Raw genomic sequence first — 51855 nt, 5'->3', positions numbered from 1 at the left:
GAAGTAAAATTTAGCCAGAACACTCCAACTAAATTTAAATTAAAATACTAAATTTCACTAGATTTTCTAAAGCTTCTCACTATAAAACCACACTTATTAAGCATTAAAAATCACCCATCAGATATCAAAAATTTTTAATATAAGCAATCTTTGCAGTTAGAGCTAAAATTTAGCCAAAACACTCCAGCTAAATTTGATATCAAATTTCTACTATAAAAGTCGCTGTTGTATTTAGTGTAAGTTGCAGTTAAAACGAAAATTTAGCCAGGTGTCTGGCTAAATTTAATCAAAATACTCTCTTTTCTAGTCCAAATTCTACGCCAGCTTTTGCTAGCTCAAATGTCGCATCTATAAATTTATACTCGCTGCTGATAAATGGTAAAAACATCGGTATCTCGGTGCAGCCTGCAATATAAACGTCAGCTTCAATGTTAGAAAGCACTTCATAAAACACTGGCACATACTCTTCTAGCTTGCCAGCTTTGACGCCTTTGTAGATGCACTCCATGATGACATCTTGCGTCTCTTTGCTAAAATCGACGCTCTTTAGCCCGCGCTCTTTTAAAATTTGATCATAAACGCCAGCTTTTTTTGTGCCACTTGTTGCGATGACAGCGATATTTTTAGCGTGTGGATATTTCTTTTGCAAGGCATCTACTGTAACTTTTGCAATGTGCAAAATTTTCACTCCAGCCTCTTTTTCGATGCTTGGGGCAAAGTAGTGAGCTGTGTTACAAGCCATTAGCATCGCCTCGCATCCTGCATTTTTTAAAAGTTTAGCACTTTGAATTAGCTTTGGAAGCGGACTTTCTCCCTCACCCATGATAAATTTTGTCCTATCTTCTATCTGAGCGTATGAGTCGATAACGATGTGTAGGTGCTCTTGATCGCAAGTTGCTGGGGTTATATCGATGATCTTCTTGTATAAATCAGCCGTGGCAAGTGGTCCCATGCCGCCTATGATGCCTAATGTCTTCATAACTCCTCCAAATTAAAATTTTCAATAATTATAATATTAGTTTCTATATTTAAAAATAAAATTTCTAAATTTTCATTGGGTATTGTAAAAATAGGGGATAAGCACTTTAAGTTTTGAAGTAAATTTTAAGATAAAAAGGGGCGATTTGCCCCTTAAAAAATTCTATTATGAGTGGAAGTGAAATTCGTCTGGATGATCTAGTGCGTATCTAAATTTCTCCATATCGACCTTTTTATCCCAGATAGATACGATCATGCAGCCAACGGCATTACCGCAAAGGTTACCAACAGCACGCATCTCTGACATAAATTTATCAACGCCAAGTAGCACAGCTACGGTGACGACTGGTATGCCAGTGCTTGGAAGTGCGCTTAGTGTGCCAGCAAGGACGACAAAGCCAGATCCTGTAACGCCAACAGCGCCTTTGCTTGTGATCATTAGCACGATTAGTATGCTTATTAGGTGCTCAAAACTTAGCGGGATATTAAATGCTTGCGCTAAGAAGATAACGCTTAAGCTTAGATAGATGTTGGTGCAGTCAAGGTTAAATGAGTAGCCAGTCGGGATGATAAGGCCAACTGCGCCTCTATTTATACCAGCTGCTTCTAGCTTTTGCATAAGTGGTGCAAGAGCTGTTTCGCTCGAGCTTGTCGCAAAAACGACCAAGACCTCTTTTGAGATAAAGCGCATAAATTTAAAGACATTAACTTTGGCAAAGTAGCAAATGACGCCAAGCACGACAAAGATGAAAAAGCAGCTTGCAAGCGCCATAACTACAAGAAGCTCCATCATACCAAGAAGCGTTCCGATGCCAAATTTACCGATCAAGTAAGCCATCGCTGAAAAGGCCGCCACTGGGCTAAATAACATAAGCCAAGTAAGAAGCTTTAAGACGTAGTGCTGGATAAATTCAAGCGGTTTTAGACAAGCTTGCTTTTTATCATGAGCAAGTAACGAAAGCACGATGGCAACGACAATCGCCATGAAAAGCACTTGAAGTGTGTTTGATTTTATAAATGGATCAAGTATATGCACGTAAGGGAAGATGTCATCTACTGGCACAGCACCTCTTAAAAGATGAAGTGTGTGTGCTAAAAAGCCGCTATTTGCGTCCATATTTCCAGCTTGAGATGTAAATTTAGCCACACTTGAGGCGTCAAGCTGAGTGTAGTCAAGGTTCATGCCATGTCCTGGACGAAGCGTCTCGCCAAAGATGATGCCAACAGCAAGAGCAAGCGTGCTAACTATCTCAAAGTAGATAAACGCCTTAAGTCCGATGGTGCCAAGATCTTTTAAGCTCTCAAGTCCGACGATGCCTGAGACGATCGTTAAAAAGATGATAGGGCCGATTAAAATTTTAAGGGCTTTTATAAAGTAATCAATACCTGGCTTGCTCGCTATGCCAAGCTCAGGTGCGACCATACCGACGATAACACCGCCAACTATACCTATCACAACCCAAATGGCGAGATTGGTAAATAGTCTCACAAAGAGACTTTTTTGCGTTTTTGCACTCTCCATAAATTCCCCTTTTATAGGCTCTCTTTGATCTCTGCTGAGAGGATCTTGTCGCCTTGTCTGATAGCATCAAGTACCTTTAGGCTCTCGTCATCAACGCACTTTCCAAAGACTGTATGCACGCCGTCAAGATGAGGTTGCTTGCTGTGGCAGATGAAAAACTGCGATCCGCCAGTGTCACGACCTGCGTGAGCCATGCTAAGGCTGCCACGCTCGTGTTTTACCTTTTGGTTGTCGCATTCGCATTTTATCCTCCAGCCAAGACCGCCTGTGCCTGTGCCATTTGGGCAGCCGCCTTGGATGACGAAATTTGGTATAACTCTGTGAAAATTTAGGCCATTATAAAAGCCTGTTTTTATCAAATGGACAAAATTTGCAACAGCTTGCGGTGCATCATCGGCAAAAAGCTCAAGTCTTATCTCGCCTTTTTCTGTCTTTAAAACTGCAAATTTATCTTTTTTTAGCTCGTCTAAATTTATATCATAAACTTTTAACTCATCAAAACGCATGTTGCTCCTTTTTACTCGATATTTGTATAAACTGCTTGGACGTCATCGTCGTCTTCTAGCTTGTCAAGAAGCCTCTCGACCTCAAGCATTTGCTCTTCATCTAGGCTCACGGTTTGATTTGGCAAGTACTGAAGCGAAGCTTTTTTAACTACTAAATTTAACTTCTCTATGCCTTCATGCAGTGTGCCAAAATTTGTGTAATCACCATAAACAAATAGTGCGTTTTCATCTTCTTCAATGTCACTTAGTCCATAATCAATCAGCTCAAGCTCGATCTCTTCTATATCTGCGCTTGGTTTTTCAAGCTCAAAAACGCTCTTTCTTGTAAACATAAAGCTAAGGCTGCCACTTGGCAAAATTTCTCCGCCATTTTTGCTAAATATCGCTTTTACATTTGCAACTGTTCTTGTTGGGTTGTCAGTAGCGCACTCGACGATGATTTGCACGCCGTGAGCTGCTTTGCCGTCATAAAAGATAGTCTTGATATCAGCGCTATCTTTGCCATTTGCTCTTTTTATAGCCGCATCGATGTTATCTTTAGGCATATTTTCAGCTTTTGCTGCTGCGATGGCTGCACGAAGTTTTGGGTTCATATCTGGATCACATCCGCCATCTTTTGCCGCTACTGTTATAGCCTTTGCAAGTTTTGGAAATACCTTGCTCATCTTATCCCATCTAGCTTCTTTTGCTGCTCTTCGGTACTCAAATGCTCGTCCCATAAATATCCTTAAATAAATTTTTTACGGATTATAACTAAAAAAATTTTATACTTTTTTAAAACATTTTTAGTTTGCCTGTTAAAGTGCATAATTTGCAAATTTGAAAATAATATTTGGTAAAAATTTAAGCTAAAGGCATATAATCATACCCATGATAAAAAATGCTCAAAAACAAGATGCAAAAATCTGCATAAAACTACTAAATTTAGCGATGGAGGATATCGCCTACAAGCTAAGTGGCTACGACGATCCTGCAAAAAGCGATGAAATTTTAGAGAAATTTTTTCAAAGCGAGACAAACAGACTTAGCTATAAAAATGTTTATGTCTATAAGCGTGATGAGCAGATAATCGCTGCTATGTGTGCTTATTTTGGTGGCGACGCGTGGCAGTTTGATAGAGAAATTTCTCAGCATCTAAAGGCGCTTGGCAAAGATGCCAAGGTAGAAAAAGAGTGCTTTGACGATGAGTTTTATATAGATAGCATCGCTGTGGATGAGAAATTTAGAGGCCAAGGGCTTGCAAAAGAGCTTATCTTGCACTCATTTGCCAAAGCAAAAGAGCTAGGACATAAAAAGGTCTCGCTGATAGTTGATGTAAATAAGCCAAAAGTTCGTAAATTTTACGAGAGCCTTGGCTTTAAATTTAACACCAAAAAGATCATAAATTTACACGAATACGACCACATGATAAAGGAGATAATATGAAAACATTTGAGGTAAATAATGTGCATTGCCAAAACTGCGCAAACACTATAAAAAACGCACTTGAAGATGACTTTGGCGAGATAAAAGTCGATCTTAGCAAAGAGCCAAGGCAAGTAAGCCTTGATATAAAAGATGGCGATGTAGAGAAATTTAAATCAGAAATGGCTGATCTGGGATTTGACGTTATAAAGGAGCTTTGATATGCCTTTAAAAGTCAAGCTAAATATAGCGGGAATGAGCTGTGTAAATTGCTCAAACGCTATCGAAAAGGTTTCTAAAAAGATAGATGGGGTGCTTGAAGCAAATGTAAATTTTGCAAACGCAAGCGGTGAGTTTGTCCTAAAAGACGCCAGCGTGCGTGAAGCTTTAGAGCAAAAGATAAAGAAGCTTGGCTACTTCGTGGCAGCCGACATCGATGAGTATGAGGCCAAAAGAGACGAGCACATAACTGCGATAAGAAATAAATTTATATTTGCATTTATCACAAGCATCGTGATAATGGCGCTTGAGATGTTCGCACCTCACAATATGCTAGTAAATTTACTGATGCTAGTTTTAGCGTTTTTGGTGCTAGCTTTTAGTGGCAAAGACTTCTTTGCTCACGCCATAGAGGCTGTTAAAAACAAAAACTACGATATGAACGTGCTAGTTGCGCTTGGAAGTGGCAGTGCGTTTTTATACTCGCTTTTTGTTGTGATCTTTTCAGATTTTATCCCAGATGATCTAAAAAACGTCTATATCTCGGGCGCAGCGATGATAATAGCCTTTGTTTTGCTTGGCAAGTATCTTGAAGAGCGCTCAAAGGCAAAGGCAGGCGACTACCTAAAGACCCTACTTAAAATTTCACCAAAGACCGCCTTTTTGGTCATGCCAGATGGACAGAGCAAAGAGGTAAATGTAAATGAGCTAAAAGTAGGCGACATCGTCATCGTAAAAAATGGCTACAACATCCCAAGTGATGGCGTGATAGTTCAAGGTGGCGCCGAAATCGATGCTTCTATGCTTACAGGAGAGAGCTTGCCAGTTTATAAAGAGGTAGGAGATAGCGTATTTGCCGGCACTCTAAACACAAATGGCTACATAAGCGTCAAGGTAACAAAGAGTTCTTTTGAAAGCTTGCTATCTCAAATTTTAAGCTTGTTAAGCGACGCTAGCTCCAAAAAGATGCCTATCGGACGGCTGGCTGACAAGATAGCAAATATCTTTGTGCCAAGCGTCGTGGCGATCTCAGTTCTTACATTTTTAATATGGATAATTTTTAGTGGAAATTTCGCCTATGCGATCTCTAGCGCGATCTGCGTGCTTATCATCTCATGCCCATGCGCACTAGGACTTGCCACGCCAATAGCAATCGTAAGCTCCCTTGCTCGCGGCGCAAAAGCTGGGATTTTGGTGAAAAATCCAGAGGTTTTGGAGCTTATAAAAGATGCTAAATTTGTAGCATTTGACAAAACTGGCACGCTAAGTAAAGGGCTAATTAGCGTCAAAAGTTCAAATTTGAGCGAAAAAGAGCTAGAGCTAGTGGCATCTGCTGAAAATTTAAGCGAGCATCCGATCTCAAAAGCGATCGTAAGATACGCAAAACAAAATTACATAAATTTACAAAAGCTAAATGGCAAATTTCAAAACGTAGTTGGTCAAGGCATCGTCTATGAAGACGAGAGTAACAAGATAATAATAGGCAACGAAAAGCTGCTCGCAGCAAACGATATCTTGCTAAATGAAGCAGATAGTGAAGCGATAAAAGAGGCTGCAAATGATGGAAGCGGCGTCATACTTTGTGCGCTAAATCAAAAATTTAGCGGCTTTTTAACGTTAAGTGATGAGCTAAAAAATGAAGCAAATGACGTTATAAAAGAGCTTTCAAGGCTAAATTTACAAAGCGTGATCCTCTCAGGTGATGATAAAAAAGTAGTGGCAAATATCGCTAGCAAGCTAAATGTGAGCGAGTATTATGCAAATATGCTGCCTGAGGATAAATTTAACAAAGTAAAAGAGCTCATGAGCCGAGGTGGCGTGATCTTTGTAGGGGACGGCATAAACGACTCGCCATCACTTAAAGAAGCAAGTGTTGGCATCGCTATGAACTCAGGCTCAGACATCGCTAAAGGCGCTGGCGATATCGTGCTTGTAAAAAATGACTTGCGTGGCGTGAGCGGGCTTGTAAAGCTTGCAAATGCGACTATTGCTAACATAAAAGAGAATTTGTTTTGGGCATTTATGTATAACGCCATTTGCATACCAGTGGCTGCTGGCGTGCTATATCCGGTATTTGGGCTACTTCTAAGTCCAGTTTATGGCTCGATGGCGATGTGCTTAAGTTCGGTTACTGTCGTGCTAAATGCGCTTAGACTTAGATATTTGCAACTTAAGGATTAAATTTGAGACTTGGAGAGCTTTATAGCGTTGTAGCGGCTGCACTTGCTACGAATTTTAATGGTATCTTGGGTGTCTCATCTTTTATGCGTATCAAAAAGACAAATGCGTGGATAACACAGACAAAGAGCGATGCGAACATAAAAGGAAATGAGCTTTACGCTAAATTTATCAAAGATGAGAGTAGTGCGGCCTTGTGTGATGATTTTGTCATTTTGAAGGCAAAATTTGAAGCAAGCTACTATTTCTCAAGCGCAAAAGATGATTTGGCACAATTTTACAAGGCTATAAATTTCGAGCCAAAAATGGGTGAGGTTGATAGCATCTCAAATCAGCTCATTTTGATAGCAAATATCTTAAAAAAAGAGGCGACAAAAGAGTCTATGCAACTTCTTGCTGCTTTTAGCTTCTCATTTTTCTTACCTTATGCCGAGCAACTTGCAAAAGAGCTTGAACAAAATGCTAGCAGTAACTTCTATAAATCAATGGGGTATTTTTTAGAGGATTTTTGTTTGGTTTTAAAAACTATTATCGGTAAGGCTTAGTCTTAAGCCTGTACCATTTCTGTCATCTGAGTTTTAATACTTAAAATGTTATTCTGAATGCTTGATTGTTCTAAATTTAGATGATGAAGCATCTGTATAGAATCACGATCTTTCAGGTGCTGGATGCTTGAAATTTGATCAGCTATATCGCTTCTTTGATCTTGTAATTTTTCTAAATTTTTTTGTAACTCTGTGACATCTTCTTTTCTAATAATTGTAGGTTTTTGTCTAACCTCTTCTCTTTGTTCGACATGCACATCATTGCTTCTAACGATATCTTTTGTACCATAGCCAGAAGATACTAATATGCTGGTTTTAGCGCTACTTGATGATATAGATGTGTAGCCATTATGATAGAAAACATTTGAGTTCATATTTGCATCTATTTGCATATCGTCCTTCCTTTTTAGTTTATTTCTTCATTTATAACTATATCGGCAATAAATCAAAAAACTTGAAATAGTTTTTAAAAAGTTGCTGGGCGAATTATATTTTAATAACCTTAAATGTAAATTATATATATAACTTTTTTACTACTCTAGCATAATTTTTATATTACATTTCCCTTTTTTGAGCAAAAAATTTATTTTTAAAATGCTCGTAAAAGCCTAGTTAAGCACCATTTTGTTAAAATCACGCAAAACTAATCAAAGGCAAAGCTATGAAAAAAGATGAAAACGCGCATAAAAAGATGTGGGAGGGCAGATTTAGCGAGGCTAGCTCGAAGTTGCTTGAGGAATTTAACGCTTCTATAAATTTTGATAAAAATCTTTTTGAAGAGGATATCGCTGGCAGTAAGGCGCACGCTAAAATGCTTGGAATTTGCGGAATTTTAAAAAAAGACGAGTCAGAGGTGATAATAAAGGGGCTTGATGAGGTTTTGGATGAGATAAGAGCTGGTAAATTTGCTTTTAAGATAGAGGATGAGGATATCCACATGGCGGTTGAAAAGCGCCTTAGCGAGATCATCGGAGCTGAGCTTGGAGGCAGACTACACACAGCTAGAAGCAGAAACGATCAGGTTGCGCTTGATTTTAAATTTTATGTTTTGAAGAAAAATTTAGAAATTTCATCTCTCATCAAAGAGCTCATCGCCACGCTTGCAAATTTAGCCAAAAACCACAAAGATACGCTAATGCCAGGCTACACGCACCTTCAGCACGCCCAGCCAGTAAGCCTTAGCTACCATTTACTAGCCTACGCGTTTATGTTTAAGAGGGATTTTGAGCGATTTGTCAGCTCGTATGAGCGAAACAACCTAAGCCCGCTTGGCTCAGCAGCCCTTGCAGGCACGCCGCACAAGATAGATAGAACTATCGTTGCAAGCGAGCTTGGCTTTGCAGGTTGCACGCAAAATGCGATGGATAGCGTGAGCGACCGCGACTTTGCGCTTGAAATTTTATTTAACATTAGCGTTTTTATGACGCACGCTTCTAGGCTTTGTGGGGAGCTTATACTTTGGAGCTCGCAGGAATTTGGCTTTGTAAGCATTAGTGATGCTTATAGCACGGGTAGCTCTATCATGCCTCAAAAGAAAAATCCAGACGTCGCTGAGCTTATACGTGGCAAAACTGGGCGTGTAAATGGAAATTTAGTAGCGCTGCTAACTACGATGAAGGGCTTGCCACTTGCTTACAATAAAGATATGCAAGAAGATAAAGAGGGCGTTTTTGATAGCGTTGCGACCATTTTAAGCTCGGCTACTATCCTAAATGAGATGATAAAAACGGCTAAATTTAATGAAAAAAATATGCTAAAAGCGACAAAAACTGGCCATCTAAGCGCCACTGATCTGGCGGACTATCTAGTGCGTGAGAAAAATATCCCATTTAGAACGGCGCACTTTATCACCGGAAAAGCTGTAGCAAAGGCTGAAAGCTTGGGACTTGACCTAAGTGAGCTAAACAAAGAGCAGCTAAAAAGTGTCGATGAAAATTTAGATGAAAATGCCATTAAATTTCTAGATCTGCACGCTTCAAAAGAGGCCCGCACTTCAAAAGGCGGCACGGCAAACAAAAGCGTTGAAGAGCAAATTAAAATTTTAGACGATTGGCTTAAGTAAAAAGAGTTATAATTACGCGTAATTTACAAATTTTAAAGGATGAAAAATGTTTTTTGACAGCAAAAATAAAGAGCTTGGTAGTAAAAATGAAGCTTTGGAAAGAGAAAATGAAGCTTTAAAGGCTGAAATTTTAGCACTTAAAAATGAGCTAAAAAATACCAAAACTTGCGAGCCAAAAGAGCAAGCTAAGGATAAGCAAGAGGCTGTAAATTTGCTGCTTACTAGCTATCAAGATGGTATGAACTTCTTGCAATCAACCATCGAAGAAAATCTAAAAATGCTTGAAAATATAAACCATTTAAATGAAAAAACCTTCAAAGAAACAGGTGAGCTTAAGTCTCAAACGGCTGAAATTTTAAGCTCGATCGAGCAAGTAAGCCAGATGAGCGGTGACCTCTCAAACGATGCCTCTTCGCTTGATGGAAGCGTAAATTCTATCGTTGAGATCATAAATCTCATAAAAGACATATCAGATCAGACAAATTTGCTAGCGCTAAATGCTGCTATCGAGGCGGCTCGTGCGGGTGAGCATGGACGAGGCTTTGCAGTTGTTGCAGATGAGGTTAGAAAGCTTGCAGAGCGCACGCAAAAGGCTACACTTGAGGTTGAAGTAAATATAAATGGCCTTAAGCAAAGTGCAAATACGATGATCGAAATGAGCGAGAGTTTCTCTAAAATTTCAGCAAATGCGATGCAAATTTTAGGCGGTTTTGAGGGCAACATCTCAAGCGTAAATGCCAACACGCAAAACATCCTAAATCAAGCCCTAAACGTAACAAACGAGGTCAATGTGAGTAACGGCAAGATAGATCACATCAACATGAAGCTAAATGGCTACCGAGGCGTCTTGCTTGGCGAGATAAATAAAATTCAAAGTGTGCATGAGTGTAGATTTGGCAAGTGGTATGAAAAGGATGTGAAAAATACCATCATCAAAGACCCAAGAACCCTCTCAAGCATAGCTGCACACCACGAAAATGTCCATCACGGACTAGATAAGGCTATGGCGATTTTTGCTGACAAATATAAGGGACATTTAGCAGGTGTCGAGATACTAAAAGACGTCGAGCACTCAAGTAAAGCAGGCTTTGAAGAGCTACTTGAAGCGGTAAAAGCTGCTAGAAAGTAAGCAAATATAAATGGCTGGATTTCTAGCCATTTAGACGCAACTATCTTATCTCATACCTTTTTGAAACTACGTGGTAGTAAAAGGCTCCAACGAAAAAGAGGCTTCCCATAAAGGCTGCGATCATCTCCACGCTTAGTCCAAGCTCGTATAAAAAGCCGATCGCAAATGAGATAAGTGCGCTAAATCCAAGAAAAACCATATCATTGTACGCGATCACTCTGCCGTAAAACTCTTTTTGACAGTTTTGCTGAAGTAGCGTGTAGGTGTAGCTCCAAAGGCTTGACGTGCAAAATCCAGCAAAGATGATGCCAATTAGCGAGAGATAAAAATTTTGCAAAGAGAGCGCCCAGATGATGATGCCAACTCCTTGACCGATGTAGATGTAGATGAGCGTTTTTTTATTCATAAATTTACTAAGCAAGGCTGGTGCAAACATTAGTGAGATCGACCTTGAGGCGTTTAGCAGGCCAATAACCAGCGAGGTTGAGAGTAAATTTGCGTATCTATAGTCAGCCAAAAGCGCGATCAATGCGTCATAAGCGGTGATGCCAACAAAGGCATGCAAAAATATAAGATGCACGATGAGCCTATTTTCTTTTAGATATTTAAGCCCTTTTTTTAGCATTTTCAGAGGTTTTTCTATAAATTCTGGCTTTAGCTCGTCTAGTTTTAAAAGATATAAAAAGCCAAAACTGCAAAGATAAAGAGCTCCGTCGAGCAAAAAGGCGCTTTTGATGCCAAAAAAGTGTATATAAACGCCAGCAAGCCCCATGCCAGCTGTGTATGAGACCGCCCAGATGATCGAGTGGATCTCGTTTGCAAGCTTTAGGCTCTCTTTGCTTAAAATTTTTGGTAGCACGCTCATCTCTACTTGAAAATACATCCCGCCAACGCCGTTTCTAATAAAAATGATAAGCAAAAGTAGCCATAAAAAATCAAGCGAATTTATAAAAAGCAGCATAAAAACGCTTATGGTCTCAACCGCCATCATGATAACAAGCATAGGTTTTGGGCTAAATTTATCAACTAAAATGCCACTAAACGGAGCGATGACAACGCCTGGGATAAACGCCATCGCCGCACTTAGTGTAAGCGCCCAAACAGGAGCATCAAGCGAGATAAGTAGCGTAAAGATGCCAGTGTGCGAGAACCATACACCAAAGTAGCACATGAGCTGGATGGTGCTTAAAAGGCGGAAATTTCTCTCGTCCTTTAAAAGCTTAAGATACTCTTTCAAGCTACTGGTTCCACATGAGAGTTATCTGCTCTATTTGCGCCTCGTCTGGGATCTGGCTTAAGCTTGTTATCTCTTTTGCGAGTGGATTTTTAAGCTTTATAAGCATGTCGTGGCTGTCTATTTTTAGATAGATATTGTTTGCGTCGCTTTGAAATTTAGAGATGACAAGGGCGTTTTTTATATCTTTGAAATTTGATTTTAGGCTGATATTTTCAGGAGTTTTAAACTCATTTGAGTAAATTTCAATGCTTGTAATGATGCCATTTAGCAAGGTGTATTCAAAAATTCTCTCGTTTTTATTTGTGACGATGTAGCTATTTTCTTTTTTTGTATTGTCTCTTTTTATGTTTTTTGCGCCATAAAATTTCATCACATCAGCGTTTGCTGACTCGTTTGTAAGTTTCGCAAAAAAGCCCTTGCCAAAGAGGCTAGACCTGCCCTTTTCTCTTTTGTAGTGTCCGCTTATGTGAGCATTTTTGCAAATTTTATCGTTTGCGATTATGAAGATATCGTTAGCGGTTTTATGCACGCTTAAAGCCACACCTTTTTCGTCTAAAAGGTAAAAAATGCCCTTGTCATAAAGCAACTCTGAGTTAAATTTACAAAGTGGCGAGCCATCTTTTAGCGATGAGTAAAAGCTTATCTTTGCGCCATTTTTGCTAGGCACAAGCACAAGCTCTAAAAAGCCATTTTTGTCTTTAAATTTAGAAAATCTAGCAAAAAAACTATCTTTATATGCCTTATTTACCGGCTCGTAATTATAAATTTGAGCCAGCACGCCAACTCGCTTATTTTTCTTATCATCAAGCTGAAGAAGTGAGTTTTTGTTTGGCACAAAGTAGCTAAGTGCGCCGCTTTCATCTTTTAGCACGATAGCGCTCTCATCGACATCAAATGTGCCGCCTTTTTCTACCAAAGTAGCAGCCTTATCCATCGTAAGCATAGTTTTTGTGTAGGTTTTGTCTTTATTTAGAGTTAGGATGGTCTTCACGCCCTCGCAGTTTGAGCATGGCAAGGTGGTATAGTAGCTCGTGTAGATAGAGTTTGAAAGTATTAGTTTTTCTGGTTTTTTGGGTTTTTCATCTCTAAGAAGAGGTTTTTCTTCTTTTGATTTTTGTGTTTGCTCTTGATTTTGTGGCTTTAAATTTTCATTTTTCGCGCAGCCGATGATAAAAAATGAGATAAGTATGGCAAAAAGATATTTCATTTGCAACTCCTTAAAAATTGCAAAATTATATCATTTTGCCTTTAAAATTTATTTTACGCGTTTGAAGATGTATTTGTCTTTTAGCTCGCCAGTGACCTCTTTTTGATCCATGTCAAGCATCTTTAGGCTCTCTCCCTCAATCTTATAAAAGCTCTTCTCTTTATACTCATCAACCGTTGTGATAACGCCGTTTTTGACTGAGTATTTGCCCTTGCTAACGGCTTTGTAGTTGTCTTTTGACTTGTAGTTCATCACACTTTCAAATGTGCCGTCTTTTTTAAGCGTAAGGGTTGAGTCTATGCCCATGCAGCTAGCGCAAGGTAAAAATGCCTTGTAAGTGCCCTCGATGTTGCTTACTGGAGCCATGCAGCTACCTTTTACTTCACATTTGCCTTGTGGGACGCTTGTGCTTTGGTTTGACGTAGCGCAACCTGCTAAAAGTAGAGCCGCACTTAGTGCAAAGATAAAATTTTTCATGCTGATCCTTTTTAAAAGATAAAATTTAAAAATGTATTATAATACTTAAGAAAATAACAAATTATAAATTAAAGGAGAGAAGATGCAAGTTGAGACATTTGGCGTTTTAGTCGTTGTTTTGGTTATTTTTGCATTTTTGTTTTTAAAAGCTGGCATTAAGATCGTTTCGCAAGCAGATAACCTGCTCATCGAGCGACTTGGTAAATTTCACAAGGTGCTTGACGGGGGATTTCATATCATCATCCCATTTGTCGATCAGATAAGAGCGATCATAACTATAAAAGAGCAACTTGTTGATATCACAAAACAGCAAGTCATCACAAAAGATAATGTTAATATAAGTGTCGATGGCATCGTCTTTTTAAAGGTATTTGACGCAAAAATGGCGGTTTATAACGTAGATAACTACAAGCGCGCCATTGCAAATTTAGCCATGACAACGCTTCGTGGCGAGATAGGTGCGATGAACCTTGATGATACGCTAAGCTCACGTGACCGACTAAATGCCGCACTTCAAGTAGCTCTTGGCGACGCAGCTGGCAACTGGGGTGTAAAGATCATGCGTGTGGAAATTTCTGAAATTTCTGTCCCACTTGGTATCGAAGAGGCGATGAATATGCAGATGAAAGCTGAGCGTGAAAAGCGCGCGATAGAGCTAAAAGCCTTGGCTGAAAAAGAGGCTTTAATACGCAATGCAGAGGCACTAAAACAAGAAAAAGTACTTCAAGCAGAGGCGATAGAGCGTATGGCTGATGCGAAAAAATACGAGCAAATCGCCATCGCAACGGCTCAAAAAGAGGCTATGGATATGATAAACGATAGCATGAGTAAAAACGCAAATGCGGCTGAATTTTTGCTTGCGCGCGACAGAGTCGGGGCGTTTAGCGAGCTAGCTAAAAATAGCTCAAAAGATAAAATTTTAGTCCCTTATGAGGCGGCTGAGCTAATTGGCTCACTTAGCGTTTTAAAAAATTTCTTAGCTAAGGATAAGGCGTGATAAGTCCTTTTATAATGATAGCCATAGGCGCGCTCTTGTGCGTGGCTGAGCTTATGCTATTTTCATTTTATCTGCTCTTTTTTGGCGTCGCTTTTATCATCGTTGGGGCGATAAATTTTGGCTTTGGTTTTGAGTGGAGCTTTCAAATTTTAGCTGTCCTAGTGCTTGCCTTTATCTTGCTTGCGCTCTTAAAAGCGCCGTTAAAGAGCAAATTTATGGCAAAAAAAGAGAGCTTTAATGAGGAATTTTTAGATGAGCCAGGCGTTGGTGAGATCAGAGAAAATATGGTCTATTTTAAAGGCACTCTTTGGAAGTATGACGGAGTGCTAAAAAACGGCGAGAAAGTGCAGGTTTTAGGCATTAAAGGCGACAAGGTTATATTAAAATAAAGTGCCATTTGGCACTTTATCTATTTTGCGTGGGCTGGGCAGCCTGCTGGCATTTGCTCATGCATCGCACCTTGCATGCCGTGATGTGGGCAGCTTGGCATATTTTCTTGCATCATTTTTTGATGATGAGCACATCCACAACTTGCACCTTGAGGCCCTGCTGGCTTTGGCTCATTTTTAGCACAACCAACTAAAAATAGCCCGCAGATAACGGCAAATATAACCTTTTTCATAACTCGCTCCTTTAAAGAATTTCTCACATTTTAGCCTTTAAAAATTAATTTTTTCATAACGCCTGATTTATCATATTTAAAAGCATTTTTGGCTAAACTCTCGCCCAAAAATAAGCAAAATAAAAGGTTAAATTTGAAAAGACTTAGTGTAAATGAAGCCATCGATCTTATAGAAAATGCACCGCTTTACGAGCTTGGCAAGATGGCGCTAGCTAGAAAAAAAGAGCTTCATCCAGAGGGCATTACGACCTTCATCGTAGATCGCAACATCAACTATACAAATGTCTGCTGGGTGGATTGTAAATTTTGCGCATTTTACCGCCACGCAAAAGAAGAGGACGCTTACGTGCTAAGTTTTGAGGAGATCGGCAAGAAGATCGAGGAGCTAATAGCCATTGGCGGCACGCAAATTTTATTTCAAGGTGGCGTTCATCCAAAGCTAAAGATCGAGTGGTACGAGGAGCTTGTCGCCTATATCAGCAAGCACTATCCAAGCATCACGATACATGGCTTTTCTGCCGTTGAGATCGACTACATCGCAAGAATTTCAAAAATTTCTACAAAAGAGGTCCTAAAACGCCTAAACGAAAAGGGCTTATACTCGATGCCGGGAGCTGGAGCGGAGATTTTAAGCGACAGGGTGCGTGACATCATCGCCCCTAAAAAGTGCGACACCGCAGACTGGCTTCGCATACACAAAGAGGCGCACGAGCTTGGCATGAAGACGACTGCTACGATGATGTTTGGCACGGTTGAGAGCACCCGCGAGATCGTGGAGCACTGGGAGCATATCAGAAATTTACAAGATGAAACGGCTGGATTTAGGGCATTTATACTTTGGAGCTTTCAAGGGCTAAATACAAAACTCATGCAAGAATTCCCAGAGATCGAAAAGCAAAGTTCAAACGTCTATCTAAGGCTTCTTGCGGTTTCAAGGCTCTTTTTGGATAACTTTAAAAATATCCAAAGCAGCTGGGTCACGCAGGGCAGCTATGTAGGCCAGCTAGCGCTTCTTTTTGGCGCAAACGACCTTGGTAGCACAATGATGGAGGAAAACGTCGTAAAGGCAGCAGGGGCAAGCTTTAGGATGAATCAAGACCAGATGATCGAGCTTATAAAAGATGTCGGCGAAATTCCAGCTAAGCGCAACACAAACTACGATATTTTGGAGAAATTTTAGATGAAAATTTTAGATATCAATGTAAAAAATGTAAAAATCCCAGTCGTTTTTGAAAGCTCAAAAGCGATGCCAGTAGTGAGCCTAAAGCTAGTTTTCAAAGCAGCTGGTAGCTCGCAAAATGGCAAGCTTGCAGGCCTTGCAAGGCTAAGTGCAAATTTGCTAAACGAGGGCGATATGAAGCTAGGCTCGGCTAAATTCGCTAAAGAGCTTGAAGTGCGGGCGATTAGCCTAAATGCAAGCTGCGGCTTTGAGACATTTTGCATCGATATAAACTGCTTAAAAGAGCACTTTGCCTTTGCGTGCGGCAAGCTAAAAGAGCTTATAAGCGCTCCAAATTTAACTGATGAAATTCTAAATAGGTGCAAAACCGTCACACTTGGCGAGATCGCAGCAAATGAAAACGACTTTGACTACGTGGCAAGACAGGGGCTTTTTGAGATTTTATACCCAAAAAGCGTGCTTTCAGAGCCTAGTATCGGTACTAAAAAGAGCATAAAAGCGATCACGCTTGAGGATGTAAGTAAATTTTTAAACGAGCATTTAGACCTTTCAAATTTGCTTTGCGTGCTTGGTGGCGACATCGACGAGAAGCAGACAAAAGAGCTTGCTAGCGTTTTAGAAATTCTAAAACCTGGCAAGGTGCGAAAACTAGAGCGCTTTAGCCCAAGCGAAAAGTGCGAAAGTAGCGAGATCATCAGGCAAAGCGAGCAGGCATATATCTACTTTGGCGCACCATTTAATGTAAAACCTGAAGAGAAATACAAGGTTGCAGTGGCGACATTTATTTTAGGTGAGGGTGGCTTTGGCTCGAGGCTAATGGAGGAAATCCGCGTGAAAAGAGGGCTTGCATACAGCGCCTACGCTAGAAATTTGCTAAATCTCTCTTACAGCCAGCTTTACGGCTACATGCAGACAAAAAATGAGAAAAAAGATGAAGCTATCGCCGTTATAAAAGAGGAAATTTTAAAATTTAGCAAAAAAGGCGTTAGCAAGGCCGAGCTTGAGCAGGCGAAGAAATTTTTACTTGGTTCGTTGCCACTTAGACTTGAGACGCTATTTAAGCGCCTTGACATCGCACAAGGCGAGTTTTACGAACATGGCGAGCTTGGGGTATTTTTAAAGGACCTTGATAAAATTTCAGCCCTTTCGCTAAGCGAGCTAAATAGCTTTATAAAAGCCCACGCAGAGATAAACGAGCTAAGTTTTTGCGTCTTAAAAAATGAAATTTGAAGCAAGTGACAGAGCAAAACTTCTAAAAATAGGCGTGCTTAGCCTGCTTGACCTTGCTCTTGTGCTGCCAAAGGGCTTTGAGGATACGACGATCGCTAAGAGCCCAAGAGAAGGGCAGGTCTGCATAAATGTAAAGATCACTTCGCTCGCTTCGCGCCCTGGCATGCTGACAGCACTTGCCTTTTGCGAGCTGTGGCAAAGTAGCGTAAAGATCGTCATTTTTAACGCAAAGTCTTGGCATTACGGCGCTTTTAAGGTCGGCAAAGAGATGGCTATATATGGGCTTTGCTCCTACGCCTTTGGCTCGTGGCAGATAGTAAATCCAAAAATCACCACAAAAATAGGCCAGATCGTGCCTAAATTTAAGACCGAGCTAAAAGATGAAGAGCTAAAAAAACTCATCTTAAAATATCTAAATTTACAAAATTTACTAGCCGAGGGCTTAAATGAAAAAGAAGCTAAATTTCTAGCTGATTTGCAGCGGCTAGATGAGCAAAGCGTGCAAATTTTATACCGCCTAAAAAATGATGGCGAGGGCATGGAAATCTTAAAATTTGTAGAAATTTTTAACTACATAAAAAAGCTAAGTGCCAAAAAAACCTACTTTAAAAGCCCAAAAATCAAGCTTTTTGACATAAGCTCTTGGCTTAAGAGCCTGCCATTTACGCCGACAAATGATCAGATAAACGCGATAAATGACATCAGAGACGACCTTAGTGCTGTGCAGGCAAAAAGGCGCGTCATAATGGGCGACGTGGGAAGCGGCAAGACGCTGGTGATCCTAGCAGCAGCTCTTAGCGTCTATCCGCAAAGTGCCATTTTGATGGCGCCAACAAGCATCTTAAGCGAGCAAATTTATAACGAAGCAAAGAGGCTGCTACCGCCTTTTATGAATGTGATGCTGGTGCGAAGCGGGGAGAAAAAGATAGACTTTAGCGGGGTAAATTTGATCGTTGGCACGCATGCGCTACTCTTTCACGAGCTGCCAAATTCGCCGCTTGTTATGGTCGATGAGCAGCACCGCTTTGGCTCAAACCAGCGTAAAAAGATAGAAGAGCTTGCCTCAAACGAGGACGAGCGAGCAAATTTCGTGCAGTTTTCAGCTACTCCGATACCTAGGACGCTAAGTTTAATCCAGTCTGAGATCGTAAAATTTAGCTTTTTAAAGCAGATGCCGTTTAAGAAAAATATAACGAGCCAAATTTTAGGCACTAGCGAGTTTGACTTTTTGCTAGCTCATATCAAAAAGCAGGTAGAAAATGGCTTTCAAGTAGCCATCATCTATCCGTTAGTCGAGAGCAGCGAAAAATCAAACTACCAAAGTCTAAGCGAGGCACAGGGCTTTTGGCTAAAGAATTTCAAAAATGTCTTTGTCACGCACGGCAAGGACAAAGAGAAAGAGGAAATTTTAAGGCGATTTAGAGAAGAGGGCGAAATTTTGCTCTCAACCACCGTTGTTGAGGTTGGTATTTCGCTGCCAAGGCTAAATACGATAGTGATCGTGGGCGCTGAGCGGTTGGGGCTTGCCACGCTTCATCAGCTACGAGGCAGAGTGGGGCGAAATGGCGGCGATGGATACTGCTTTTTATTTACCAAGCTAAAAGAGGCGCCAGCTAGGCTAAAAGAATTTTGCGCGACAAATGACGGCTTTAAGGTGGCCGAGCTTGATCTGAAAAATCGCCAAAGCGGCGACATACTAAATGGCTTTTTTCAGCATGGAGCGACCTTTAACTTTTATGGCTACGAGGACGACATCACGCAGGCTGCAAAGGCCAGAGTGGCGGAATTTAAAAATAAAGCTCAAATTTGATCTTGTGGGTTGTGTTAAATTTAAGGTAGATAATTTTTTGGCTAAGAGGATTTAAATTTGCGTCAAATTTAAGATGAGGGCGCAAGCTTTTATGGCTAGCTTTAAATTTGATAGAAAATGGCAACTATTACGCGGTTGATTTGGTTTTGTTGCGACTGGTCTTGTCTTTTTCAATATTGCTGTTAAAAAAGGGTTGCTAGCAAACCAGTCTAGGCTCTCTGTGACAAAATGGCTCAGGGTTTTAAAAAGGTCTTTGCTTTTGCGCTATATCTAAATTTGTCTTACCTAGCGAAATCTAATCTTTCGCAGGCTCTTTCAAAATTTACATGAAATTTGATATGGCAGGATAAATTTGCTCTTTTTGTCGCTCACTCCCAAACTCCTATATTTTCTTTCTTAAATTTCGCCATCATATCTTCGTTACCAGAGTTTTCGCTAACCCAAATCCACTCTTTGATATTTTTCGTTAGCCATTCGTTTTTTACTGCGTATTTACAAACAAATAATGCTAGGTTTGCTAAATCTTTTTCATCGCCTTTTGCGTGAAAAGTATTTTTGTCAATCCTAATCAGATTACATTGTTCGGCAAGTCTGTCCAAATACTCGTAAATTACGTCTAGTTTATACTTTTTCTCTCTTAAAACCTTTTCTTCATCGATCACGATCTTTGTGCCTAGTAGTGGGTAAGCCATAGTTATCCTTTCAAATTTATTTTGCATTTTAGCATTTATGGTTAGTAAATTTAAGTAGAAATTTTTAGATAAAACGAGTGATCTGCCCTTAAAAATTAAGAGCAGATAAATTTATAGTGGATAAGTGAGGCAGCAGTTTCTTTTTACTTCGTCGATGTAGCTCACGTTTAAATTTAGTCCGTAAAGCTTGCTTAAATTCTCACTTCTAATGATCTCATCAACCGTGCCAAATCCAACCTCGCCATCACCTTTTACAAGTGCTACATATCCACCAAGAAGCACGGCAAAGTCAGGATTGTGAGTGGTTAGCACGACCGAGTAGCCAAGCTCTTTTAGCCATTTGACGGTGCGTAGGAATTTATACTGGTTGCCAAAATCAAGCGCGCTCGTTGGCTCGTCAAATATGATCATCTTTGGCTGCGCAGCCATCGCACGAGCAATCATACACATCTGCTTTTGACCGCCACTCATCTGCGTGATGAAGCGATCCTCAAGATACTCGATCTCAAGTTTTTTGGTGTAAATTCTAGCGATCTCTTCATCCTCTTTGCTAGGTCTTGCAAAGATACCAAGGTGCGCCGCACGCCCCATCGTGATAAACTCAAGTCCAGTGTAGTCATACTCTGTAACCTCGCTTTGAGCCACGTACGCCATGATCTTAGCGCGCTCTTTGTTGCTTAGGCTATCTACGTTTTTACCATCAAGAAAGATCTCGCCTGAAACTGGCTTTAGCGAGCCGCTTATTAAGCCTAAAGTTGTTGATTTGCCAGCTCCATTTCGACCAAGTATGGTTAAAATCTCACCTGCGCCTATCTTTAAATTTACATTTTCTAGTTTGCCAGCCCCATTTGGGTAGCTAAAGTTTAAATTTCTAACTTCAAGCATCATGCAACCTTTTTATTTCGCCATAAAACCCAGACGAAAAATACCGTGCCGATAAAGCCAGTAAGTACGCCAAGAGGCACTTCGCTCACGCTTATGCTGCGCGCTAAAGTATCAACAAAAAGCAAAAATATCGCACCCATAAATATACTTGCAGGCATGCTTTTTATGTTATTTGCGCCAACTAGCATACGCGCTAAGTGAGGCATGAGAAGCCCCACCCATGCGACTATGCCGCTTATGCAGACACTGCACGCTGTAAGAAGCGTAGCGCAGATGATGATGACAGCGCGCTCAAAAGCCACATTTACGCCTAGCCTAGCCGCACTCTCGTCGCCAAGAGAGAGCAAATTTATACGCCAGCTCATGGCGATAAGTAAAATGGCGCAGATGATCATCACTGGAGCTACGTATATTAAGTTATCGCTATCAAGCTTTGCAAGGCTACCAAGCTGCCAATAAACAATGTCAGGTAGCTTTGTCTCAGGGTCTGCGACATATTTTAAAAAGCCGATTATTGAGCCCATGAGGCCACTTACAATGATACCAGAAAGAACCAGCATAAGCGTGCTCGCGCGCCCCATCATCTTGGGTATGGCTAGAGTGATAGCAACGGCTGCTAGGCCAAAGCCAAATGCAAAAATTTGTATCCAAAATAGCGATAGATCAAAGATGATAGCAGTTGCTGCTCCCACGCAAGCACCAGCCGAGACGCCAAGAAGATCAGGGCTTACTAGCTGGTTTTTAAAGACGCCTTGATAGGCTGCACCGCTCACGCTAAGAGCAGCACCGACTAAGATAGCGGCTATAATGCGCGGTATGCGTAAATTTTCTATCACGTTTGTGATGTTGCTAGCTGCGCCATCTCCAAGACCAAAGCTGTGAGCTAGCACGCTAAAGACGTCGTTAAATGGTATGTAAAATCTACCAACGCCCAGTGCGACAAAGGCGCAAACAAGCGTTAGTAGAGCTAAAAAGATAACAACTATTGAAAAATTTGCGTTTTTCATATCTTATTTACTGCTACCATCTGGATTTAGGCCTTTTAAGATATAGCCATACTCTGTATCGGTAAGCTCGTGACCTAAAAACTCTTTATAAAACTCTTTTGTTTTTACTTTCATATCGACATCTTTAAATAGATCTGGTTGGATAGTTTTTGCTGCCCATAAAATTTGAAGTACGTTTTCAGCACCATATCTATCCCAGCTAAATACACCTTTTGGGTTACCATAAACTTTGCCGTTTTTAACAGCGTTTGAGCCAGAGAATGCAGGGTGCTCTTTTATCTTTTTGATCTGTGCGTCTGTGTCATTGCCGCCAACGATGATGATATCAGGGTTTGCATTGATGATCTCTTCAGCGCTAACTTCGATCATTGAACCCTCAGTATTGATAGCATTTACACCGCCACCTAGCTTGATCCAAGTATTTTCGATAGTGTTTGTGCCATCAACTTTTAGCAAATTTGCACCACCAAGCAAGTGAAGTACTTTTGGACGTTTAGCATCAGGGATGCTTTTTGTTCTTGCTGTTACAAACTCAGAGTTATCGTGGATTTTACTAGCAAGTTTTTCAGCTTTTTTTCTAGCGTCATCAGTGCCTATAACTTCAGCTGTTGCGTAGATGCTTTTTTCCATATCTGGGTAGTCTCTAAAGATCAAATTTACCGCGCTAAAGCCGTTTTTGATAAGCTCGTCTTGGTAGTTTTTGTTAGAAACTATGATAACATCAGGGGCAAGCTTAACAAGCTCTTCGATCTGAAGGTCTTTGCCGTTTAGTGCAGCTGGTAAATTTTTAAGTTTTGGATAGACGTGCTCAAACCACTTGTTGGTTTTGATCAGATCAGTTGTGGCTACAACCTTATCCATACCGCCAAGTGCTAGGATGATCTCGTTGTTTGCATTCCACAGTGCTGCGATCTTCTCAACTTTTCCTGGGACGCTTACTTTTACGCCTTGCATATCGGTGATACTTCTTGCAGACTCAGCAGCGCTTAGGCTAAGAGCTGCAAAAAGTGAAGCAACAAGGCCTATTTTAGCCACTTTGTGCATGAAATTCATTTGCATATTTTTTCCTTTTTTTCGTGTGAAATAGTTTGGTTGCTATATTACTGCTATTTACATTAATATTGTGTAAAATTTGCATGTTCATTGTGAAAAAATTGCATATTTTGTAAATTCATATAAAGCTAATAGGATAAATATTCTCTTTTTATTGACATATATCATTAGTCACTATTTTGAAATGAGATAAACTTTCTCCTAAATTTTAAAAAAGGAGAATTGATGCGTGAATACAAAAGATACTGGCTCGCACTTGTTGCTGTGCTGGTAGTTTGCTTTAGTATTTTAGGCTACTACGGCGTTGAGGTTTATAGAAATTCGCCTCCAGTTGTAAATTTCACTGACGAAAATGGCAAGGTCGTGATCGATAAAGAGAGTATCTACAAAGGTCAAGAGGCTTGGCAAAGCATAGGCGGTATGCAAGTTGGCTCTGTTTGGGGGCACGGGGCATATCAAGCGCCTGATTGGAGTGCGGACTGGCTTCACAAAGAGTTAGTTGCCTTTTTAGAGATCAAAGCTGATGAAATTTATCATCTAAAATACGCCGATCTAAACGCCGAGCAAAAGGCAAATTTAAAGGTTTTGCTTAAAAAAGAGTATAGAGAAAATAGCGTAAAGGACGATAAATTTGTGCTAAGCACTGATAGGCTAAAGGCGATAAGTCAAGTAGCTAGCGAGTATGCTGCTCTTTTTGGAGATGATCCTAAGTTTAAATCATTAAGAGAAGCTTATGCGATGAAAGAAAACACGCTCCCAGGTGCAAGCGACAGAGCTGATCTAAACAACTTCTTCTTCTGGTCAGCCTGGGCGACAGCGACAAACAGACCTGGCAGCGAGGCAACCTACACAAATAACTGGCCACACGAGCCGCTAATCGATAACGTGCCAACAAGTGAGAATATCTTTTGGTCGATCGCAAGCGTCGTGATACTTCTAACAGGAGTTGGACTTCTTGTTTGGTTTAGCTCATTTTATGGCAAAAAAGATGATGAAAAGCTTGAGATTGTTAGCGAAGATCCTCTTAAAAAGCTAAATTTAACACCATCACAAAAGGCGCTTAAAAAGTATCTCTTTGTCACGCTAGCTCTTTTTGCGTTTCAAATTTTAATAGGCGGCTTTACAGCTCACTACACAGTCGAAGGACAAGAATTTTATGGCATAAATTTATCAGCCTACATTCCTTATTCGCTTGCTAGAACGTGGCATATACAAGCTAGTATCTTCTGGATAGCGACTGGATTTTTAGCAGCTGGACTATTTTTAGCCCCTATCATAAATGGCGGCAAGGATCCAAAATTTCAAAAGCTTGGCGTTGATCTGCTCTTTTACGCGCTACTTTTCCTTGTAGTTGGCAGTTTTGTGGGCGAATATCTAGCTATCGCAAACATCATGCCTATAAATTTAAGCTTCTGGCTAGGACATCAAGGATATGAATACATCGATCTTGGACGTGTTTGGCAGATCATTTTGTTTGTCGGTCTTGTCATCTGGATGTTGCTTTTACTTCGTGGATTTGCAGGCGGCTTTAAAAACAAAGGCGATAAAAATTTACTAGCTATCTTTGCTATGTCAGCGGTTGCGGTTGGCTTATTTTACGGAGCAGGACTATTTTATGGACAAAGAAGTCCATTACCAGTGATGGAGTATTGGCGCTGGTGGGTCGTGCATCTTTGGGTTGAGGGCTTTTTTGAAGTCTTTGCGACGGCTTCACTCGCCTTTGTCTTTGTCTCACTGGGCCTTGTCTCAAAAAGATTTGCGACATTTCAAACGCTTGCAAGTGCGTCACTCTTTATGATAGGCGGGATCCCAGGCACCTTCCATCACCTCTACTTTGCAGGCACTACAACGCCTATAATGGCTATTGGTGCAAGTTTTTCAGCGCTTGAGGTCGTGCCTTTAGTCTTGCTTGGAGCTGAGGCGTATGAGCACTACAAACTTCAGTTCGCTCAAAGCTGGGCTAAAACGCTTAAGTGGCCACTTTACTGCTTCATCGCAGTTGCCTTTTGGAATATGCTAGGTGCTGGTGTCTTTGGATTTTTGATAAATCCTCCGATTTCACTATTTTACATCCAAGGACTAAATACAACGCCAGTTCACGGACACGCGGCACTATTTGGTGTTTATGGATTTTTGGCACTTGGCTTTGTTTGGCTTGTGGCTACTTATCTATTTAAAGGGCAAGAATTTGATGAAAATCTGATGAAAGTTGGCTTTTGGGGGCTAAATGCAGGACTTATGCTAATGATCGTGCTTTCACTACTTCCAATAGGAATTTATCAAGCATTTGCAAGCTTGGAGCAGGGCATGTGGTATGCAAGAAGTGCTGAGCTTTTACAACAGTCACACTTGCAAAATTTAAGATGGTTAAGGATGCTTGGCGATACGATTTTAATAATCGGCGGCATCTGCTTCTTTGCTCAGCTTTTAAAATTTATGCTTAATAAAAAGGCTTAAATTTATGGGGGCGCTTTGCCCCTTTATTTAAGCTATCTTTTCATAAAATAGTGCAAATTTAAAGGATAGAAATGATGATATTTTTAAAGAGAATTTGCGTTACATTTGTCGTGCTTTTGCACCTATTTTTGGCGTTTTTGGTTGATTTTTCATTTCCGCACTACGCAAGCGTGCAGATAACTGGCGGCGACGTAAAACGCATGGATAAAGATGGCATAATAGACGCCAAAAACCCAGCCGATGGACCTGTAAGAGACGTCTATTTTATCTACACAAAAGATGCGAAAAACGCTGAAAAAGTTATGGCTTATAGAAACGAAGATACGGCGTGGGGCTTTCCATTTTATTTTAAATTTAACTCAGCCGACATCCAAGCCAAGGCTCAAGGCTTTACAAATAGCGATAAAAACGTCACTATCAAATACTATGGATATAGAATTTCTATGCTAAACGAGTTTAGAAACGCGATCTCGATAAAAGATAGCGGCACAAACACCAGCTGGCCTATCGCTAGCTACGTGCTTTACTTTATCTTATTTATCTCGCTCATCATTTGGATAAGAAAGATAAACAAGGCTTTTGCGCCAAAAGTTGAAAATTTAGAGACAAAAAAAGAGGCTCTTTAAATCAGGGGCTTTATCAGCCCTTTTTGTTTATAAGATCAATGAGCCTAACGTCCTCGCTTCTTACGATTAGGCTCTTTGGCAAGTTAAATTTAGCTATTACCTCGCACTCTTTCTCTCTCATTTGCCCATCATCTTTTTCGTGATCGAAGCCTAAGATATGCAGCAAGCCATGTGTGAAAAGTAGCGCAGTTTCGGCATCTTCGCTGTGATTTAGCTCGGCTGCTTTTTCTTTTACCATATCTTTGTTTATGACTATTGAGCCAAGCGGGGCGTGGACGATGAGCTCAAGGGGAAAGCTTAATACGTCAGTGGTTTTGTCTATGCCACGCTCAGATCTGTTTAGCTCTCTCATCTCATCTTTGTTGATAAAAACTAACTCAACTTCACCTGGTGTTAGATATGAGCAAATTTGATCTAAAATTTCAGGATAACTCTCTTCACAAAGTATCATTTTTGGCTTGTCCTTAGTAAATTTTTGTATAATTTTAGCAAATTTAAAGGGCAAAATATGAAAAAAGCAGTTTGTATAATGAGCGGTGGTATGGATAGCACACTTTGCGCTGTGATGGCAAAAAGGGCTGGATATGATGTAGTCGCACTTCATTTTGATTACGGACAAAGAACAATGAAACGAGAAAAGCGCGCGTTTGACGAGATATGTGAGCGACTGGGCGTGGTTAAAAAAATAAATTTAGACGTTAGCTTCATCGCTCAAATAGGCGGAAACTCGCTAACGGATAAGAGCCTGCAGATAAGAAAAGATGGCGTTAGTAAGGATGTGCCAAACACCTACGTGCCGTTTAGAAATGGCGTATTTATCTCAATCGCTGCTGCGCTTGCCGAAAAAGAGGGGGCGCAGGCGATCTATATAGGCGTGGTCGAGGAGGATAGCTCCGGGTATCCTGACTGCAAAGAGAGCTTTATAAAAAGCATAAATGAGGCGATAAATTTAGGCACTTCGGCTGATTTTTCTTGCGAGATTTTCACGCCGCTTGTAAATTTAAGCAAGGCCGATATCGTGGCAAAGTCGCTTGAGCTTGGCTCGCCAGTAGAGCTAACATGGAGCTGCTACGAGAGCGAAGATGAGGCATGCGGGCTTTGTGATAGCTGCAGACTAAGGCTAAATGGCTTTAAAAAAGCAAACGCCGTTGATAAAATCCCTTATAAAAAGTGAAATTTGGCTTGAAATTTAAAAGCTAGCCACTATAAATTTAGTAGCTAGCCTAAAATTTATTCTAAATTTAGCTCACTTATCTGTTTTGCAAGCTTCTCTTTGTACTCGCTCAAAGAGCTTTTGATGATATTTGCATAGTCATTTTGATTTACTAAAAGATACTCCTCTTTGCGTTTTACAACCGTGCTTAGCTCCTTGTTATTTACGTTTAAAGTGGTGCTTATATCAGCGTTTAGACCGACTTTTACCGCACCAAGCGTTAAGTAAGTCCAAAGTTTTTCTATCTTTGCATTGACACTTATCGTATCCTTATCTACTTCATTTTCATTTTTTATGACCTGGTAGCCGTTGCTTCTAAAGGCATCCTCGATGCGCGCCCTTACTACGCTAGTTGTCCTTTGCTTGTTTTCTAAAATGACGTTCCATAGCCCTTTGCCGTAGCTATTTCTGGTTCTGCCGATGTATTTTTGCTTCTCTTTTGCGCTAACTTCATTTACATTGTGCTTGTATAAAGATGGAGTGCTGGCTTGTTTTGGGTTGTTTTCAAAAGCCCTCACATCCTTGACACTTTCGATGTAAATTTTGGTCTTTTTGCTAACATTTGAAGGTGCTTGCTCGTCAGGTAAGCTCACAAATATCCCCTTTGGAGCGCAGCCACAAAGCATAAAAGCGGCAAATACCACTAGTAGTAAATTTTTCATTTTCATCCTTTTAAATAAATTTCAAATGTAAATCGTTTTTTTTGTAAATTTTATTAACTCTTTGTGACAAATTTCAAATTTATATTTTGATATCCATAATCATAAAATCTTAAATTTAACAACTAAAATTTAAATTTAACTTTTCTTGACTGCTATCAACCAAAATAGCTAGCCACCTAGGATAAAATCCGCTTAAATTTTTAAATTCACAAGGAGAGACGATGAAAGATATGAAGATGTTTTGCCATCAGTGCGAGATGAGCGCTGAGGATGGATGTGGTGCAAAGGGCCAGCCTATGGGCACCTGTGGCAAGAGTGACACGCTAGCACTTTTGCAAGATACGATGGTTTTTGGTTTAAAAGGTCTTAGCGCATACCGCCACCACGCACACGAGCTTGGCGCTGATACTAGCAACGTTGATCGCGTTATGGCTGATACGCTTTATTTCACGCTTACAAACTCAAATTTCAACTTCGATGAGCACATCAAGCAGCTTCTTGAAGTAGGCGGTGCTGGCGTTGAGGTGATGAACCTACTAAGCGAGGCTCACACAGCTAAATTTGGCATCCCAACACCAGTTAGAGTGAGCCAAAACAAGGTCGAGGGCAAGGCGATCTTAGTAAGCGGCCACAACCTGCACGCTCTAAAAGCGCTACTTGAGGCGACAAAAGATAAAGGCATCAACATCTACACTCACTCAGAGATGCTCCCAGCTCACGGATACCCAGAACTACGCAAGTACAGCCACCTAAAAGGCAACGTCGGCAAGGCGTGGTTTGACCAAACTAAGCTATTTAACGAATTTAAAGGCGCGATTTTGATGACAACAAACTGCATCGTGCCACTACGCTCAAACTGCACATACGCTGATAGGCTATTTGGCTACTCGATCGCAGGCACAAACGGCGTAAAACACATCGAAAACGACGACTTCACACCACTTATCGAGTGCGCACTAGCCTGTGGCGACGTTAGCGGCTTTGATAGCGACGAGAGCCTAGTAACTGGCGGCCACTACAAGACTATCCTAACTTTAGCCCCACAAATTTTAGAGGCGATAAACACTGGCAAGATCCGCAGATTTTTCGTGATCGCTGGCTGTGACGCACCTGGCAAGGGACGCGAGTACTATAGAGAGCTAGCTGCTAGCCTTCCAAAAGACTGCGTGATACTTACTTCAAGCTGTGGTAAATTTAGATTTAACGATATAGACTTTGGTAACGTCCCAGGCACCGAGCTACCACGCTACATCGACCTTGGCCAGTGCAACGACAGCAACGGCGCAGTTAAGATCGCCCTTGCACTAAGCGAGGCAACAGGTATCGCAGTAAATGACCTACCAGTTTCTATCGTGCTAATGTGGATGGAGCAAAAAGCGGTCATCATCTTGCTAGCGCTATTTAGCCTTGGTATCAAAAACATCAACGTAGGACCTAGCTTGCCTAAATTTTTCAATGAAGAGATCATAAATTTCTTAGTGGATAAATTTAATGTTAGACCAATTAGCGGCGACGCGCAAGCTGATCTAAAATACTTCTTAGTTGAGTAAAAAACAGCCAGGGCTTAGGCTCTGGCTCTAAATTTAAAAGAGTCCGCTTTGCTCTTTGCTTTGACTTAAGCTATCAAGTAGATCCTCTTTTTTGCAAAGCACAAGGGCATAGACGAAATTTTGTAGCTTCTTTATCTCGTCTAAATTTTCATAAAAAATGGCGTTTTCAACCTTTAGCGTGCTATCTTTTGGCAGGCAAAATTTAAGCTCGCTTTCGCTGAAATTTCGCCTTAGAAATATGCTTTCAGTCAAAAATAGCTCTTCGTCTTCTTCAGCTATCACCGCTCTAAAACTGCTACCAAAGCCAACTGGCTTAAAGTCTTTGTCGATAAAGACTGGGTCAAAGTGCGATGAAATCCTGCTCTCTGTCACTTTAAAGCCGATATTGTTTTTCTTAAGATAGCCAAGAAGTCCGCAAAACATCCCAGCAAAAACCCGTGGGATAGATAAATTTTGATAGTATTTGTCGTCGTAAATGAGCGTTGTAAAGAAGATCGAGCTTGGATTTAGCACGCTTATGTTTGTGTCAGTCCAGGCTGTCTCGTAAAGTAGCGAGAGCCTTTGAAGTATCCTCGTATCGTCGCTAAAAAATGTGTCAAATAAATTTGCATGAAAAATTTTATAAAAAAGCTCGGTTAAATTTTCAGGTATAACGTGGGCGTTTTTTTCGAGGTGCGACTTCTCTAAAAGCGCTTTTATGAAGGGATTGACCGCGCAAAATTTGATATTTTTGTGGATCGCTTCAAAGCGCATGAGCTTGATGATAGCCGTTTGCAGGCTTGCTACCTTGATAAAGGCTATCTCATCGTCGCTTGGCGTGATCTCCTCTTCACTAATGATAGCGTAGGCTCCTTGCTTTATCGCAGGTGCGATCTGATCGCTTTGCGTAGCGATTAGAGCGTAGCCTCGTTTTATATTTTTAGCCTCAAACGCGAAGCTAGTCACGCTTGAGATGCTTGGGTTGTTTAAAATTTGCCCATTTATTATGTGGGTTAAATTTTCTATCGTCATTTAGCCAACGATCGCGCCGTTTTTGACCTTGCTCTGCGTGCCAAGAAGCGTTAGTGAGCCGTCTGATGCGCTTAGGATCATGCCTTGTGAGACGTATTTTTTCATCATCGTTCGCTCTTTTAAATTTGCTAAAACGCAAACTTGCTTGCCTACAAGTGAGCTAGGCTCGTAGTATTTGGCGATGCCAGATAAAATTTGACGTGGCTGCTCCTCGCCAAGATCTATCTTAAATTTAAGCAGTTTCTCGCTGCCCTCGACCCTTTCGCACTCGAGTACTTCGCCTACTTTTATAACGATCTTTGCAAAGTCATCGATACTAATGATCTCATCCTCTTTTTTCTCCTCTTTTGGCTCGGCCTTTGCCTCTACTTTTGGCTCTTCTTTTAGTCCTCTTACCTCGCCCATTAGCTCTTTTTCTATCCTTGGGAAAAGTGGCTCAGTAGCTTTTGCCATAAAATTTGAAATTTCATTTTTCAATACAAGACTCTCATAAGAGGCCGTATCTATGCTAAAGCCAAGCGTGTCAGCTATCTTAGCACAAGTTTTTGGCATGGCTGGGCTAAGTAGTATCGCCACTTTTGCAAGTAAATTTGCGCAAAGTGCCACGAGCGCGTTTGCCTCGTCACTTTTGCCAGCTTTTACAAGTGACCATGGCTCATACTTCGCAACGGCTGCGTTTGCAAGCGTTACAACCTTCCAAAGATCCTCTAAATAGCGGTTTGTCGCTAAATTTTCTAAATTTTTAATTGCCTCATCAAGATAGCCCTTCGCCTCATCAAGCTCGGCTTTGTGAAATTTGATCACATCTTTTGAGTTGATCTTGTAGTCGCTATACTTTGCGCTCATGCCTACGATGCGGCTTAGCAAGTTGCCAAGTCCGTTGCCAAGCTCTGAGTTTATGCGTTCGATCAAGGCCTTTTGGCTGTAGTCGCCATCTTGTCCAAACGGCACCTCTCTAAGCAAAAAGTATCTGAAATTTTCAAGCCCATAAGCGTTTGCGACCTCTCTTGGGTTTATGACATTACCCTTGCTTTTGCTCATCTTTTCGCCATCTATCGTCCACCAGCCGTGCGCTGCGACGTGTTTTGGCAGTGGCAAGCCAAGGCTCATCAAAAATGCCGGCCAATAAACTGCGTGAAAACGCAAAATGTCTTTGCCAACGATGTGTGTCGTGTGTGGCCAAAAGTCCATTCTAGCGTTATCTCTTGAGTATCCTAGTGTTGTTAAGTAGTTTATGAGCGCATCAAGCCAGACGTACATAACGTGCTTGTCGTCATTTGCGCTCTTTGGTAGCTTTATGCCCCAGTCAAAGCTCGTCCTTGTCACAGATAGATCTTTTAATCCGCCTTTTACAAAGCTTACGACCTCGTTTTTCTTGCCCTTTGGGATGACGCAAAGCTCGTCGTTTTCATACCATTTTAAAAGCGCGTCTTCATATTTTGAAAGTTTGAAAAAGTAGCTCTCTTCTTTAACCAAAGATGTCACGCGGCCGCAGTCTGGACAGCGGTTGTCCTCAAGTAGGTCTCTTTGGTTAAAAAATGTCTCGCAGCTAACGCAGTAAAAGCCCTCGTATTCGCCCTTGTAGATATCGCCGTTTGCTTGCATCTTTTCAAAGACATTTTGCACGGTTTGCTTGTGCTCTTCGTCGGTTGTCCTTATGAAGTGGTCGTAGCTTATCTCAAATTCATCCCAAAGCGATCTAAATTTCGCACTGATCTCATCAGCATACTCTTTTGGAGTTTTGCCTCTAGCGCGAGCTGCTTGCTCGATCTTTTGACCATGCTCATCAGTGCCAGTCATGAAGTAGGTCTCTTTGCCTTGCAAGCGGTTAAATCTAGCTAGAGTATCAGCGATGATAGTCGTGTAGGCGTGGCCGATGTGTGGCACGTCATTTACGTAATAAATCGGAGTGGTTATATAAGCTTTTTCTTTCATATTTTTCCTTTAAATTTAAAAATCAAATCCGCCGTCACTGCCGGTGTTGCCTTTTGACATCGAGTTGTAGCAGCTATTTACATACTCTATCCTCGTCTCGCAGTCAAAAAATGCCTCGCAGTTAAAACAGCTTTTGCGACCTTTTTGCTCTTGACACTCTTGCATAACTTTTGCCTTTTGTTTTAGGGCTAGCTCAAATGCGTCAAGTGGCTCGTTTGCTTGTGTTTCTTGCATTATTTTTGCTCGTAAAATTTATGCAAAAGAGAAATTTCATCACGCGAACCAAAGAAGCATGGCGTAGTTTGGTGAATTTTTTCTATTTTTATATCAAAAAGTGTTTGATTTTTGCCATTTGTCGTTGCGCCCTTTGCGTTTTCATATATAAAGGCAAATGGCAATACTTCAAAGACAACCCTTAGCTTGCCATTTGGATGATCGCTCGTTGCTGGGTAGCTAAAAAGACCGCCGCCTTTTAGTAAAATTTGATGCAAGTCGCTCACCATCGCACCTGAGTATCTTAGTCTGTAACCCTCGTTAAATAGCTCGTTTATGAAGTTTCTATGCGTTTGGCTCCAGCCTTTTTGCGTAGCTCCTGTGGCGTTTAGTTTGCCTTTTTCTTTTAGCTCAAGCTCTTTTACAAATTTAAACTCGCCATCTTTGCCAAGTCTATAAAATTTAGGCAAAGCGCCCTTTTTCTCGGCAACTACTAGCTCAAGTCTTGGACCATAGATGCTGTAAGCTGCAGCTATTAAATTTTCTGGTTTTACCTCGTCTTCGTAGATGCCAAAGATCGAGCCAACGGCGAAATTTACATCAACTAAGCTTGAGCCATCTAGTGGATCGTAAGCGATGATAAATTTAGCGTTTTTATTTATCTCAAGCTCGTCCTCTTTCTCTTCGCTAATCAGCGCTTTTACGCATGAAAGCTGCTTAAATTTAGCTGTGATGATCTCATCGCTTTTGACATCAAGCTTTAGCTGGGTGTCGCCAGTTGCGTTTTCGTGAGTTGTGTAGCCAAGATCGGCGTATTTTATGACCTCGCTTATCTCTTTTGCGATATCTTTAATGGTGTTAAAAATTTGGTTTAGTTCTTGCATTATACAGCCTTTGCATTTTTGATTATCCACGCACAAATGGCGTCTATATCGTCTAAATTTAGATTTGTGATCTCGTAGGGGATCTGCTCTTTATAGGTAGCGATCGCGTCTGAAAAGCTAAGATATGCTTCATCGATCTCACCTCTAAAGACGCTTAGTCTTGGCAGTGGCAGCGTCTTTAGCCCCTCGACTAAGAGCATGTCAAACTCACCGATCATCCTTATGACCTCGTCTATGCCTTGCGAGCTTTGTGAAAAGTAAGTCGTTCTAGTCGGACTCATCACGACTACGTCAGCTCCTGCCTGAGAAAATTTAAAGCTATCCTTGCCTTCAACGTCAAATTTGGCCTTGTCGCCTGGGTCGTGCTTAACTACAACGACCTTTAGCCCATCATCTATAAATTTTTTTGCGACTTTTAAGATAAGCGTCGTTTTTCCGCTATTTGAAGGGCCAGAAAAAGCAATGGCAAGTCTTTTCATAAGAGCCTTTTTTGTTAAAATTTCTTGCGATTATAGCTCATATTGGCTTTAAAATTTATGAGTGAAATTTAAAAAATAAAATGCTAAAATGTGAGAAAATTTAACCTTTTAAGAGTTTTTTATGAGAAGATTTACACTATTTTTTATATTTATTTTGATGATATTTGGCTGCGCCGATCAAAAAGTGATCGTGCATGAGCCACTAAAAAATGAGCTTTTAGCCTACACAAGCAAGAGTGAGATCATTGATGGCACCGAAAGAACGCTCATAATCGCAACCTATCTAAATCCTATATATAACTCAAATTTAGACGAGAGCAAAGAGCACTTTTTAGTAGCTATAAACCCAAAAGAGCATGCGCAAAATTTGAGCAACATAAAGGTAAATGGCGACTCAAATGCCACAAGCGCAAGACTGCTTGATGAAAGTGACGAGATGCTTAAATTTGCTGGATTCTCTATGCCTTGGGCGGTCTATTACGAAGTGACCGCACCAAGTAAGCAAAGTGACGATCTCGCACTTAGTTTCGAAATTTATCAGTCAAAGCCGGTTTTGTTAAATTTTCGAAAAGTTGCGAAATCTTTATACTGGAACCATTAAGCGCCATATAGATCACGTAGTTTGCAAGCACCTTCTTGCCGTAGTTTCTAGTCTCAGCCACAGGGACTAGCTCGATCGATAAAAACGGCTCAAATTTCCCCTCTTTAAACATATCATCTCTTGTGATGACTTTTTTGGTAAAGCCGATACCGCCGTTATACGCGTAGGCTGTAAATAGCGGATGATAAAGAAATTTATCAAGGTAGTTTAGGTGGTGATTTGCAAATTTAAAGGCGACATCTGTTTTAAAAAGATCGTCCTGGTCAAAATTTGGAATTTTTAGCTCTTTTTTGCCGATAGCATTTGCAAGAAATGGCATAAACTGCATCATACCAAGGGCGTAAGAGATAGAAACGACGCTTGGGATAAAGAGGCTCTCTTGCCTTGCTAGTGCGTAGATCATCGACTTTCGCTCAGTGCTGATGCCCTCAAGCTCAGGTGAGCTTGGCATCAAAAAGTACTGCTTCTCCCAGCCATACGCCTTTTGCATGAAGTATGCGTATGCGCCGATGCTCTCGTTTGTGTAAAATTTCATCGCAAATTCGCTTGCCTGCGTGGCGTTCATATCCTTTGCAAGGGCAGCGGTTTTGTTCCATAAAAATGGATCGCTCACATCAAAATTTTCGATATTTTGCTTGCTAGGTCTTGGCACGATCACCTCAAGTGGCTCGCCACCGACCAAATCTCTTGCGTAAAGTGAGTAGATATTTGCATCTTTGCTAGCGCTTAGCTCTTTTAAAAAGCTCTCATCGCCGCTTAGCTCATACTGCCAAAATGTGGCATTGTCCCTTTGCCAAGCCCTATCAAAGGTGTTTTTAGCTCTTGTAAAAAAACTAAATGCAATGTCATTTTGACCAAGCAAGATGGCGTTTAGTCCAAGTGTAAATGCGTCACTATTCTCAGTGACAGCTGGATCTATGCTAAGTAAATTTCTTCTAAAGCTTTCATATTTTTTATTAAATACGACATCGTTTAATAAATTTGTAAAGCCCTTTTGTGAATAAAGCTTTGTCATGAAATTTGCGTCAAAGCTCTCGCTAAAAAGCGCGTTTTTACTTTGCGGACTTGAAACGTTAAAAAGCTCCAAAAAGCTCTTTGCATCGTTTGTATTTGCAAAGCTAAGAGCTGGATTTGCCTCGTTTAAAGTGCGTAAAATCCTAGCTTTTTCTGGATTTGTGCTTGCAAGATTTGCCGCTAAAATTTCACGAGTTTTGCTATCAAGCTTTAGAGAAAAGCTCATCGTTGTTAGTAAATTTTGGCAAGCCAAGCTAGCACTTGTGATGTTGCCTGCGCTTATGCCAGGACACTTGTTAGGGGCTGCTTTGGGAGGTAAAATTTTGTTGATTGATTTTTGAACTAAGCCACTTTTTCTAAAAACGTCGCGTGAAAGCTCAGCTATCTGCTCCTTTGTGTAGCTGCCCTCGTTTATAAGGCGGTTTATGTAGTAGTCTTTTGCAAGGCTTTTTGGCTCGTTTTTTAGCTCCTCGTAAGTGTAAATTTTAGCTAAAAGAGCAACGCAGGCTAAAGAGAGGATACTAAAGTGACGCAGCAAAAACAAATAAAAGCCTTATTAAAAATTGATCTATGAGTTGAAGTGCTAAAAGCACGATGAGTGGGGCAAAGTCTATGCCGTTAAATTCTGTTTTGATGTAGCGTCTGATGAAGCTATAAACAGGATCAGTCAGCCTATAAAGTAGCTGCACGACTGGCGAGCTAGGATCAGGCTTGACCCAGCTAATGAGAGCCGCTGCGATGACGATCCACGTATAGACCGTGATGATGAGGTGCAAAATGTTTGCGACCGCTGAAAATAGGGTGGAAAGTATCATTTTTGCTCCTAGATTAAAATTTTTACTAGATCATCTTTGATGAGTGGATAGAGCTCGCTAAGCTCAGGGCCGTGAAGGTCGTTTGTAAGAAGCGCACGTAGCGGCATGAAAAAGTTTTTGCCTTTTAAATTTGTAGCGCTCATAAGCTCTTTTTTAAACTCATCAAATGTTTCGCACGGTTTTAAATTACAAGCTGCTTTTTTAATGATCTCAAATTCGTTTTTGTACTCATCTGGAGCTATTTTTGGTGAGTATATAGCCTCTACTTTTGCCTTTATCTCAGGCACTAGAGAGCTTTCTTGAGTGTAAAATTTAACTAGCTCAACCTTGCTCTCATCCACGCCAAATATCTCTTTTATGCGCTCTTTTGAAGTAAGCTTGATGTGTTCTCTATTTATCTGCTCAAGTTTTTTCACGTCAAATCTAGCAGGTGAGCGTGAAATTTTGGTTATATCAAACCACTTCACTGCATCTTCGATCGTAAAAATTTCAGTTGGAGTTTTGTTGCCAAGAAGTATCAGATAGTTTGCGATCGCCTCAGGTAAAAATCCCTGCTCAAAGAGCCATTTTACGCTTGATTCGTTCTCGCGTTTGCTCATTTTTTTACCCTCTATATTTAAAAGGATAGGCAAATGTGCGTAGTTCATCTTGCCAGTGTAGCCAAGGCCCTCGCGTATGAGGTCTTGCTTTGGTGTGTTGCTCACGTGATCCTCGCCGCGTATGACAAAGGTCACGCCCTCAAGCATATCATCAACCGCGCAGGCAAAGTTGTAAGTCGGAGTTTTGTCTGCTCTCATGATGACAAAGCTATCAACAGCGTCTGGCTCGAAGCTTAGCTCGCCCTTGATCGCATCTGTAAAGCTCATCGTGCGTGTTGGTTTTTTCATGCGGATGACAAATGGCTTCTCGCAGTTTAAAACTTCAGCGTCACTTAGTCTCTCGCAGGTGCCGTCATATCTATATGCCACGCCTTGCTCTTTTGCTTTTTGTTTTTTTGCCTCAAGCTCTTCTTCGGTGCAAAAGCAGGCAAAGGCCTTTTTGTCGATGAGAAGCTTTGATGCAAGCTGTCTGTGGAATTTTAAATTTTCACTTTGGATGTAAATTTGCTCTGGTTTTATGCCAAATTTGCTCAAAATTTCTAAGATATCTTTCTCTTTTCCCTCGATATTTCGCTCTTTGTCGGTATCTTCTATGCGTAAAATAAAGCCACTTTTATCTTGCAAAGAACAAATATAGTTGAAAATAGCAGCACGTAAATTTCCTATGTGCATATCTCCTGTTGGAGAGGGTGCAAAACGATACATAAGCTCATTCCTTACGTTAAATTTGAAGTTTGGATTATAACACTCGCTTGATAAATTTAAAGTTATGTAATTTTAAATTTTTAGGCTAAGCAAAGCATATTTTTTATAAAATCCGCACGAAAATTTAACTATTTATAGGAGAAAGAATGAGTTTTATCAGCGAATTTAAAGAATTTGCGATGCGCGGAAATGTCATAGATATGGCAGTTGGTGTTGTTATCGGTGGGGCATTTGGAAAGATTGTCTCATCACTGGTTGGCGATATTATCATGCCAGTGGTTGGCGTTATAACAGGCGGTGTAAATTTCACTGATCTCAAGCTAACACTAAAAGAAGCAGCTGAGGGTGCGCCAGCTGTTACGATAAACTATGGCTCATTTATACAAACAATGGTTGATTTCTTAATCATTGCGTTTTGTATCTTTTGCGTCATCAAAGCTTTAAATACACTTAAAAATAAACTACCAAAAGAAGAAGAGGCAGCTCCTGCAGAGCCTGAAACTCCAGCTGATATAGCACTTCTTACTGAGATCAGAGATCTTCTTAAAAAATAAATTTTTTAATCAAAGGGAGAAAGCTCCCTTTGAAATCCGTTAAATTTTGTCCTATTTTTTATGCTAAAATGCTTTTTCATCTTAAAAGCGAGTAAAATATGATAGAACAAATCCCATTTTTTCAAGGTCTTGACGCAGAGGACCTAGCCAAACTTGAAGCAATCAGTGTTGTTAAAAAATACAAAAAAGGCGAGTTTTTATTTATAGAGGGCGAGGAGCCAAAGTGGCTTACGTTTTTGATAACTGGCTCAGTTAAGCTTTATAAAACTACGGCAAATGGCAAGGAAATTTTTATCCATCAGCTTGCACCTATGAATTTTGTAGCTGAAGTCGTAAATTTTGAAAATATCCCTTATCCAGCAAGTGCCATTTTTACTATCTCTGGTGAAGTTTTAAAGATAAATTATGAAAAATTTGAAGCACAATTTTTAACAAAGCCAGAAATTTGCATGAAATTTCTAAAATCAATGGCTCAAAAGATAAGAATAACAACGAATTTGCTTCATCAAGAGCTCATCTTAAGCTCTGAAGAGAAGGTTGCTAGGTTTATTTTAGATCATGAAGATCTATTTAATGAGCTAAAGCATACAAAAATTTCATCAATACTCAATATGACTCCAGAAACTTTTTCGAGGATTTTAAATAAATTTAAAACAAATGGTTTGGTCAAACTTGATGAGAAGAACCAAATTTTGGAAAAAGATGTAGGTGGCCTACAAGAAATTTATTCTTATTGAAAGTTAATATCAAATAAATATTTTCATTTACTTAAAGAAAAAATTTATATTTTTTTGGATAACATTCACCTAAAATTTTCGTAAAAATTTACGATATATTGATAAATTCAGGAGGAAATTTTGGCTGAAGTTAAGAAGAAATTTTTTGTTTGGTCATCTGTGATAATAGGCATCGTAATCGGCTTTATCGCTTCTATGGGTATAGCTGATGTACTTCATGCGACTGGTAGTGGATTTGTCTGTACCATGTGTCACACGATGGATCCTATGATGCTGCAATATCATGAAGATGTACATGGTGGCAATAACAAGCTTGGCATAAAAGCTGAATGTTCAGCCTGTCACCTGGACCACACAAGTGCCTATACCTATGTACTTACAAAACTTAAAGTATCGATAAATGATGGCTATAAGACATTTTTTACAGATACAGACAAGATCGACTGGCATAAAAAACGCGAGCATGCATCTCACTTTGTCTATGATAGTGGTTGTATGACTTGCCACTCAAATTTAAAAAATATTATTCAAGCTGGTAAATCATTCTTGCCACATAGAGATTATTTCGTTCTTGGAAATCCTAATAAGAAATCATGTGTTGATTGCCATGAGCATGTTGGCCACAAGAATTTAGGACTACAAATGGATAAATTTGAAGCAATTAAAAAACAAGAAAACAATAAAACCAAGTAAGGAGGAGAGATGTTTAAAAAGTCGCTAATGTTATTAGCCTGTCTAATGTCTTTTGGCTTTGCCGCAAACATGGATGCAAATAAATCTGACGCTTTAAACCTTAATGTTGTAAAAAACATTAAAGTTGCTCACAAAATGTCAGACTTATCAAAAAGCTGTGTTGAGTGCCACGCTAAAGAGACACCCGGCATAGTTGCCGATTGGAAAAATAGTCGCCACGCTCACGTTGGCGTAAGTTGTATGGATTGTCACTCTGTAAATGCAGATAATCCTATGGCTTCAGTTAAGGTGCATCCAAAAGATTCTAACAACCACGTTTCAATGCTAGTTAGCCCAAAAACTTGTGCTAAGTGCCACGAAAACGAAGTTGATGAACTAGTAAAGAGCGGTCACGCAAGAGCTGCTATGCAAATGTATGCTAATCCTGCAATGGTGAAACTAATGTATCACTATGAGGGAGCAGATCATCCTGACTTTAAAATGGCTCCAGATGCCACTGGTTGTTCTCAGTGCCACGGAACCGTCATCAAACTAGACGCTGATCACAAACCTACAAAAGAGACTTGGCCAAACTATGGTATAGGCAATGTTTATCCAGATGGTGGCGTAGGAAATTGTAAATCTTGCCATAGCGTTCATAAATTTGATATAGCTGAAGCTAGAAAACCAGCTGCTTGTGCATCTTGCCACCTTGGACCTGATCACCCAGATATTGAGATCTTTAACAACTCAATGCACGGACATATCTATAACAGTGAAGCTCACAAATGGAACTTTGATGCTGCTCCTGATACATGGGATGTACCAGACTTTAGAGCTCCAACTTGTGCAGCTTGCCACATGAGTGGTGTTGGTGAAACAACAACAACTCACAACGTTTCAAGAAGACTAAAATGGAACCTATGGGGCATCAGCAGTAAGCTAAGAACAGCTGGTGATGAACAAGCTGCTGCTATTTACGAAAAAACTGGCAAACTAAACATAGGAACACCTCTAGCAGGTCACCCAAGTGGCGATCCTGAAAAAGCACGTGCTGAGATGAAACTAGTTTGTAAAGCTTGCCATACATCAACTCATACAGATAACTTCTTCATTATGGGTGATAAACAAGTAGAGCTTTATAACGTTTATAGCGCTGAAGCAACTAAGATGCTTGAAGAGTTGAAAGCTAAAAACCTACTACTAGAAGATGCTTGGTCAGATGAATTCCAAGATGTCTATTATCATATGTGGCACCATGAAGGTCGTCGTATGAGACAAGGCGCTCTAATGGGTGGCCCTGACTACTCACACTGGCATGGTGTATTCGAAGTTAAAAACGATATAAGAAAACTTCGTAAGATCTACAAAAAAAGAATGGAATCTGGTAAAGTAGAGTAACACTTTTTAAGGTGGGATATTTTCCCACCTTTTTATTTTTTAAATTCCAAAATTTTATCTTTTAGTTATTATCCTAAAGCAAATACCTTTTAATAATTATTTTTATAAATTTAAATTATAAAATCATACGGCTTAGCACTACAAATTGTTCTAAATAATTAATAAAATTTATAATGTAAATTTAAAAATATAAAATATAATCTTTGTTTTTAAGGAGATATTTTGGGACTTTTTCGGATTATTATTGGGGCATTTATCTTTAGTGTTTTTACAAATTTATACTCATACAAGCGTTTTATCAAAAAGGTATCGTTTTTTACACCGCATCTTAAAAAAATTCGTATATTCTTCTATATTATTAGTGCGCTTGAGTTTGTATTTGTTCTTCAATTAAGATTTTCTTTTTTAAATATAGAGCTATATCTGATAGCAGGAACGCTCATTGGATTTTCACTATTTTTATTTGGTGTTAGTTTATTTTATGATGTTGTTAGATCCATTTGTTCAAAAGCTCATTTTAATCCCACAAGACGAAAATTTATTAAATTTTGCTTTGATGTGACATTTGTTGTTTTTATAGTTGCTTGCTTTTTAAAAGGAATTTTTAATGCACTTACTCCGCCAAAAATTAGACAAATTAGTATAAAAATAAAAAATTTACAAAGTGATCTAAAAATAGCCATGATAACTGATGTGCATATAGGCGAGTTTTTGCAAAAGGATTTTGTGGCTGAGCTCGTAAAAGAGATAAATTTAGCTAGACCAGACCTAGTGGTGATAGTTGGCGACTTGGTTGATATGAGAGCTGAGCTTATAGGGGATTTTTTGGATCCATTAAAAAATCTTAAAAGCACCTATGGCACCTTTTATGTCCCTGGCAATCACGAATACTACCACGGAGTTGATGGGATACTAGAAAAAATTCGCGCTCTTGGCATTAGGATACTTGGCAATAAAAATGAAAAAATAGCTGGTATAAATTTGGCAGGGATCTATGATCTAGCCGGCATAAGGTTTAAAAATTTAGAGCCAAATTTAGACGAAGCGCTAGCAGGATGTGACCCATATCTACCGACCATCCTACTCTCTCATCAGCCAAAATTTATAAAAACTATGCAAAAAGATGTCGATCTAGTCCTTTGCGGTCACACGCACGCTGGACAAATTTTTCCTTTTGGCATTTTAGTCCTGCTAGATCAAGGTTTTTTACATGGGCTTTATAAGATTAATGATAAAATGCAAGCTTATGTTAGTAGCGGTGCAGGATTTTGGGGGCCTCCAGTTAGGATCTTTGCTCCAAGTGAGATCGCTATTTTAAATTTAAGCAAGGAATAAAATGAACAAGGACAATCTATTTTCTCAAATTTTTGGCAAGGTAGCAAAATTAAACTTTTTCAAACCGCTTCAAGAGCTCATCAACTCCTTTTACGTAAAGCTATTTAAGATCGACATGAGCGAGTTTAAGCCAGCAAATGAGTATAAAAATTTAAACGAACTTTTTACTAGAGAGCTCTTAAAGCCAAGAGAATTTGACGCAGCACATGAGATATTTATAAGTCCTGTTGATGGCACCTGCCTTAGTTTTGGCACTACAAAAGATCTAGAAGCTTTTAGTATAAAAGGCATGAATTATGGGTTAAAAGAGCTTTTAGGGCAGGGCGAGCTTGAGGGCGAGTATGACTTTGCTAATATCTACCTTAGCCCAAAAGACTACCACCACTACCACGCACCTTGCGATATTACGATAAAAAAAGCGGTCTATATCCCTGGTAAGCTTTACAGTGTGGCGGTAAAATGGCTTGGCAAGGTCGATAGCCTTTATACTAAAAACGAGCGTGTGGCGCTACTTTGCGAGATGAAAAATGGCAAAAAACTTTGGCTAGTCTTCGTTGGTGCGCTAAACGTTGGCAAGATGAAATTTAGCTTTGATGAGCGCATTCAAACAAATGCTATGGCAAATTTTACGCAAATTTATGAGTATGAAAATTTACATATCAAAAAGGGTGAGCGCCTTGGAAATTTCGAGCTTGGTTCGACCATCGTCATACTTAGCGAAAAAGATGCGATCGAGTACAACCTCTTTGAAAACAAAGAGCTTAAATTTGCTGAAGCGATCGGTAGAATCAGAGAAATATAAATTTACAGCCAATTTAAAAACTTGGTTTGAACTTATTAAATAAACAAAAAGTGTTTGGTTTTTTTATAAAAATGCATCAATTTCAGAAAAACATTTTTTGATACTTGCATAATTTTTTAAGCGATATTTATAAGATGATGCAAAATGTTTTTTAGCTCATAAATTTTCTATGACCGTCTACGATATGTACAAATTTACTTAAAATAATTTTACTATATTTACATATCTGGTGCAAGCTTTGTTATGTGACTTTACTTTTTATCTTGTATTTCAAAACAAGAAAAATATATAATTTAAGCGTGTTTCTTTGTGTTTAAATATCTTATTGAAAGCATTTATTTAAAAGAGCTAATTTTATATTTTGATTTTAGGATTAAAGCTGGCGTAAGATATCATCTATTGGCCAGCTTTATTTATTTAAGAGGTTCTTACTCCCACTCGATAGTTGCAGGTGGCTTGCTTGAAATGTCATAAACTACGCGGTTTATGCCATTTACCTCGTTTATGATGCGGCGGCTTACGTTTTCTAATAGATCATAAGGAAGCCTTGAAAAGCTTGCAGTCATGCCGTCGCTCGCATCGACTACGCGCACACAAACAGCGTTTTCATAGGTGCGGTTATCGCCCATAACGCCAACAGAATTTACATTTAAAAGCACGCAAAATGCCTGCCAAGTTTTGTTATACCAGCCACTACTTTTTAGCTCGTCGCGCAAGATCACGTCGGCTTTGCGAAGTAGCTCAAGGCTTGGCTTATTTACCTCGCCCATTATGCGGATCGCAAGACCAGGTCCTGGGAAAGGATGGCGGAAGACTAGCTCGCGGCTTAGTCCAAGCTCAAGTCCTAGTTTTCTAACCTCGTCTTTAAAAATCTCTCTTAAAGGCTCTATTAGCTCAAATGTCATCCAATCAGGCAAGCCACCAACGTTGTGGTGGCTCTTTATCGTCTTGCTTGAGCCAACGACTGAGCTTTCGATGATATCGGTATAAAGAGTGCCTTGAGCTAGAAATTTCACATCACCATGCTTTTTAGCCTCTTTTTCAAAAATTTCTATAAATGTCTCGCCTATGATCTTGCGTTTTTTCTCAGGATCAACGACGCCAGCTAAGCGACCTAAAAATATCTCGCTCGCATCTATACTAACTAGCTCAACACCAAGCTTGGTCCTAAATGTAGCTTCAACTTGCTCTTTTTCGTTTGTTCTAAGAAGTCCGTTATCTACAAAAACAAGGATCAAATTTTCAGGCACAGCAGCTGCCAAAAGCGCTGCAGTCACAGAGCTATCCACGCCACCGCTAACTGCACAAAGCACCTTGTGAGTGCCCACTGCTTTTCTGATCTCTTCTATCTTATTTTTAGCGAAGCTTCCCATATTCCATGTGCTCTCGCAGCCACAGATATATTTAGCAAAATTCTTTAAAATTTGCGTGCCATACTCGCTATGTTGCACCTCTGCGTGAAACTGGATCGCATAAAATTTACGTTTATCATCACCAAAAGCGCAATAAGGCGAATTTTCGCTAATCGCAATCGCCTCAAAGCCCTTTGGTAGGTCTTTTACATAGTCGCTATGGCTCATCCATACGATTTGTTTTGAAGGTGTATCTTTAAAAAGATCGTGCTCTTTTACGACGCTAAGTTCAGCCTTACCGTACTCTTTGTGATCAGCTGCTAAAACCTCAGCACCATGCGTGTGAGCAAGTAGCTGCATGCCATAGCAAACGCCAAGTATAGGGATGTTTAGCTCAAAGACGCCGTTATCGCAAAAGTAGGCATCTTTGGCATAAACGCTAGCTGGACCACCACTTAGGATGATACCTTTTGGATCTTTCGCCTTTATATCGCTTAGTTTTGCGTTAAATGGCAAAATTTCAGTATAAACTCCCTCTTCTCTTAGCCTTCTAGCTATTAGCTGAGTATACTGCGAACCAAAGTCCAAAACTATAATCGTATTGTTCATTTATAACCTTTTAAAAGTAGATGTGAAAAATTTCAAACTGCACATACCAAACAATGAGTGATACGATGTATCCTAAAACTACCATCCATGCATATTTCATATGCGCACCAAAGGTATAAATTCCTTTTAATTTACCCATTACTCCAACGCCAGCTGCTGAACCAAAGCTGATCATCGAACCACCAATACCAGCTGTAAGTGTCACAAGTAGCCACTGACTCATTGCCTCGCCTGCATCAGCTCCCATTGCTGGATTTGCTTTCAAAACAGCTGACATAACAGGGACGTTATCAACGACTGCTGAGAGGAAGCCAACTCCGATATTTACAGGTGTTGAGCCAAATTTATCATAAAGTGACACAGCGTAATTTAAAAATCCAGCAAAGTGAAGAGCGCCAACTGCAGCTAAAATTCCAAAGAAGAAAAATAGCGTGTTGTTCTCGATCTTTGACATATAGTGAAAGACGTTCATAGGCTCTTCGTCTTTGTGAGCTTTTTTGAAATAATATGTATAAAGGCTAAGTAGCGAGAAGCCAAACATCATGCCCCACATCGCTGGCAAGTGAAATAACTGGTGCATCATAACTGCACAAAAGATAGTAAATGCACCTATGAAGATAACCGCTTTACCGCCTTTTTTCATAACCACTTTTGGCTCATTTGCGACGTCAAAATGAGGCGCAGTATTTGGCACGATGCGTGAAAGTAAAAACGCTGTCACAAACCAGCCGATAAATGAAGCTGGGAAAAGTGCGAAAAAGTCTAAAAATGGTGACTTGCCAGCTGCCCAAACCATAAGTGTAGTGATATCGCCAAATGGACTCCACGCTCCGCCTGCGTTTGCTGCTACGACGATGTTTATCGCGCCTGCGACTAAGAAATTTGTATTATTTCTATCTATCGTTAAAAGAACTGTTGATAGGATAAGCGCTGTTGTTAGGTTATCAGCCACTGGACTAATGAAAAACGCCAAAATACCAGTTAGCCAAAATAGCTTTCTGTAAGTGTAGCCTTTTGAAACTAGGTTATATTTAAGTGCGTTAAACACATCTCTTTCAACAAGTGCTTCGATAAATGTCATCGCTACCATTAAGAAAAATACGATCTGAGCTATCTCTAAGATCAGGTGATTTACCTCGTGCTCTAGCGAATGCACATCCATGCCATTTATAAGCATATAAACGCCGATTAGCAAAAACATAAAAGTGCCGATAAAAATGGCAGGTTTTGCCTTGTCGATGTGAAAATTCTCTTCTGCTGCTATGAAAAAGTATCCAACAACAAAAATGATAAGCGATAAAATTCCCGCCCATGTAGTAGTTAAGTCAATAGCCGCAGCTTCTCCGTCAGCACCAAAGGCTATAGCAAAAAACAAGCCTAGAAGTCCAAATAACCTCATATACTCTCCTTGTAAGATAAAAATTTGCGTATTTTACTTAAATGAGCCTAAAATTTAGGTTAGTTAAATTTATTAAGCTTGCATTACATTTTTATCTTATGCCAAATTTAAGATCAAATTTTATTGATCTTGTCAGTTTTTTTCTCTTTTACAGGTGCATCGCCATAAAATGGATCGTCCTTGTAGCCGCAGCCACTAAGTGCAAAAAGAGCGAAAATTAAAATAAAAGATGATAAGATTGCCTTATGAAAGACGCCAAATTTATGATAGATGCTATCCACGAAAATCCTTTGTATAAAGAAAAATTAAGCATGGCAGACGAGTGCCGAGAGCTTCTGCGCCTCATGGGTAAAGCAAAGCGATTTTACATAGCTTTTTGCTATGTTAGAGAAGGTATATTAACCTTCGTTCTCACTCATCCCTCAGGGCTTTTGGAGCTTAGACGTGATAGTAGTATAAATGATATAAAAGAGTTATTAAAAACATTTTGCAAGGTCAAAAATGATAGCATTTTTGCAAGCGTCATCAAGTCAAAACCTCTTAGCGAGATCAACTATATAAAAAACAAAAAAGAAGAAAATATAAGATTTATCGTGAGTAAATATCTAAAATTTTTCACCCCGCAACCTACGCAAAGGTCAAATTTCATCATGCCAGCAAGCAAGGGCGAATTTAGAAATTTAGCCACAAATGAGCAAATTTATAAGAAATTTGAAGAGCTAAGAGAAATTTTGCTAAAGAAAAATGAGCAGGTAAGATGCTAATAGACGAGATAAGAACGCTTCCAAACGAGCCTGGCGTATATCAATATTTTGACGCACAAAACAGACTTTTATATGTCGGCAAGGCCAAAATTTTAAAAAACAGGGTCAAAAGCTACTTTAAATTTACCCCAAGCTTAGCTCCAGCTGAAAAGCTAAGCCCAAGAATTTCAAAGATGATAAGCGAGGCTGTGCATCTTGAATACATCGTCACGCCAAGCGAGGCAGACGCGCTCATACTTGAAAATTCATTTATCAAGCAGCTTAAGCCAAAATACAACATCTTGCTTCGTGACGACAAGACCTACCCTTATATCTTTATAAATTTAAACGATGAATTCCCTAGATTTGAGATCACTAGAAAGGTGGTAAAAGGCTCAAATATACGCTATTTTGGGCCATATTTTAGTGGAGCAGGAGAGCTACTTGAGGCGCTTTATCTAAATTTCAACCTAGTTCAGAAAAAGTCCTGCATCAAAGGCAAAAAAGCCTGCCTTTTTTACCAGCTAAAACGCTGCTACGCCCCATGTGAGGGCAAAATTTCAAAAGAAGACTACGCCAAAATAGTCGCTGACGCCACAGCCGCTTTGCAAAATCCAAATTTGCTAATCGCCCGTCTTGAAGAGCTCATGCTAAACTACGCTAAGGCCGAGGACTACGAGCAAGCAGCCGCGACTAGAGATAAGATGCAAACGCTTAAAAATATGCAAACAAAGGTCGAGGTCGATTTAGCCAAGCTTGAGGACTTTGAGGCCTACTCGGTCGCTTGCGTGCACGATATGATCTGCGCGGTGAGATTTAGCGTGCAAAGTGGTAAGATAACAGGCGTAAAAACCGATATCACACAGGCTAAAAACGCTCAAAAAGACGAGATAAACGAGGCTTATAAGCAGGCCATTTTAAAAAGCTTTATCGCTGGTCAGCCAATAATCAGCACCAAAATTTACGTCCACGAAGACTTTGAAGATAGCGAGCTGGTGGAGGAAATTTTAAACGAGAGATTTGGGCGTAAATTTAGCATCACTTGCCCAAAAATAGGCGATAAGCGTAAAATTTGTGAGATCGCTACGAAAAATGCCGAAGTTAGCATCGAAAAATACCTAAAAACACACGATAACGAGCTCTTAAACGAGATAAAAGAGTATTTTAATCTAGCTCACACGCCTTACGTGGTCGAGGCTTACGACAACTCGCACCTTTTTGGCGAGGCAAGTGTCGGGGCGATGGTGCGCTATGAGCATGGCGAGTGGGCGAATCAAAACTACCGCCACATGCATCTTGGCTCCAAAAACGACTACGATCAGATGAGAGAGAGCCTAACAGCTAGAGCACTTAGATTTGACAAGCTTGGTCCGCCTGATCTTTGGGTCATTGACGGAGGCGAGGCACTTTTAAGCTTAGCCTGCGAGATTTTAGCAAGTAGCGGGGCAAACGTCGATGTGATCGCCATCTCAAAAGAAAAAATAGACGCCAAAGCTCACCGCGCAAAGGGCGAGGCGAAAGATAAAATTTATACAAAAAATGGCAGCTTTAGCCTAAGCACGAGCGATAAAAAGCTACAGTTTTTCCAAAAAATGCGCGATGAGAGCCATAGATTTGTCATCAGTTTTCACAGAAAAACAAGGCAGAAAAACGATATGCAAAGATCACAGCTAAGACAAGCTGGCGTATCTGAGGGCAGTATTGCGAAATTAATCAGCTTTTACGGAAGTTTTGATAAAATCAGCGAAGCAAATTTAGACGAAGTGGCAAAAATAACAAACAAAAGCGTAGCGGCAAAGCTTTTAACGCTCAAAGAAGGAAATTTGAAGTGATAATATACGACAAAAACGGTCAAATTTTAGCGATGGGAGATATCTCTCTTGGTCTGCTTGAATTTAAAGATATAAGGGAGTTTTTAAGCGAGCATAAAGACATTGACGAGCTAGTTTTAGACTACAAAGAGTCTGGAGTTTTTATAGATTATCTAGCAAAAAGGCCAAATTTAAGAGTAAATTTAAAGACCAAAAACGGCAAAATTTTAAATGCGACGCTTAAATTTTCAAAGATCAGCTCAGTAAAAAATGAAGAGTATTTTGAGCTTTTAATCCTCGATCAAACAGAAATTTACAGCCAAAACCAGCAAGCTGCGATAAAAGCAAAGACCAAACTTCGCTTGCCAAATTTAAAGGTAGATGAAAAAGAGCTTTTAGACAAAGAAGAAGAGGTTTTAAACGAGAGCTGGTTTAGCGAGACTGCTAGCTTTTTAAATTTAAGCAAAAGCGAGTTTGCGACCTATCTTGGTATATTTTTAAGCAAAGCCAAAGATAAGATGATCTTTATCCAAAGTGCGGTGCAAGCAAGAGATACTAAATTTTTAGAAGAGAGCATAAAGATCTTAAAAGAGCCAGCGCTAAATTTAAAGATCACTCCGCTTGTGGCAAATTTCGATGCGCTACTTACTAGACCAAACAAGATCAAAAAAATCGCTCAGATAAATGAAAGACTAAGCGAAATAAGCACGCTTTGCAATAAATTTTCAAAAAGGCTTGGCAATGAGGGTTAGTAAATTTTTGGTTCTTTTGCCAATATTTTTGGCTGCTATCACTTGCTTTTATAATGGCGCACTCTACTTTGATAAATTTAGGATCTCTTATGGCATAAATAGCGAGGTAAAAAGAGAAAGTTTGATAAGAAAAACCTTAGATGCGATCGTTTCAGAAAGGATTGCCTACGAAAGATATAGTCAAACTAGGTCGCCACAAGACGAGACGGCTTTAAGAGAGGCAAATGCTGCTAAGAATTTGTTTGTAAAAAGTTTATCAAATACTCTTTCTAACACACCAGATGATAAAAGGATAAGAGATAGGCTAAATGAAGTTTTAAAAAACGCAAATGCAAGTTGGGAGAGCTCTAATCTCTCGTTTCTTAGCTTTGTTGAGTTAGCAAATTCTGCTGTTGAAAGTGGGCAAATTTTATTTAGAGATGTTGCTTTAGACATTGATATCAAGCGTCATATACTCTCTTTACTTAGAACCTATGAGCTGCTTCAAAACGTAAATACCACAAAAGAGCACATCTTAGCCGTGCTTATGGGTAAAGAAAAAATTACCGAAAGTTCGCTAAAACAATCTCTAGATAGCCTTAAATACAACGATATAAATGCAAATTTACTCCCAAATGGCGACATAAAAGACAACATAATAAGAGATATAGATAGGCTTGATAATATAGAGACCTCTCAGGGCTATGACGAGATCCGCCTTAAGCTAAAGCTAAAAAATGAGCTAACACGTGATGAAATTTTGCAGATATATACCTTTGAAAGCAATAGAGCCAAGCTCTTTAGCAAGATAGCAAATGTCTTAAGTGACGAGCTAAAGAGACTAAATGATAACTTTAGAGTAAAGGTGCTTAGTCTAACATTTTTGATGTTTTTTCTATCGCTTTGGCTCTTTTACGCTGGCTATAAAACATACATCTGGCTAAAAGCTCTAGAAAATTTAAACCAAAAAATGAAGCTTGTAAGAGATGAGATTTTAAAAAGAGGTGATAGAAATCCACAAAATTTAATAGAAAGCTTCATAACCCTATATAAAGAGCTACTTCAAAAGTATGAGCAAGAAAGAAGCTTTGCTGCGATAAAAGATAGACTGCTTGTTAGGCTAAATAAGAAATTTTACCTCTCAAAAGAGCAAATTTTAAGCTCGGTCGCTACGCTAAAAAAAGATGAAAACGTGGTAAAAAATGAGCTTGTTTTTGAAAATTTAGAAAAAAATAGTCAGATAATCGCGATAAATTACAGCAATATAAAAGGCTTGCTTGATAGTAGAAATGGCGAAGTTGGACTAAATTTAAAGCCATTTAACCCACAAATTTTGTTTTCAAACATCCTTGAAGCGCAGATACCTTTCACGCAAGAGAAAAAGCTAAATTTCTTAACCTACCTTGATGCAAACATTAGTGACGAGCTAGAGGGCGATAGCGAGAAGATAAGCGTCGTCTTTGGCTCTATCATGCAAGCTGTCGTGACAAAATGCGATAAATTTGCCAACTTGATAGTAGAGATAAAAAATGTCAGCGACGCTCTTAGCCAAAGTGGTCTTTTGCTAATCGAAACAAAGATAAGGACAAATCAAATTTTCATAAATGAAGAGCAGATAAAAGCTTTAAACACAGAAGATGAAAATGAGATAAACGATGAAGAGAGCGAGTTTTATCTAAGACTTGCTAGCTTTTATCTAAAGCTTTTTAACTCAAGCCTTGACATAAGCACGCTTGGCGGAGCTGGTAATGAGTTTAAATTTATCCTTAGTCTAAAAAAGGTGCAAAAACTGCAAAATTTTAGCCTAAATCACGAGCTAAGGATCGCGTATCTGCCTGATATAAATGCAAAATACAATGAATTTTTTGCAGCCACTTTAGAAGATATGGGGCTTAGGTTTCAAAATATCATCTCAAACAAACAAGCACTAGCGAAAAACTACGACATCGTCTTTGCAAGGCAAAGTGCTAGTAAAAATATAAATATAAAAAATGCGGTTTTGCTA

At 39.8% G+C, this 51855-nt stretch carries 52 protein-coding genes and 1 pseudogene; 27 read left to right on the top strand and 26 right to left on the bottom strand.

Annotation, left to right across the window (positions count from 1 at the left end; genetic code table 11):
* Positions 1-286: 286 nt before the first annotated feature.
* The 4 genes from CYP84_RS02375 to CYP84_RS02360 all read right to left on the bottom strand — a co-directional run bounded on the left by CYP84_RS02375 (position 287) and on the right by CYP84_RS02360 (position 3725).
* Positions 287-979 carry an aspartate/glutamate racemase family protein gene (locus CYP84_RS02375; RefSeq protein WP_009294309.1) on the bottom strand — a complete coding sequence of 231 codons (693 nt, stop codon included), beginning with the start codon at positions 977-979 and terminating at the stop codon, positions 287-289.
* Between the two features lie 165 nt (positions 980-1144).
* Positions 1145-2500 carry a cation:dicarboxylate symporter family transporter gene (locus CYP84_RS02370; protein ID WP_021084182.1) on the bottom strand — a complete coding sequence of 452 codons (1356 nt, stop codon included), beginning with the start codon at positions 2498-2500 and terminating at the stop codon, positions 1145-1147.
* A gap of 11 nt (positions 2501-2511) precedes the next feature.
* Positions 2512-3006 (bottom strand): peptidylprolyl isomerase, encoded by a 495-nt coding sequence (locus CYP84_RS02365; protein WP_103636550.1) that lies wholly within the window; start codon positions 3004-3006, stop codon positions 2512-2514.
* An 11-nt stretch (positions 3007-3017) separates the two neighbouring features.
* Positions 3018-3725, bottom strand: coding sequence for a YebC/PmpR family DNA-binding transcriptional regulator (locus tag CYP84_RS02360; RefSeq protein ID WP_103615811.1), 708 nt, complete (start codon positions 3723-3725; stop codon positions 3018-3020).
* 151 nt (positions 3726-3876) lie between these two features.
* On the opposite strand from CYP84_RS02360, the gene CYP84_RS02355 reads away from it, so the two are divergent.
* From CYP84_RS02355 to CYP84_RS02340, 4 genes are read left to right on the top strand one after another with little or no spacing between them, the layout of a single operon-like run.
* Positions 3877-4431, top strand: coding sequence for a GNAT family N-acetyltransferase (locus tag CYP84_RS02355; RefSeq protein ID WP_103636549.1), 555 nt, complete (start codon positions 3877-3879; stop codon positions 4429-4431).
* Entirely contained in the window at positions 4428-4631 is a 204-nt protein-coding gene (locus CYP84_RS02350; protein ID WP_004317198.1) for a heavy-metal-associated domain-containing protein, read from the top strand. Before CYP84_RS02355 ends, CYP84_RS02350 begins: the two co-directional genes overlap by 4 nt.
* Position 4632: 1 nt before the next feature.
* Positions 4633-6810, top strand: coding sequence for a heavy metal translocating P-type ATPase (locus CYP84_RS02345; RefSeq protein ID WP_103636548.1), 2178 nt, complete (start codon positions 4633-4635; stop codon positions 6808-6810).
* A 2-nt stretch (positions 6811-6812) separates the two neighbouring features.
* Positions 6813-7352, top strand: a complete 540-nt coding sequence (locus tag CYP84_RS02340) for an oxidoreductase (RefSeq protein ID WP_103636547.1) — start codon at positions 6813-6815, stop codon at positions 7350-7352.
* Positions 7353-7354: 2 nt separating this feature from the next.
* On the opposite strand, the gene CYP84_RS02335 is transcribed toward CYP84_RS02340, so the two are convergent.
* Complete coding sequence (locus CYP84_RS02335) at positions 7355-7744, bottom strand: hypothetical protein (protein WP_103636546.1); 390 nt, start codon at positions 7742-7744, stop codon at positions 7355-7357.
* Between the two features lie 269 nt (positions 7745-8013).
* On the opposite strand from CYP84_RS02335, the gene argH reads away from it, so the two are divergent.
* From argH to CYP84_RS11205, 3 genes and pseudogenes are all read left to right on the top strand, one after another.
* Positions 8014-9414 carry an argininosuccinate lyase gene (gene argH, locus CYP84_RS02330; RefSeq protein ID WP_103636545.1) on the top strand — a complete coding sequence of 467 codons (1401 nt, stop codon included), beginning with the start codon at positions 8014-8016 and terminating at the stop codon, positions 9412-9414.
* A gap of 457 nt (positions 9415-9871) precedes the next feature.
* A pseudogene (locus CYP84_RS11210) lies at positions 9872-10177 on the top strand (methyl-accepting chemotaxis protein); the annotation flags it as partial.
* A 57-nt stretch (positions 10178-10234) separates the two neighbouring features.
* A complete protein-coding gene (locus CYP84_RS11205) occupies positions 10235-10543 on the top strand; it encodes a CZB domain-containing protein (RefSeq protein ID WP_430393504.1) in 309 nt (102 codons plus the stop codon).
* A 40-nt stretch (positions 10544-10583) separates the two neighbouring features.
* On the opposite strand, the gene CYP84_RS02320 is transcribed toward CYP84_RS11205, so the two are convergent.
* Genes CYP84_RS02320 through CYP84_RS02310 form a run of 3 tightly spaced genes read right to left on the bottom strand, consistent with a single transcriptional unit; the run spans position 10584 to position 13464 of the window.
* A complete protein-coding gene (locus tag CYP84_RS02320) occupies positions 10584-11780 on the bottom strand; it encodes an MFS transporter (protein ID WP_103636543.1) in 1197 nt (398 codons plus the stop codon).
* A gap of 1 nt (position 11781) precedes the next feature.
* Positions 11782-12987: a copper resistance protein NlpE gene (locus tag CYP84_RS02315; RefSeq protein WP_103636542.1), complete on the bottom strand. Its 1206-nt coding sequence runs from the start codon at positions 12985-12987 to the stop codon at positions 11782-11784.
* 48 nt (positions 12988-13035) lie between these two features.
* The gene (locus CYP84_RS02310; protein ID WP_103636541.1) at positions 13036-13464 is read right to left on the bottom strand and encodes a copper resistance protein NlpE; all 429 of its coding nucleotides are present in this window, start codon (positions 13462-13464) and stop codon (positions 13036-13038) included.
* Positions 13465-13546: 82 nt separating this feature from the next.
* Here CYP84_RS02310 and CYP84_RS02305 point away from each other — a divergent pair, with 82 nt between their 5' ends.
* Together CYP84_RS02305 and CYP84_RS02300 are read left to right on the top strand one after the other, a co-directional pair.
* Positions 13547-14461, top strand: a complete 915-nt coding sequence (locus CYP84_RS02305) for an SPFH domain-containing protein (RefSeq protein ID WP_021089647.1) — start codon at positions 13547-13549, stop codon at positions 14459-14461.
* The gene (locus tag CYP84_RS02300; RefSeq protein ID WP_103636540.1) at positions 14458-14850 is read left to right on the top strand and encodes an NfeD family protein; all 393 of its coding nucleotides are present in this window, start codon (positions 14458-14460) and stop codon (positions 14848-14850) included. The genes CYP84_RS02305 and CYP84_RS02300 overlap by 4 nt, the downstream gene beginning before the upstream one ends.
* A gap of 20 nt (positions 14851-14870) precedes the next feature.
* Here CYP84_RS02300 and CYP84_RS02295 read toward each other — a convergent pair whose 3' ends face one another.
* A complete protein-coding gene (locus CYP84_RS02295) occupies positions 14871-15083 on the bottom strand; it encodes a hypothetical protein (RefSeq protein WP_021087694.1) in 213 nt (70 codons plus the stop codon).
* A gap of 133 nt (positions 15084-15216) precedes the next feature.
* On the opposite strand from CYP84_RS02295, the gene CYP84_RS02290 reads away from it, so the two are divergent.
* The 3 genes from CYP84_RS02290 to recG are packed head-to-tail and all read left to right on the top strand — an operon-like array spanning position 15217 to position 19303.
* The gene (locus CYP84_RS02290; RefSeq protein WP_103636539.1) at positions 15217-16263 is read left to right on the top strand and encodes a dehypoxanthine futalosine cyclase; all 1047 of its coding nucleotides are present in this window, start codon (positions 15217-15219) and stop codon (positions 16261-16263) included.
* Positions 16264-17493, top strand: coding sequence for a M16 family metallopeptidase (locus CYP84_RS02285; protein ID WP_103636538.1), 1230 nt, complete (start codon positions 16264-16266; stop codon positions 17491-17493).
* On the top strand, positions 17483-19303 hold the full coding sequence (gene recG / locus CYP84_RS02280; protein WP_103636537.1) for an ATP-dependent DNA helicase RecG: 1821 nt from the start codon (positions 17483-17485) through the stop codon (positions 19301-19303). Before CYP84_RS02285 ends, recG begins: the two co-directional genes overlap by 11 nt.
* A 368-nt stretch (positions 19304-19671) precedes the next feature.
* Here recG and CYP84_RS02275 read toward each other — a convergent pair whose 3' ends face one another.
* The 4 genes from CYP84_RS02275 to CYP84_RS02260 form a co-directional block, all read right to left on the bottom strand.
* The gene (locus CYP84_RS02275) at positions 19672-19995 is read right to left on the bottom strand and encodes a hypothetical protein (RefSeq protein WP_103636536.1); all 324 of its coding nucleotides are present in this window, start codon (positions 19993-19995) and stop codon (positions 19672-19674) included.
* Between the two features lie 111 nt (positions 19996-20106).
* Positions 20107-20880: an ABC transporter ATP-binding protein gene (locus CYP84_RS02270; RefSeq protein ID WP_012001386.1), complete on the bottom strand. Its 774-nt coding sequence runs from the start codon at positions 20878-20880 to the stop codon at positions 20107-20109.
* The gene (locus CYP84_RS02265) at positions 20880-21887 is read right to left on the bottom strand and encodes a FecCD family ABC transporter permease (RefSeq protein ID WP_103571291.1); all 1008 of its coding nucleotides are present in this window, start codon (positions 21885-21887) and stop codon (positions 20880-20882) included. Before CYP84_RS02265 ends, CYP84_RS02270 begins: the two co-directional genes overlap by 1 nt.
* A 3-nt stretch (positions 21888-21890) precedes the next feature.
* Positions 21891-22946: an ABC transporter substrate-binding protein gene (locus tag CYP84_RS02260; RefSeq protein WP_103636535.1), complete on the bottom strand. Its 1056-nt coding sequence runs from the start codon at positions 22944-22946 to the stop codon at positions 21891-21893.
* A 219-nt stretch (positions 22947-23165) separates the two neighbouring features.
* Here CYP84_RS02260 and CYP84_RS02255 point away from each other — a divergent pair, with 219 nt between their 5' ends.
* Positions 23166-25397: a nitric-oxide reductase large subunit gene (locus tag CYP84_RS02255; RefSeq protein WP_103636534.1), complete on the top strand. Its 2232-nt coding sequence runs from the start codon at positions 23166-23168 to the stop codon at positions 25395-25397.
* 71 nt (positions 25398-25468) lie between these two features.
* Positions 25469-26023, top strand: coding sequence for a DUF1523 family protein (locus tag CYP84_RS02250; protein WP_103636533.1), 555 nt, complete (start codon positions 25469-25471; stop codon positions 26021-26023).
* Positions 26024-26036: 13 nt separating this feature from the next.
* On the opposite strand, the gene ybeY is transcribed toward CYP84_RS02250, so the two are convergent.
* On the bottom strand, positions 26037-26474 hold the full coding sequence (ybeY, locus tag CYP84_RS02245) for an rRNA maturation RNase YbeY (RefSeq protein ID WP_103607966.1): 438 nt from the start codon (positions 26472-26474) through the stop codon (positions 26037-26039).
* A 24-nt stretch (positions 26475-26498) separates the two neighbouring features.
* Here ybeY and queC point away from each other — a divergent pair, with 24 nt between their 5' ends.
* Positions 26499-27197, top strand: coding sequence for a 7-cyano-7-deazaguanine synthase QueC (gene queC / locus CYP84_RS02240; protein ID WP_141089183.1), 699 nt, complete (start codon positions 26499-26501; stop codon positions 27195-27197).
* Between the two features lie 56 nt (positions 27198-27253).
* On the opposite strand, the gene CYP84_RS02235 is transcribed toward queC, so the two are convergent.
* Positions 27254-27898, bottom strand: coding sequence for a flagellar biosynthesis protein (locus CYP84_RS02235; RefSeq protein ID WP_103636531.1), 645 nt, complete (start codon positions 27896-27898; stop codon positions 27254-27256).
* A 221-nt stretch (positions 27899-28119) separates the two neighbouring features.
* On the opposite strand from CYP84_RS02235, the gene hcp reads away from it, so the two are divergent.
* On the top strand, positions 28120-29448 hold the full coding sequence (gene hcp, locus CYP84_RS02230) for a hydroxylamine reductase (protein ID WP_103636530.1): 1329 nt from the start codon (positions 28120-28122) through the stop codon (positions 29446-29448).
* Between the two features lie 33 nt (positions 29449-29481).
* On the opposite strand, the gene CYP84_RS02225 is transcribed toward hcp, so the two are convergent.
* From CYP84_RS02225 to mobB, 5 genes are read right to left on the bottom strand one after another with little or no spacing between them, the layout of a single operon-like run.
* Positions 29482-30459 (bottom strand): ferrochelatase, encoded by a 978-nt coding sequence (locus CYP84_RS02225; RefSeq protein WP_103611348.1) that lies wholly within the window; start codon positions 30457-30459, stop codon positions 29482-29484.
* Positions 30460-32394: a methionine--tRNA ligase gene (gene metG / locus CYP84_RS02220; RefSeq protein WP_103636529.1), complete on the bottom strand. Its 1935-nt coding sequence runs from the start codon at positions 32392-32394 to the stop codon at positions 30460-30462.
* 15 nt (positions 32395-32409) lie between these two features.
* Positions 32410-32628 carry a hypothetical protein gene (locus CYP84_RS02215; RefSeq protein WP_103636528.1) on the bottom strand — a complete coding sequence of 73 codons (219 nt, stop codon included), beginning with the start codon at positions 32626-32628 and terminating at the stop codon, positions 32410-32412.
* Complete coding sequence (locus CYP84_RS02210; protein ID WP_258033877.1) at positions 32628-33491, bottom strand: class 1 fructose-bisphosphatase; 864 nt, start codon at positions 33489-33491, stop codon at positions 32628-32630. The genes CYP84_RS02215 and CYP84_RS02210 overlap by 1 nt, the downstream gene beginning before the upstream one ends.
* Positions 33491-33970, bottom strand: a complete 480-nt coding sequence (mobB, locus tag CYP84_RS02205; protein WP_012001396.1) for a molybdopterin-guanine dinucleotide biosynthesis protein B — start codon at positions 33968-33970, stop codon at positions 33491-33493. Before mobB ends, CYP84_RS02210 begins: the two co-directional genes overlap by 1 nt.
* A gap of 121 nt (positions 33971-34091) precedes the next feature.
* On the opposite strand from mobB, the gene CYP84_RS02200 reads away from it, so the two are divergent.
* Positions 34092-34571, top strand: coding sequence for a hypothetical protein (locus tag CYP84_RS02200; RefSeq protein ID WP_103636526.1), 480 nt, complete (start codon positions 34092-34094; stop codon positions 34569-34571).
* Here the strand turns inward: CYP84_RS02200 and CYP84_RS02195 are convergent.
* The 3 genes from CYP84_RS02195 to gltX are packed head-to-tail and all read right to left on the bottom strand — an operon-like array spanning position 34492 to position 37704.
* The gene (locus CYP84_RS02195; RefSeq protein ID WP_103636525.1) at positions 34492-36129 is read right to left on the bottom strand and encodes a lytic transglycosylase domain-containing protein; all 1638 of its coding nucleotides are present in this window, start codon (positions 36127-36129) and stop codon (positions 34492-34494) included. The genes CYP84_RS02200 and CYP84_RS02195 overlap by 80 nt on opposite strands.
* Positions 36107-36400, bottom strand: a complete 294-nt coding sequence (locus CYP84_RS02190) for a YggT family protein (RefSeq protein WP_021084756.1) — start codon at positions 36398-36400, stop codon at positions 36107-36109. Before CYP84_RS02190 ends, CYP84_RS02195 begins: the two co-directional genes overlap by 23 nt.
* An 8-nt stretch (positions 36401-36408) precedes the next feature.
* On the bottom strand, positions 36409-37704 hold the full coding sequence (gene gltX, locus CYP84_RS02185; protein ID WP_103636524.1) for a glutamate--tRNA ligase: 1296 nt from the start codon (positions 37702-37704) through the stop codon (positions 36409-36411).
* A gap of 146 nt (positions 37705-37850) precedes the next feature.
* Between gltX and mscL the strand changes: the two genes are divergently transcribed.
* The 6 genes from mscL to CYP84_RS02155 all read left to right on the top strand — a co-directional run bounded on the left by mscL (position 37851) and on the right by CYP84_RS02155 (position 43205).
* Positions 37851-38258, top strand: a complete 408-nt coding sequence (gene mscL / locus CYP84_RS02180; RefSeq protein ID WP_009294582.1) for a large-conductance mechanosensitive channel protein MscL — start codon at positions 37851-37853, stop codon at positions 38256-38258.
* A 98-nt stretch (positions 38259-38356) separates the two neighbouring features.
* The gene (locus tag CYP84_RS02175) at positions 38357-38995 is read left to right on the top strand and encodes a Crp/Fnr family transcriptional regulator (protein WP_021092915.1); all 639 of its coding nucleotides are present in this window, start codon (positions 38357-38359) and stop codon (positions 38993-38995) included.
* A gap of 120 nt (positions 38996-39115) precedes the next feature.
* On the top strand, positions 39116-39688 hold the full coding sequence (locus CYP84_RS02170; RefSeq protein WP_103636523.1) for a cytochrome c3 family protein: 573 nt from the start codon (positions 39116-39118) through the stop codon (positions 39686-39688).
* A gap of 9 nt (positions 39689-39697) precedes the next feature.
* Positions 39698-41068 (top strand): multiheme c-type cytochrome, encoded by a 1371-nt coding sequence (locus CYP84_RS02165; protein ID WP_103636522.1) that lies wholly within the window; start codon positions 39698-39700, stop codon positions 41066-41068.
* A 681-nt stretch (positions 41069-41749) separates the two neighbouring features.
* Positions 41750-42403: a metallophosphoesterase gene (locus CYP84_RS10990; protein WP_258033876.1), complete on the top strand. Its 654-nt coding sequence runs from the start codon at positions 41750-41752 to the stop codon at positions 42401-42403.
* Between the two features lies 1 nt (position 42404).
* Positions 42405-43205: a phosphatidylserine decarboxylase gene (locus CYP84_RS02155; protein WP_103636520.1), complete on the top strand. Its 801-nt coding sequence runs from the start codon at positions 42405-42407 to the stop codon at positions 43203-43205.
* 428 nt (positions 43206-43633) lie between these two features.
* Here CYP84_RS02155 and guaA read toward each other — a convergent pair whose 3' ends face one another.
* The 3 genes from guaA to CYP84_RS10680 all read right to left on the bottom strand — a co-directional run bounded on the left by guaA (position 43634) and on the right by CYP84_RS10680 (position 46846).
* Positions 43634-45166: a glutamine-hydrolyzing GMP synthase gene (gene guaA, locus CYP84_RS02150; protein ID WP_103636519.1), complete on the bottom strand. Its 1533-nt coding sequence runs from the start codon at positions 45164-45166 to the stop codon at positions 43634-43636.
* A gap of 10 nt (positions 45167-45176) precedes the next feature.
* The gene (gene nhaD / locus CYP84_RS02145) at positions 45177-46565 is read right to left on the bottom strand and encodes a sodium:proton antiporter NhaD (RefSeq protein ID WP_009294572.1); all 1389 of its coding nucleotides are present in this window, start codon (positions 46563-46565) and stop codon (positions 45177-45179) included.
* Between the two features lie 113 nt (positions 46566-46678).
* Positions 46679-46846: an LptM family lipoprotein gene (locus CYP84_RS10680; RefSeq protein ID WP_012001408.1), complete on the bottom strand. Its 168-nt coding sequence runs from the start codon at positions 46844-46846 to the stop codon at positions 46679-46681.
* Between CYP84_RS10680 and CYP84_RS02140 the strand changes: the two genes are divergently transcribed.
* The 4 genes from CYP84_RS02140 to CYP84_RS02125 form a co-directional block, all read left to right on the top strand.
* Positions 46829-47329, top strand: a complete 501-nt coding sequence (locus CYP84_RS02140; protein ID WP_180996363.1) for a hypothetical protein — start codon at positions 46829-46831, stop codon at positions 47327-47329. The genes CYP84_RS10680 and CYP84_RS02140 overlap by 18 nt on opposite strands.
* A complete protein-coding gene (uvrC, locus tag CYP84_RS02135; protein ID WP_103636517.1) occupies positions 47323-49140 on the top strand; it encodes an excinuclease ABC subunit UvrC in 1818 nt (605 codons plus the stop codon). The genes CYP84_RS02140 and uvrC overlap by 7 nt, the downstream gene beginning before the upstream one ends.
* Complete coding sequence (locus tag CYP84_RS02130; RefSeq protein WP_103635350.1) at positions 49137-49871, top strand: hypothetical protein; 735 nt, start codon at positions 49137-49139, stop codon at positions 49869-49871. The genes uvrC and CYP84_RS02130 overlap by 4 nt, the downstream gene beginning before the upstream one ends.
* On the top strand, positions 49861-51855 hold a 1995-nt coding region (locus CYP84_RS02125), incomplete at its 3' end, for a histidine kinase (RefSeq protein ID WP_103636516.1). The genes CYP84_RS02130 and CYP84_RS02125, both read left to right, overlap by 11 nt.

The sequence above is a fragment of the Campylobacter concisus genome (assembly GCF_002912425.1).
In the GTDB taxonomy this organism is placed as follows: domain Bacteria; phylum Campylobacterota; class Campylobacteria; order Campylobacterales; family Campylobacteraceae; genus Campylobacter_A; species Campylobacter_A concisus_AH.
This window is presented reverse-complemented; position numbering and strand designations above follow the sequence as displayed.

What these genes read in the sequence shown, in the direction of transcription:
- CYP84_RS02350 (WP_004317198.1), top strand. Translation starts at nt 4,428, where the DNA reads ATGAAAACATTTGAGGTAAATAATGTGCATTGCCAAAACTGCGCAAAC.
- mscL (WP_009294582.1), top strand. Translation starts at nt 37,851, where the DNA reads ATGAGTTTTATCAGCGAATTTAAAGAATTTGCGATGCGCGGAAATGTC.
- CYP84_RS02155 (WP_103636520.1), top strand. Translation starts at nt 42,405, where the DNA reads ATGAACAAGGACAATCTATTTTCTCAAATTTTTGGCAAGGTAGCAAAA.
- uvrC (WP_103636517.1), top strand. Translation starts at nt 47,323, where the DNA reads ATGCTAATAGACGAGATAAGAACGCTTCCAAACGAGCCTGGCGTATAT.
- CYP84_RS02315 (WP_103636542.1), bottom strand. Translation starts at nt 12,987, where the DNA reads ATGAAATATCTTTTTGCCATACTTATCTCATTTTTTATCATCGGCTGC.
- CYP84_RS02275 (WP_103636536.1), bottom strand. Translation starts at nt 19,995, where the DNA reads ATGGCTTACCCACTACTAGGCACAAAGATCGTGATCGATGAAGAAAAG.
- CYP84_RS02140 (WP_180996363.1), top strand. Translation starts at nt 46,829, where the DNA reads ATGATAGATGCTATCCACGAAAATCCTTTGTATAAAGAAAAATTAAGC.
- CYP84_RS02375 (WP_009294309.1), bottom strand. Translation starts at nt 979, where the DNA reads ATGAAGACATTAGGCATCATAGGCGGCATGGGACCACTTGCCACGGCT.
- CYP84_RS02225 (WP_103611348.1), bottom strand. Translation starts at nt 30,459, where the DNA reads ATGACGATAGAAAATTTAACCCACATAATAAATGGGCAAATTTTAAAC.
- CYP84_RS02295 (WP_021087694.1), bottom strand. Translation starts at nt 15,083, where the DNA reads ATGAAAAAGGTTATATTTGCCGTTATCTGCGGGCTATTTTTAGTTGGT.
- CYP84_RS02250 (WP_103636533.1), top strand. Translation starts at nt 25,469, where the DNA reads ATGATGATATTTTTAAAGAGAATTTGCGTTACATTTGTCGTGCTTTTG.
- ybeY (WP_103607966.1), bottom strand. Translation starts at nt 26,474, where the DNA reads ATGATACTTTGTGAAGAGAGTTATCCTGAAATTTTAGATCAAATTTGC.
- guaA (WP_103636519.1), bottom strand. Translation starts at nt 45,166, where the DNA reads ATGAACAATACGATTATAGTTTTGGACTTTGGTTCGCAGTATACTCAG.
- CYP84_RS02360 (WP_103615811.1), bottom strand. Translation starts at nt 3,725, where the DNA reads ATGGGACGAGCATTTGAGTACCGAAGAGCAGCAAAAGAAGCTAGATGG.
- CYP84_RS02270 (WP_012001386.1), bottom strand. Translation starts at nt 20,880, where the DNA reads ATGCTTGAAGTTAGAAATTTAAACTTTAGCTACCCAAATGGGGCTGGC.
- CYP84_RS02310 (WP_103636541.1), bottom strand. Translation starts at nt 13,464, where the DNA reads ATGAAAAATTTTATCTTTGCACTAAGTGCGGCTCTACTTTTAGCAGGT.
- CYP84_RS02175 (WP_021092915.1), top strand. Translation starts at nt 38,357, where the DNA reads ATGATAGAACAAATCCCATTTTTTCAAGGTCTTGACGCAGAGGACCTA.
- CYP84_RS02190 (WP_021084756.1), bottom strand. Translation starts at nt 36,400, where the DNA reads ATGATACTTTCCACCCTATTTTCAGCGGTCGCAAACATTTTGCACCTC.
- CYP84_RS02285 (WP_103636538.1), top strand. Translation starts at nt 16,264, where the DNA reads ATGAAAATTTTAGATATCAATGTAAAAAATGTAAAAATCCCAGTCGTT.
- CYP84_RS02255 (WP_103636534.1), top strand. Translation starts at nt 23,166, where the DNA reads ATGCGTGAATACAAAAGATACTGGCTCGCACTTGTTGCTGTGCTGGTA.
- CYP84_RS02165 (WP_103636522.1), top strand. Translation starts at nt 39,698, where the DNA reads ATGTTTAAAAAGTCGCTAATGTTATTAGCCTGTCTAATGTCTTTTGGC.
- argH (WP_103636545.1), top strand. Translation starts at nt 8,014, where the DNA reads ATGAAAAAAGATGAAAACGCGCATAAAAAGATGTGGGAGGGCAGATTT.
- CYP84_RS02210 (WP_258033877.1), bottom strand. Translation starts at nt 33,491, where the DNA reads ATGCAAGAACTAAACCAAATTTTTAACACCATTAAAGATATCGCAAAA.
- nhaD (WP_009294572.1), bottom strand. Translation starts at nt 46,565, where the DNA reads ATGAGGTTATTTGGACTTCTAGGCTTGTTTTTTGCTATAGCCTTTGGT.
- CYP84_RS02345 (WP_103636548.1), top strand. Translation starts at nt 4,633, where the DNA reads ATGCCTTTAAAAGTCAAGCTAAATATAGCGGGAATGAGCTGTGTAAAT.
- metG (WP_103636529.1), bottom strand. Translation starts at nt 32,394, where the DNA reads ATGAAAGAAAAAGCTTATATAACCACTCCGATTTATTACGTAAATGAC.
- CYP84_RS02200 (WP_103636526.1), top strand. Translation starts at nt 34,092, where the DNA reads ATGAGAAGATTTACACTATTTTTTATATTTATTTTGATGATATTTGGC.
- CYP84_RS02305 (WP_021089647.1), top strand. Translation starts at nt 13,547, where the DNA reads ATGCAAGTTGAGACATTTGGCGTTTTAGTCGTTGTTTTGGTTATTTTT.
- mobB (WP_012001396.1), bottom strand. Translation starts at nt 33,970, where the DNA reads ATGAAAAGACTTGCCATTGCTTTTTCTGGCCCTTCAAATAGCGGAAAA.
- CYP84_RS02335 (WP_103636546.1), bottom strand. Translation starts at nt 7,744, where the DNA reads ATGCAAATAGATGCAAATATGAACTCAAATGTTTTCTATCATAATGGC.
- CYP84_RS02355 (WP_103636549.1), top strand. Translation starts at nt 3,877, where the DNA reads ATGATAAAAAATGCTCAAAAACAAGATGCAAAAATCTGCATAAAACTA.
- gltX (WP_103636524.1), bottom strand. Translation starts at nt 37,704, where the DNA reads ATGTATCGTTTTGCACCCTCTCCAACAGGAGATATGCACATAGGAAAT.
- CYP84_RS02235 (WP_103636531.1), bottom strand. Translation starts at nt 27,898, where the DNA reads ATGAAAAATTTACTACTAGTGGTATTTGCCGCTTTTATGCTTTGTGGC.
- CYP84_RS02260 (WP_103636535.1), bottom strand. Translation starts at nt 22,946, where the DNA reads ATGCAAATGAATTTCATGCACAAAGTGGCTAAAATAGGCCTTGTTGCT.
- hcp (WP_103636530.1), top strand. Translation starts at nt 28,120, where the DNA reads ATGAAAGATATGAAGATGTTTTGCCATCAGTGCGAGATGAGCGCTGAG.
- CYP84_RS02365 (WP_103636550.1), bottom strand. Translation starts at nt 3,006, where the DNA reads ATGCGTTTTGATGAGTTAAAAGTTTATGATATAAATTTAGACGAGCTA.
- CYP84_RS02265 (WP_103571291.1), bottom strand. Translation starts at nt 21,887, where the DNA reads ATGAAAAACGCAAATTTTTCAATAGTTGTTATCTTTTTAGCTCTACTA.
- CYP84_RS10990 (WP_258033876.1), top strand. Translation starts at nt 41,750, where the DNA reads ATGATAACTGATGTGCATATAGGCGAGTTTTTGCAAAAGGATTTTGTG.
- CYP84_RS02370 (WP_021084182.1), bottom strand. Translation starts at nt 2,500, where the DNA reads ATGGAGAGTGCAAAAACGCAAAAAAGTCTCTTTGTGAGACTATTTACC.
- recG (WP_103636537.1), top strand. Translation starts at nt 17,483, where the DNA reads ATGAAATTTGAAGCAAGTGACAGAGCAAAACTTCTAAAAATAGGCGTG.
- CYP84_RS02215 (WP_103636528.1), bottom strand. Translation starts at nt 32,628, where the DNA reads ATGCAAGAAACACAAGCAAACGAGCCACTTGACGCATTTGAGCTAGCC.
- CYP84_RS11205 (WP_430393504.1), top strand. Translation starts at nt 10,235, where the DNA reads ATGAAGCTAAATGGCTACCGAGGCGTCTTGCTTGGCGAGATAAATAAA.